This window comes from Streptomyces antnestii, from assembly GCF_004005495.1.
GTDB classification, from domain to species: domain Bacteria; phylum Actinomycetota; class Actinomycetes; order Streptomycetales; family Streptomycetaceae; genus Streptomyces; species Streptomyces antnestii.
This window is the reverse complement of the sequence record NZ_RZYA01000004.1, coordinates 342,109-399,138: the sequence shown is the minus strand read 5'-3', so window position 1 is coordinate 399,138 and position 57,030 is coordinate 342,109. Positions and strand designations below refer to the sequence as shown.

Below are 57,030 nucleotides of genomic sequence, written 5' to 3'. Positions count from 1 at the left end.
ATCAGCTTGCGGCGGCCGAACTGCGACTCCTGGGCGCCCTGCTTGAAGTCCGCGAGAACCTTCGCCTTGACGGCGGGCTCGGCCTCGATCGCGTGCCGCTCGTCGGCGACCTCCACGTCGGACATCAGGGTGCGGGCCCAGTGGACCGCGCCCGCGCCGATGCAGAACAGCGCCAGACCGAGGGTCATGCCGAGCGCGAAGTTCAGCGCGCTGATGTGACCGATCGGGAAGACGTAGATGCTCTTGCCGGGCTTGATCGCCACGAACGCGGCGATGAAGGCGATCGTGGAGAGCATCGAGAGCACGAACAGGAAGGCGACCACGCGCTCGGAGCGCTTGGCGGCCCGCTCGTCGATGTCCTGGATCCGGTGCTCGTGGGGCGGCAGCCCCGGGTCGGCGAAGGGATCGTCCTTCACCGCGACCGAACCGTGCGGCTGGTCGGCGTCCTGCGCGCTGGGCAGGTTCTCTTCTGGAATCTCTTGGCTACTCATGACTTCTTGGCCTTTGCGGTCCGAGCGGCGACCCAGACGGCGACGGCGACGAGCGCGCCGAGACCGAAGATCCAGGCGAACAGGCCCTCACTGACGGGGCCGAGCCCGCCGAGCTTCAGACCGCCGGGGCTCGTGGTCTTGTCGCCGTTGACCGCGTCGATGTACGCGATGATGTCCTTCTTGTTCTTCTCCGGCATCGTCGTGTCGGGGAAGGACGGCATGTTCTGCGGGCCCGTCTGCATGGCCTCGTAGACGTGCTTCGGGCTCACGCCCTCCAGGCTCGGTGCGAACTTGCCGTGCGTCAGCGCGCCGCCCTCACCGGTGAAGTTGTGGCACTGCGCGCAGTTGGTACGGAACAGCTCGCCACCGTTGGCGATGTCCGCACCCTCCGGGCTGACCTGGTTCTTCGTCGGGATGGACGGACCGGCGCCGAGCGAGGCGACGTACGCCGCGAGCTGGTCGATCTCGGCCTGCGAGTAGATGACCTTCTTCTTCGGGATCTGCGCGCCCGGCTGCTGCGCGGGCATGCGCCCGGTGCCGACCTGGAAGTCGACGGCCGCGGCGCCCACGCCCGTAAGCGGCGGCCCGTCAGTGCTGCCCTGACCGCCGGTGCCGTGGCAACTGGCGCAGCCAACGGCGTAGAGCTTCTTGCCCTCGTCGATGGCGAGGGACTGGGCGGTTTCGTCGGCCTGCGCCTTGCTCGCGGGTGCGAACGCGGCGTACAGCCCCCCGGTGGCCGCCAGCGCGAGGAGTAGGACGACGACCGCCGCCAGCGGATGGCGTCGTCGTGCGGAGAGCTTTTTCACGGATTACCCCGGTGTCAGGATCTTCTGCGTCGGTGCTTGCTGGATGAGTCGGTGCGTCGGAAGTGACGCGCCCGCTACTTGATCAAGTAGATCGTGGCGAAAAGGCCGATCCAGACGACATCGACGAAGTGCCAGTAATAGGACACGACGATGGCCGCGGTCGCCTGCTCATGGGTGAACTTCCTCGCCGCGTAGGTACGGCCGAGGACGAACAGGAAGGCGATGAGGCCACCTGTCACGTGCAGTCCATGGAAGCCAGTCGTCAGGTAGAACACCGAGCCGTACGGGTCGGAGGACAGCGAGAGACCGTCCTTCTTGACCAGCTCGGTGTACTCGAAGATCTGACCGCCGATGAAGATCGCACCCATGATGAAGGTGACGATGAACCATGTCCTGAGCTTCTTCACATCCCCGCGCTCGGCGGCGAAAACGCCGAGCTGGCAGGTGAGTGAGGAGAGCACCAGGATCGTGGTGTTCGTCGCTGAGAACGGAACGTTCAGCGACTCGGCCATCGTCTTCCAGTGATCTGGCCCGGTCACCGATCGCAGGGTGAAGTACATCGCGAAGAGGGCCGCGAAGAACATCAGCTCGGAACTCAGCCAGATGATGGTTCCGACGCTGGTGAGGTTCGGCCGATTGACCGACGGGTGCGCGTGCCCGGTTTCTACTGTCGTTGCTGTCGCCACGACCGACATTATGTCGGTCGCTTATCTCGCGCTCACCCCGGGGGGTGCCGTTCGGAGTGTCTGTGGGGTGTGTCCAGCCCGTATGGCCCATCGGAGGGGTGTCCGAACCGGTGTTGACGGGGTGTCGGGAGGAGTAGGCTCCGCGCAACGCTTCCCCACCTTGATGAGTCAAAGACGCCGAAGTCTCGGAGGAACGATGCAGTCGACCGCGACGGTCCTGGTCTACAGCGACAACGCACGCACCCGCGAACAGGTCCGCCTCGCGACCGGGCGCCGGCCCGCCGCCGACGTCCCCGAGGTCGAGTTCGTCGAGTGCGCGACGCTCCCGGCGGTCCTCAAGGAGCTGGACCGGGGCGGCGTCGACGTCTGCGTCCTGGACGGCGAGGCCGTTCCCGCGGGCGGGATGGGCGTGTGCCGGCAGATCAAGGACGAGATCTTCCACTGCCCGCCGGTGCTGCTCCTTATCGGGCGCCCGCAGGACGCCTGGCTGGCCACCTGGAGCCGCGCGGAGGCCGCGGTGACCCTGCCGGTCGACCCGGTCGAGTTCGCGGACGCGCTGGCGTCCGTGCTGCGCTCCCGCCTCGCCGTGGAGGCCTGAGAGCCCTCGGTACGCGGACGGGGCGGCCCACAGCGGTGCTGTGGGCCGCCCCGTCCGGTGTCGGTCCGGAGTCAGAAGTCTCACACCTCCGGGCTGAGCCGGGCCTGTTCGGCGGTGCTGTGGCCGCTCGGGGTGGTGGCCTGGATGGCGCTGCCCTTCTCCCAGCTCTGCCAGTTCAGGTTCCAGTCGCCGAAGCCGTTGCCGAAGGGGTCCATCTGCGCGCCGTTGCTGTTGACGACCTTGACTATGTCGCCCGCACGGACGGTGTTGAAGAACCATTCGGCGTTGCTGGTGCTCATGCCGGTGCAGCCGTGGCTGACGTTCGCGGAGCCCTGTGAGCCCGTGGACCAGGGCGCGGCGTGCACGTATTCGCCGCTCCAGGTCACCCGGGTGGCGTAGTAGACGGGCAGGTCGTACGAGTCCGAGGAGCCGGCGGCTATGCCGATGCTGGTACTGCGCATCCGTACGAAGTACTCCTTGCCGAGCACGACCTTGACGCCGTTGCGGGTCTCGAAGCCCGGCTTGCCGGTGGTGACGGGTATCTGGTTGATCTCCTCGCCGTTGCGGTAGACCGTCATCGAGTGCGAGCCCGCGTCGGTGATCGCTTCTATGCGGTCGCCGATGGTGAGGCGCAGGGACTTCGCGGCGCCTCCCCAGAGGCGGTCGGTCACCTTGATGCCCGCCAGGTTGCTGTGCGCCTCCACGGTGGCGTGGGCGGGCCAGTACTCCTCGGGGCGGTAGTGCAGGTGCTTGTCGTCCACCCAGGTCCAGGAGCCGTTCACGGCGGGCTGGGAGTCGACCTTCAGGGCCCGCTCGACTATGGCCCGGGCGGCCTTGTCCTTGACGGGGGCGCTGAGTTCGGCGGTGATGGGCTGGCCGACGCCGTACGTGCCAGCGTCGGGGCCGAAGGTGACCTTCAGGGCCTTGTTCTTGTCGGGCTTCGCCGTGTCGAAGGTGAGGACCTTCCGGCCGGGTGCCCCGTCCTCGTCCTCGGTACTGACGCGCACCGTGTAATGGGCGTCTGCGGCCAGCGGGGCGGTGCTGTGCCAGCGGCTTCCGTCGGCGGACAGTTCGCCCGCGACATAGCGGCCTATGCCGTCGGTGGCCGTCACGTCGGTGATACGGCTCCCGTCGTCCTCCGAGGTCACTTCCAAGGGCTTGTCGGGGTCGGCCTTCTTGCCTTCGGCCGGCCCGCTGACCTCGATCTGGTCGGCCGCGTCGTAGGGCTTCTCGGCGAGCGGGTGGCTGGAGCTGCCGCAGGCCGTGGCGCTCGCACCGAGTGCGGCCACCAGCAGGGTGCAGCCCATTACCGTGCGGATTCTCGGTGAGTGGCTCATGAGCTCACCGTATGAACCTTCGCTCTTCTCGGCGCGTCGAGTGGTCCGTCCGAGGCATCGTGTGCTGCGCATGCGAAAGGGCCCGGACGCTCCATCAGGAGTGTCCGGGCCCTTCGGTGGTGGTCCGGCCCTACTGGGTCCGGTTCTCACCGCGGTAGTACTCGAAGACCCAGCCCCACAGGCCGATCAGGATGATCGGGGCCGAGAAGTACATCAGCCACCAGCCGAAGATGACGCCCATGAAGGCGAGCGCACCACCGATGGCCAGGGAGAGCGGCTGCCAGCTGTGCGGGCTGAAGAAGCCCACCTCGCCGGCGTCGTCCGCGACATCGGCCTCCTTGTTGTCCTGCGCACCCACGTCGACCCGCCGGGCCGTGAAGGCCAGGTAGTAGCCGATCATGATGCACAGGCCGAAGGCCAGGAACAGCGCCGTCGTACCGGCGGGCTCCTTCGACCACACGCCGTAGACGATCGCCATGGCGAGCACGAAGATGCTCAGCCAGATGAACATCTTGCCCTGGATCTTCACTTGCCGGCCTCCTTGCCACCAGCGAGAGCCTTGTCCCCGTGGCCGTTCTGGAGCTGGTCCAGGGCGGCGATCTCCGGGTGGTGCAGGTCGAACGCCGGGGATTCACTGCGGATACGCGGCAGGGTGAGGAAGTTGTGCCGCGGCGGCGGGCAGGACGTCGCCCATTCGAGCGAACGGCCGTAGCCCCACGGGTCGTCGACCTCGATCTTCTTGCCGTACTTCGCCGTCTTCCACACGTTGTAGAGGAACGGCAGGATCGACAGACCGAGCAGGAACGAGGAGATCGTCGAGATCGTGTTCAGCGCGGTGAAGCCGTCGGCCGCGAGGTAGTCCGCGTAACGACGCGGCATGCCCTCGACGCCCAGCCAGTGCTGCACCAGGAACGTGCCGTGGAAGCCGATGAACAGCGTCCAGAACGTGATCTTGCCGAGCCGCTCGTCGAGCATCTTGCCCGTGAACTTCGGCCACCAGAAGTGGAATCCGGCGAACATCGCGAACACGACGGTGCCGAACACCACGTAGTGGAAGTGGGCCACGACGAAGTACGAGTCCGAGATGTGGAAGTCCAGCGGCGGGGCCGCCAGGATGACGCCGGTCAGACCACCGAAGGTGAAGGTGATCAGGAAGCCGACCGCCCAGAGCATCGGTGTCTCGAAGGACAGCGAGCCCTTCCACATCGTTCCGATCCAGTTGAAGAACTTCACGCCTGTCGGTACGGCGATGAGGAACGTCATGAAGGAGAAGAACGGGAGCAGCACGCCACCGGTGACGTACATGTGGTGCGCCCACACGGTCACGGAGAGACCGGCGATCGCGATCGTCGCGCCGATGAGGCCCGAGTAACCGAACATCGGCTTTCTCGAGAACACCGGAATCACTTCGGAAATGATTCCGAAGAATGGCAGGGCGATGATGTACACCTCTGGGTGTCCGAAGAACCAGAAGAGGTGTTGCCAGAGCAACGCTCCGCCGTTGGTCGCGTCGAACACATGGGCACCGAACTTGCGGTCCGCCTCCAGGGCGAACAGCGCGGCGGCCAGGACCGGGAAGGCCAGCAGGACCAGCACACCGGTCAGCAGCACGTTCCACACGAAGATCGGCATACGGAACATCGTCATGCCGGGAGCGCGCATGCAGATGATCGTGGTGATGAAGTTGACCGAGCCGAGGATCGTGCCGAAGCCGGAGAAGGCCAGACCCATGATCCACATGTCGGCGCCGATGCCCGGCGAGCGGACGGCGTCCGACAGCGGGCTGTAGGCGAACCAGCCGAAGTCGGCCGCACCCTGCGGGGTGAGGAAGCCGCCGACCGCGATGAGCGAGCCGAAGAGGTACAGCCAGTACGCGAACATGTTCAGCCGCGGGAACGCCACGTCGGGCGCGCCGATCTGCAGCGGCATGATCCAGTTCGCGAATCCGGCGAACAGCGGCGTCGCGAACATCAGCAGCATGATCGTGCCGTGCATCGTGAACGCCTGGTTGAACTGCTCGTTCGACATGATCTGGTTGCCGGGACGAGCGAGTTCGGCGCGCATGAAGAGCGCCATGATTCCGCCGATGCAGAAGAACGCGAACGACGTGACCAGGTAGAGCGTGCCGATCGTCTTGTGGTCAGTGGTGGTCAGCCACTTGATGACGACGTTGCCCGGCTGCTTGCGCCGGACCGGCAGCTCGTTCTCATAGCCCTCTTCGCGCGCGGCGCCTGCGGCACCGGCGCCCTGAGGTTCATTGAGGATGCTCACAGGTTGTTCGTCTCCCGGTTCTTCTCGTGGCTCGTCTGCGCGATGCCGGACGGGATGTAACCGGTCTGCCCCTTCTTCGCGAGGTCCTTGAGGTGCTGCTGGTAGCGCTCAGGAGAGACGACCTTCACGTTGAACAGCATGCGCGAGTGGTCGACACCGCAGAGTTCGGCGCACTTGCCCAGGAAGGTGCCCTCCTTGTTGGGGGTCACCTCGAAGGCGTTGGTGTGGCCCGGGATGACGTCCTGCTTCATGAGGAACGGCACCACCCAGAAGTCGTGGATGACGTCGCGCGAGGTCAGGACGAACCGGACCTTCTCACCCTTGGGGAGCCAGAGGGTCGGACCGGGGTTGCCGGTCTGCGGGTTCTTCGACGCCGGCGTACCGGCCTCGTAGACACCGCCGGCGTTCGCCGGGAAGTCCTCGACGAAGCGGTCCGGAATACCGGCCAGTTCCTTCGAGGTCTTCGCGTCACCCGTGGAGCCGGGCACGTTCTCGACGTAGTTGAAGCCCCAGCTCCACTGATAGCCGACCACGTTGATGGTGTGGGCCGGCTTGGCGGAGATGTTGAGGAGCTTCGACTCGTCTCGTGCCACGAAGTAGAAGAGGACCGAGACGATGATGAGCGGTACCACCGTGTACAGCGCCTCGAGCGGCATGTTGTACCGCGTCTGCGTTGGTACCTCGATCTTGGTGCGGCTGCGCCGGTGGAAGATGACGCTCCACAGGATCAGGCCCCAGACAAGGACACCCGTGGCGAGCGCTGCCGCCCACGAGCCCTGCCAGAGGGAGAGGATCCTGGGGGCTTCTTCCGTAACCGGGGTCGGCATACCAAGACGAGGAAAGTCTTTGTATGTGCAACCAGTAGCGGTTACCAGGATCAGGCCCGCAGTCAGCACCTGCGGCAGCTTCCGCCGCATCGGGCGCCGCGACGAGCGGTCGGAGCCGTTGGGACTCACGTAGCGCCTTCCCGAGAGTCTCGCCCGCGCTCTTTGGTTGGCTACGGCCGCCATCTCGCTGGTCGCTCGCCGCCCTGGCACACGGGCAGGGGTTTGGATGTTTATGCGGACCAAACCCTACTGGACGCTATTTGGGGTCGCGCGGGGAGGGTGCCTAACGCGCCGCGGGTCACTCAGAAGTGGTGGAACTTGCCGTTCCGGGGGGATCTGACGGGGAATCGGAGGGTAGGCGGCAGCCGCGGGCCGCGACGCGTGGCCTTAGCGTTGCAGTGTGTCCTACTTCGATGCGGCTTCCTCCGCCCCGCTCCATCCCGTGGCCCGGCAGGCCCTGCAGGCCTCGCTCGACGAGGGGTGGGCCGACCCCGCCCGGCTCTACCGCGAGGGGCGGCGGGCCCGGCTGCTGCTCGACGCCGCCCGTGAGGCCGCCGCGGACGCCGTGGGCTGCCGCCCGGACGAGCTCGTTTTCACCCCTTCGGGGACGCGTGCCGTGCACTCGGGGGTCGCCGGCGTGCTCGCCGGGCGCCGGCGCGTCGGCCGCCACCTGGTGGTTTCCGCCGTCGAGCACTCCTCGGTCCTCCATGCGGCGGCGGCGCTGGAGGCGGAGGGCGGATCGGTGACCGAGGTGGGCGTGGACCGGGCCGGCGCGGTCTCCGCCGCCGCGTTCGCCGCCGCGCTCAGAGCGGACACCGCGCTCGCCTGTCTGCAGTCCGCCAACCACGAGGTGGGCACGGTGCAGCCGGTGGCCGAGGCGGCGGAGGCCTGCCGGGCCGCCGGGGTGCCGCTGCTCGTGGACGCGGCGCAGTCCCTCGCGTGGGGCAGGGTCGAGGGCGACTGGTCTCTGCTCACGGGCAGCGCGCACAAGTGGGGCGGCCCGGCGGGCGTCGGCCTGCTCGTCGTACGCAAGGGGGTGCGGTTCGCGGCCCAAGGTCCGGCGGACGAGCGGGAGTCGGGGCGGGCGGCCGGGTTCGAGAACATTCCGGCGGTCGTGGCGGCGGCGGCCTCGCTGCGGGCCGTGCGGGCCGAGGCGGCGGCGGAGGACGCGCGGCTCCGGGAACTGACGGAGCGGATCCGGGCGCGGGTGCCGGGGCTCGTGCCGGACGTCGAGGTGGTGGGTGACCCGGCGCGGCGGCTGCCGCACGTCGTCACCTTCTCCTGTCTCTATGTCGACGGGGAGACGTTGCTGCACGAGCTGGACCGGGCCGGTTTTTCGGTTTCGTCCGGATCGTCCTGCACGAGCAGCACGCTGACGCCGAGCCATGTGCTCAGGGCGATGGGGGTGCTGAGCGAGGGGAACGTACGGGTGTCGCTGCCGTTCGGGACGGCGGAGGGCGATGTCGAGCGGTTCCTCGAGGTGCTCCCGGGGACGGTCGCGGCGGTGCGGGAGCGGCTCGGGGCGACGGCCGTGACGGCGCCCGCCCCCGAGGGGGAGGCCTCGCTCGTGGTCGACGCGCTCGGGAAGCGGTGCCCGATCCCCGTCATCGAGCTGGCGAAGGTCATCGGGGACGTGCCCGTGGGCGGGACCGTGACCGTGCTCTCCGACGACGAGGCGGCGCGGCTCGACATCCCCGCGTGGTGCGAGATGCGGGGTCAGGAGTACGTCGGGGAGGAGCCGGCGGAACGCGGCAGCGCCTACGTGGTCCGCCGGCTCTCCTGACGGCTCAGTTCAGGTACTGCTGGACCTCGGTCGCGGCCTCGTCGCCGTACGCCTTGCGGAAGCGGTCCATGAACGGCGCGCGGCGCAGCTCGTACTCCTGCGTGCCGAGGGTCTCGATGACCAGCGTGGCGAGCATGCAGCCGACCTGGGCGGCGCGCTCCAGGGAGACGCCCCAGGCGAGGCCCGACAGGAAGCCCGCGCGGAACGCGTCGCCGACGCCGGTCGGGTCGATCTTGGCCGTCTCCTCGGGGACGCCGACCTCGATCGGGTCGTCGCCGACGCGCTCGATGCGGACGCCGCGCGAGCCGAGGGTGGTGACCCGGTGGCCGACCTTGCCGAGGATCTCCTCGTCGGTCCAGCCGGTCTTGTTCTCGATGAGGCCCTTCTCGTACTCGTTCGAGAAGAGGTAGGTGGCGCCGTCGAGAAGTGTCCGGATCTCGTCGCCGTCCATGCGGGCGATCTGCTGGGAGAAGTCCGCGGCGAACGGGATGTTCCGGCTGCGGCACTCCTCCGTGTGACGGAGCATGCCCTCCGGGTCGTCCGCGCCGATCAGGACGAGGTCGAGGCCGCCGACGCGCTCGGCGACGGACTGGAGCTCGATGAGGCGGGCCTCGCTCATGGCGCCCGTGTAGAAGGAGCCGATCTGGTTGTGGTCGGCGTCCGTGGTGCACACGAAGCGGGCCGTGTGCAGGACCTCGGAGATACGGACGGACGCGGTGTCGACGCCGTGCCGGTCGAGCCAGGCGCGGTACTCGTCGAAGTCGGAACCCGCGGCGCCGACCAGGATCGGAGCCGTCCCGAGCTGGCCCATGCCGAACGCGATGTTGGCGCCGACGCCGCCCCGGCGGACGTCGAGGTTGTCGACGAGGAACGAGAGGGAGACCGTGTGCAGCTGGTCCGCGACCAGCTGGTCGGCGAAGCGGCCGGGGAAGGTCATGAGGTGGTCGGTGGCGATGGAACCGGTGACTGCGATACGCACGGCGTGGTCACGTCTTCCTGCGGGGAGGGGGTTGACGCTTTACGCTACCGGGTCATGGCCGTTCGGCTGAAGTGGCAAAACTACCCGATAGTAGGGCTTTCTCGTCGGGGCCGGACCTGCATAGCGTTTCCTTATGACGAACCTCAAGGTCCGCACCGCGTCCGCACCGCTCGACCTCGAAGGCGGCCTCGCGTCCCTGCGCGGCGACTGCGCCCGGATGTCCCCGCACTGGACGGCCCCCGCCGAGGACAAGCGGACCCCCGTCGCCCCCTCCCTCCCCCACGGCGTCGTCGTGCCGTCCGAGTCCGCCCGGCTCATCGACTCGATGTCCGACTACGGGGACTAGGACACGTCCCAGAACCCGGTCGGGGGAACCGCACGCTCCCCCGCCGCGTCTCATCGCTGTCCCCCGTCCAGGGGACACGGCGTACGACGCGGCAGTTGAAGGAGCGATGCGGTGAGCACCGAGCAGACGCAGGATCGGCACCGGCGGCGGACACCGCTGACCGTGGCCTCGGTCGCGGCGGCGGTACTCCTCGTCGGTGGCGGCGGCGCGTACTTCGCGGCGACCTCGGCCGGCGGCAGTGACCACGGCGGCGGCCCGGCGGCCGGCGGCGATCCCACTCCCCCGCCGCTCGCCCTCGACGGCTACGCGGCGGGCGGCACCGGTTCCACCTCGGGGATCGCGCCGGGCGAGCCCGATCCGTACGGCACCCGCTACCAGGCCGACGGCACGCTCCCCACGGGCCCCGGCGAAGCCACCGTCTACCGGTCGCGCGGCGATGTGACCGCGGCCGACGTGACCGCGCTCGCCAAGGCCCTGGGTGCGCCGGGCACCCCGCACCTCGACAACGGCGCGTGGAAGGTCGGCCCGGCCAAGGACGGCTCCGGCCCCTCGCTCCAGGTGAACGAGCGGGCGCCGGGCGCCTGGACGTACGCGCGCTCCACACCGCCCACGGGCCACCCGGTCGGTGAGGGCGCCGCGGAGAAGGCGGCCGCTCCGGTCCTCAAGGCGCTCGGGCAGGACGACGCGAAGCTCGACGCGAGCCAACTGATGGGCGCCGTACGGGTGGTGAACGCGGAGCCGCGCGTGGGCGGCCTGCCCACGTACGGCTGGACGACCGGTGTCCGGATCGGGCCGGACGGCCAAGTGGTGGGCGGCAGCGGCCAGTTGAAGCAGCCGGTCAAGGGGGACACGTATCCCGTGATCAGCGCGCGGAAGACGCTCGGCCTGCTCAACTCGGCGGCGGCCGGGGACGGTCGCGTGGGGATCGGCGGCTGTGCGAGTCCGATGCCGGTGAGGGAGCGGGACGAGGCGCCGTGCAAGGCGCCGACGAAGCTGCCCGCGCCGCCGGCGGCCAAGGTCACGGGCGCCACGTTCGGGCTCGCGGCGCAGTTCGCGCAGGGGCGGCAGATCCTCGTACCGTCCTGGCTGTTCCAGGTGAAGGCGCAGGGTGCGCGGGAGGGGTACACGGTGACGCACGTCGCGGTGGACCCGAGGTTCCTGACGTCGCCGCACGCGCCGGGCGGCGGGCCGTCCGAGCGGCCGAGCCCGCGGCCGAGTGTCCGGCCCGGTGACCCGGGGACCGAGACGCGCGACATCCGCCCCGACGGCTACACCGTGGACGGCCGGACGCTGACGGCGTACTTCACGGGCGGCGTGTGCGGCACGTACGAGGCCACGGCGTCGGAGAGCGGCGGCGAGGTCGCCCTGAAGATCACGCACACGGAGAAGAAGGGCACGATCTGCGTGGCGATGGCCAAGTTCTACTCGCTGAAGGTGACCCTGCACGAGCCCCTCGACGGCCGGAAGGTCGTGGACACGCACGACCGGGCGGTGCCGCACACGGACGGGAAGCGGGGGTACGTGCCGGCTCCGCGGAGCTGACGGCCGTACCACCGGACACACGAAGCGGCGGCTCCCCCTCGAGCAGGGAACCGCCGCTTCGCGTTGCTACAGGACTACAGGTTCAGGGTTTAGCTGAACGAGTCGCCGCAGGCGCAGGAGCCCGTGGCGTTCGGGTTGTCGATCGTGAAGCCCTGCTTCTCGATGGTGTCGACGAAGTCGACCGAGGCGCCGCCCAGGTACGGGGCGCTCATGCGGTCGGTGACGACCTTGACGCCGTTGAAGTCCTTGACGACGTCCCCGTCGAGGGAGCGCTCGTCGAAGAAGAGCTGGTAACGCAGGCCGGAGCAGCCTCCGGGCTGTACGGCGACGCGGAGGGCCAGGTCGTCGCGGCCTTCCTGGTCAAGGAGGGCCTTGACCTTCTCCGCGGCGGCGTCGGACAGGAGGATGCCGTCGCTCACGGTGGTGGTCTCGTCCGATACGGACATCTGCTTCTCTCCAGGGTTGTACGGAGACTGCTTGCCGACGTTCCAACCGGCGGGGCCGCGGTTTCATTCCGGCCCTGGCGCTCGTCTTTCGCCTCGCGGCGACTTCGGCTTCCTTGCCCTTTCATGCTCGCACACCCGGCGCGTCCGGAGTACGGGCCGGTCGGCGCGGATTGCGTCACATCGACACGATGGCCATCGTCATTCTGACGTGAACCAGTTATGATAGATAGCGTCATTTCGACGAAAAGCCTCGACGCACGAATGTCATAACAAGAAAGGGTGCGTGACGTGACCACGGCCCAGACCCCCGTTGACCTGGACGTTCAGCCGACTCCGCTGGCCCTCCTGCTGCTCGGCCGAGAAGCCGACCCGCGGAGCGAGCGCGGCGTCGAGTGCCCCGGCGACCTGCCCTCCCCGTCCGACCCGGACCTGGTGGAGCGCGCTCGCGCGGCCAAGGAGAAGCTCGGGGACAAGGTCTTCGTTCTCGGCCACCACTACCAGCGCGACGAGGTCATCCAGTTCGCGGACGTCACCGGCGACTCCTTCAAGCTCGCCCGCGACGCGGCCGCCCGGCCGGAGGCCGAGTACATCGTGTTCTGCGGTGTGCACTTCATGGCCGAGTCCGCCGACATCCTCACCGGCGACGACCAGAAGGTCGTCCTGCCCGACCTGGCCGCCGGGTGCTCCATGGCCGACATGGCCACCGCCGAGCAGGTCGCCGAGTGCTGGGACGTGCTGACCGAGGCCGGCATAGCCGAGCAGGTCGTGCCCGTCTCGTACATGAACTCCTCGGCGGACATCAAGGCGTTCACCGGCAAGCACGGCGGCACGATCTGTACGTCGTCCAACGCCAAGCGCGCCCTGGACTGGGCCTTCGAGCAGGGCGAGAAGGTGCTGTTCCTGCCGGACCAGCACCTCGGGCGCAACACCGCCGTGCGGGACATGGGCATGTCCCTGGAGGACTGCGTCCTGTACAACCCGCACAAGCCGAACGGCGGCCTGACCGCCGAGGAGCTGCGGAACGCGAAGATGATCCTTTGGCGCGGGCACTGCTCGGTGCACGGACGCTTCTCGATCGACTCCGTGAACGACGTGCGCGAGCGGATCCCGGGCGTACGCGTCCTGGTTCACCCCGAGTGCAAGCACGAGGTCGTCGCCGCGGCGGACGAGGTCGGCTCGACGGAGTACATCATCAAGGCCCTCGACGCGGCCCCGGCCGGGTCGAAGTGGGCGATCGGCACCGAGCTGAACCTGGTGCGCCGCCTGGCCAACGCCCACCCGGACAAGGAGATCGTCTTCCTCGACAAGACGGTCTGCTTCTGCTCGACGATGAACCGCATCGACCTGCCGCACCTGGTGTGGGCCCTGGAGTCCCTGGCCGAGGGCAACCTGGTCAACCGCATCGAGGTAGACCGCGAAACGGAACAGTTCGCCAAGCTGGCCCTGGAGCGAATGCTGGCGCTGCCGTAAAGCGCTCCCTAAGTAGCGCCCCGTAAGGGGCGCGGGGCTGTATCGATGTGCGGCTCCGCCGCGTGGGCGCGACAAGCCACGACGCAAGCCGCACCCGGCAACGCACCCCGCCGCAACGGCAAAGAGCCCGGTCCGGACACCGCATAGGTGTCCGGACCGGGCTCTCGCCGTTCAATCAACCACTACACGCCGGCACGCTCCGGCTCAGGCGAAGGCGCCTGGGGCGCAGCCCCGGCACCCCCACCGGCACCCCCGCCCCGCTTGGCCTCACGCTTGGCGCGGCGCCGCTCCTTGCGGAGCTCCAGCATCGCGTAGAGCGTCGGGACCAAGAGGAGCGTGAGCAGCGTCGACGTGATCAGACCGCCGATCACCACGACCGCGAGCGGCTGAGCGATGAAGCCGCCCTCGCCGGTGACGCCGAGCGCCATCGGGAGCAGGGCGAAGATCGTCGCCAGGGCCGTCATGAGGATCGGGCGAAGGCGGTGGCGGCCACCCTCGATGACGGCCTCGATCGTGCCGTAGCCCTCCTTGCGGTACTGGTTGATCAGGTCGATCAGGACGATCGCGTTCGTGACCACGATGCCGATGAGCATCAGCATGCCGATCATCGCCGGGACGCCCATCGGGGTGCCGGTGGCGACGAGCAGGCCGATCGCTCCGGTCGCCGCGAACGGGATCGAGACGAGCAGGATCAGCGGCTGGGCCAGCGAGCGGAACGTGGCGACCAGGAGCATGAACACGATCGCGATCGCGGCCAGCATCGCGAGGCCGAGGTTCTTGAACGCGTCGTCCTGGTCGGACGAGACGCCGCCGATCGTGGCCGTCGCGCCCGCGGGCAGCTTCAGGGCCTTGATCTTCGCCTGGAGGTCGGCGCTGACCGCGCCCGTGTTGTCACCGGTCGGCCGGGCCGTGATCGTCGCGGCGCGGGCGCCGTCGATACGGGTCATGGAGACCGGCCCGTCGACGAGCTTCGCCGTGGCGATGTCGCCGAGCTTCAGGCCGCCGGGGCCCATCGGGAGCTTCTTGAGCTCGTCCATGGTGGTGGCGGGCTTCGCCGACTTCACGACGACGTCGCGCTCGGTGTCGTCGAGGATCGCCTTGCCGCTGGTGGTGCCGCGTACGGCCTGGCCGACGGCCGCGCCGAGCGTGGTGTCGTTGAACCCGGCCGCCGCCGCCTTGGAGTTGGCCCTGACCGAGATGCGCGGGACGGACTGCGACAGGTCGCTGGTGACGTCGGTTACGTCGTCGAGCTTCGCGACCTCGTCACGGACCTCGTCGGCCGCCTTGCGCAGGACCTGGCCGTCGGCCGCCTTCACGACGACCTTCAGGTCCTGGCTGCCGAAGCCGTTACCGGCCGCGATGGTGGTCCGGCCGATCCCGGAGAGCCCCTTGAGACCCTTCTCGATGCGGTCCTGGGTCTTCGCGAAGGACGCCTTGTCCTTCAGCGTCACCTGGTACGAGGCCTGGTTGGTGTCGGTGCCGCCGCCGAACGCCGCCATCCAGCCGGAGGAGCCGACGGTGACCTGGTAGTCCTTGACCGTGTCGATGCCGGCGAGCAGCTTCTCGATCTTCTTCGCGGAGGCGTCGGTCGCCGCCAGGCTGGTGCCGGGCTTCAACTCCTGCTTGATGGACAGGATTTCCTGCTCGCCCTGGTCGAAGAAGTTCGTCTTCAGCATGGGTGCCATGCCGAACGTGCCGACGAGGACGACGATCGCGATGAGGACACTGGTGAAGCGGCGGCGGGTCGCGAAGCGCAGGACGGGGACGTACACCCGCTGGAGCCAGGAGCGCGCCTCCTTGGCCTCGGCCTGGCGGCGGGCCTCCTCCGGGTCGACGCCCTTGACCGCCTTGGGCGGGCGCAGGAACCAGTACGAGAGGACCGGGACGACCGTGAGCGAGACGATCAGGGAGGCGAGCAGGGCCGCCGTGACCGTCAGGGAGAACGAGCCGAACAGCTCGCCGACCATGCCGCCGACGAGGCCGATGGGCAGGAAGACGGCGACGGTGGTGAGGGTGGAGGACGTGACGGCGCCCGCGACCTCGCGGACCGCCGTGAGGATCGCCTCCTGGCGCTCCTCGCCGTAGCCGAGGTGCCGCTTGATGTTCTCCAGGACGACGATGGAGTCGTCGACGACGCGGCCGATCGCGATGGTCAGCGCGCCGAGGGTGAGCATGTTGAGCGAGAGGTCGCGGGTCCACAGGACGATCAGGGCGAGGACGACCGAGAGCGGGATCGAGACCGCGGTGACCAGGGTCGAGCGGATCGACGCCAGGAAGACCAGGATGACGAGGACGGCGAAGAGGAGACCGAGCGCGCCCTCCGTCGTCAGGCCGTCGATCGACTTGGAGACGGCGGGGCCCTGGTCGCTGACGACCGTGAGCTTCGCGCCCGCGCCGAGGTCCTTGCGCAGGCCCGGGAGCTTGTCCTTGACCGCGTCGGAGATGGCGACCGCGCTGCCGTCGTGGTCCATGGTGACCATGACCGCGAGGCTGGGGCGGCCGTCGGTGCGGGTGATGGAGGTGGCAGTGGCGGGCTGCTGCTCGACCTTGGCGACGTCACCGAGGCGTACGGGCTTCTTGACGCCCTCGCCGGTGACCATCAGGTCCTCGATCTGCTTCAGCGAGGTGAAGCCGCCGCCGACCTGGACGGTGCGGTTGCTGCCGTTCTCGTCGAAGGAACCTGCGGGCAGGGTCGCGCCGCCCGCCTGGAGGGACTGGCCGAGCGCCATCGGGGTGACGCCGGCCCGCGCGAGCTTGCGGTCGTCGGGGGTGACGGTGACCTGGAGGTCGCGCACACCGTCGACGGTGACCTGGCCGACGCCGTCGACGTCCTTGAGGGACGGCACGACGGTCTTGTCGAGCTGGTCGGCGAGCGCCTGCTGGTCCTTGTCGGACGTGACGGCGAGGACGACGGTCGGTATGTCGTCCGTGGAGCCCGCGACGACCTGCGGGTCGACGGTGTCGGGGAGCTGGGCGCGGGCGCGGTTGACGGCCTGCTGGACGTCGGCGACGAGTTGCTTGGAGCCGTTGCCGTAGTCGAACTGGGCCATGATCACGGCGTTGCCCTCGCTCGCCGTGGAGGTGATGCCGGTGATGCCGTCGACCGCGTCGATGGACGACTCGAGCGGCTCGATCACCTGCTTCTCGACCACGTCGGGAGACGCGCCCTGGTACGGGGCCAGGACGGACACCATGGGCAGTTCGATGGAGGGCAGCAGCTGCTGCTTGAGCTGAGGGATCGCGATGGCGCCGAAGACGATCGCGATGATCGACATCAGCCCGATCAGGGCCCGTTGAGCGAGGCTGAATCTCGACAGCCAGGACATGGTGTGGGTCTCTCTCTGTGGCTGAGCGCAGCGGGACGGGGGCCCCGGGGCATCCGGAGACGTGCGTGTCCGGAGCCACCTGCGGGGCCACCTACACCCTCAGCCATGAGCGGGACCCGTTCCGTCGCTCCCAGGTCCCGTTCTTATGCGCCGCATACTGCGCCCGTAGTACGCGGAACCCGCCGTTCACTCCACCCTTGGACGGACCAGGCCCGATTCGTACGCGATGACGACGAGTTGGGCCCGGTCCCGCGCGCCGAGCTTGGCCATGGCGCGGTTCACATGGGTCTTGACCGTGAGGGGGCTGACCTGGAGGCGCTCGGCGATCTCGTCGTTCGAGTGGCCGCCGGCGACCTGGACGAGGACCTCGCGCTCGCGCGTGGTGAGCGCGGCGAGGCGTTCGCCGTGGGCTCCGGCGGGGCGGGCGCCCTCCTCCCAGTCCCCGTACCCGTCGCCCTGTGCCAGGAACCTGGCGATCAGGCCCTTGGTCGCGACCGGTGACAGGAGCGCGTCGCCGGCGGCGGCGATCCGTACGGCGCCGAGGAGTTCCTCGGGTTCGGCACCCTTGCCGAGGAAGCCGGAGGCGCCCGCGCGCAGCGACTGGACGACGTACTCGTCGACCTCGAACGTCGTCAGCATCACGACGCGTACGTGCGCGAGGTCGGGGTCGGCGCTGATGAGCCGGGTCGCGGCGAGGCCGTCGGTGCCGGGCATCCGGATGTCCATGAGGACGACGTCGGCCTTCTCGGACTTGGCGAGGCTGACCGCCTGGGCGCCGTCCGAGGCCTCGCCGACGACGAGCATGTCGGGCTCGGAGTCCACGAGTACGCGGAAGGCGCTGCGCAGCAGGGCCTGGTCGTCGGCGAGCAGTACCCGGATCGTCATCCCGCGTCCCCCGTGTCCGTGGTGCGGCCCGCGGTGGCGTGGCCCTGGACGGGCAGGATCGCATGGACGCGGAATCCGCCGCCGTAGCGCGGTCCCGCGGAGCAGCTGCCGCCGATCGCGGCGGTCCTCTCGCGCATGCCGAGGAGGCCGTGGCCGCCGCTGTCCGGCGAGGGCTGCGCGGCGCCGGGCCCGTTGTCGATGACGGTGACCTCGATGTTCGGTCCGACGAGGACGACGCTGACCTCGGCCTTCGCCTCGGCGCCCGCGTGCTTGCGGACGTTGGTGAGCGCCTCCTGGATGATCCGGTAGGCGGCCAGGTCGACGGCGGCGGGCAGGCCCGTGGCGCGCTCGGCGCAGGCGACCTCCACGGGGAGGCCCGCGTTGCGGAACGTGCCGACGAGGTCTTCGAGGCGGTCGAGTCCTGGTGCCGGTTCGGTGGGGGCCTCGGGGTCGCCCGACTGCCTCAACAGGCCGACGGTGGCGCGGAGTTCGTTCAGTGCGGACCGGCTCGCCTCACGGACGTGGGAGAGGGCTTCCTTGGCCTGGTCGGGGCGTTTGTCCATGATGTGTGCGGCGACGCCGGCCTGCACGTTGACCAGGGCGATGTGGTGCGCGACGACGTCGTGCAGGTCGCGGGCGATGCGCAGCCGTTCCTCGGCGACGCGGCGCCGGGCCTCCTCCTCGCGGGTGCGCTCGGCGCGCTCGGCCCGCTCCCGTATCGCGTCGACGAACGCGCGCCGGCTGCGGACGGCGTCCCCGGCCGCGGCGGCCATGCCCGTCCAGGCGAAGATGCCGAGGTTCTCCTGGGCGTACCAGGGCAGCGGGCCGGCGAGCATCGCGGAGCCGGTGAGGACGGTGATGGTGGCGAGGCCGACGCGCCAGGTGGTGGGGCGGTCAGTGGTCGCGGCGACGGTGTAGAGCGCGACGACGGCGCTCATCGCGACGGGTGCGCGGGGTTCGCCGGTGACGAGTTCGGCGAGGGTGACGGCGGAGGTGGCCGCGAGGACCGCCATGGGGGCGCGGCGACGCAGCACGAGGGCGGCGGCGCCGAGGGTCATGAGGACGACGCTGAGGGGGCCGGGCGAGCGGGTGCCGAAGGTGGGGGTGCCGCCCCGGCCGCCGTGCGGATCGGCGAAGGAGCCGAGGATCATGCAGCACAGGACCGCCGCCGCGAGGGCCGCGTCCATGGCCCGGGGGTGGGTCCTGGCCCAGCGTACGAAGGGGGTCACCGGCGCCACGGTAGCGCCCCTCGCGCGTGCGCGACGCCCTCGTCCATATGCCGTCCGTATGCCGTCCGTGCGGCGGGGCCGGGAGCCGCGCTCGGCGGCTCAGCCGGGGAGCTCAGCGGCTCAGCCAGGGAACTCGGCGGCTCAGCCAGGGATGAGACCGTCGTCGCGCAGCATGTCCCTGACCTCTTCCAGGGTCGCGTCAGGGGCCGGGAGGATGAGCTCCGACGGTGCGAGGGCGTCGTCGGGCAGCGGGGTGCCGAGGGAGCGGACCGTGTCCAGGAGCGAGTGGAGCGTGCGGCGGAACCCGGGGCCGTCCCCGTTCTCCATCTCCGCCAGCAGCTGGTCGTCCAGCTTGTTCAGTTCGGCGAAGTGGCTGTCGGCCAGCTCCACCTGCCCCTCCCCCATGATCCGTACGATCATGACGCCCTCCTCGGCGTGGGACTGTCGCTCGGGACTACTGCTTGTCGAAGCGCGGAGTGTCCTGCGGCTGCTGGTTCCCGGACTGCTGGCCCTGGCCGCCCTCGATGGCCTGCTGCGAGGAGGACGTGCCCCCGGCCAGCTCGGCCTTCATCCGCTGGAGTTCCAGCTCTACATCCGTACCACCGGAGAGGCGGTCCAGCTCGCTCTGGATGTCGTCCTTGGCGAGGCCGGACTGGTCGTCGAGCGCGCCGGAGGCCAGCAGCTCGTCGATCGCGCCGGCCCGGGCCTGCAGCTGCGCCGTCTTGTCCTCGGCCCGCTGGATGGCCATGCCCACGTCGCCCATCTCCTCGGAGATGCCGGAGAAGGCCTCGCCGATCCGGGTCTGCGCCTGGGCCGCCGTGTAGGTCGCCTTGATCGTCTCCTTCTTCGTACGGAAGGCGTCGACCTTGGCCTGGAGGCGCTGCGCCGCGAGGGTGAGCTTCTCCTCCTCGCCCTGGAGGGTCTGGTGCTGCGTCTCCAGGTCGGTGACCTGCTGCTGGAGGGCGGCCCGGCGCGCGAGCGCCTCGCGGGCCAGGTCCTCGCGGCCGAGCGCGAGCGCCTTGCGGCCCTGGTCCTCCAGCTTGGTCGACTGGGTCTGGAGCTGGTTCAGCTGCAGCTCCAGGCGCTTGCGCGAGGTCGCCACGTCGGCGACGCCACGGCGCACCTTCTGGAGCAGCTCCAGCTGCTTCTGATACGAGTAATCGAGGGTCTCGCGCGGGTCCTCGGCCCGGTCCAGGGCCTTGTTCGCCTTCGCGCGGAAGATCATCCCCATACGCTTCATGACACCGCTCATGGGCTTCGCGCGCCCCCTTCTGACAGATCCAGCAGACGTCCAGCACCAGCACTGCGACAGAACCCACAGTACGGGTCCTGCCTCCATTACCGCACTGTTCAGGTGCGGATGCGCTCATCCCCAAGGACGACTGCGTCCGGGCCCCGATCCCGCGCAGGGAGTAGATGCTCCTCAGGGATACGAGATCGAAGACGCAGGGTGTTGCCGGATCGTTCCCCACTCCCCTCTGGTCCAACCTCCCGCACCACGTACCCTTGGTTTTTGTGTTCCGTAGCCGATCCAAGGACGAGAAGGCCCAGGCCGCCAAGGCGCCGGTGACCGACTCCACGCAGCCCCGTGACCCGCAGGCCCCCAAGGGCCGCCCCACGCCCAAGCGCAGCCAGGCCCAGACCCAGCGCCGCAGCGTGGCCAATACGCCGACGACCCGCAAGGAGGCGTCGAAGCGGCAGCGCGACGAGCGCCGTACCGCGATGGAGCGGCAGCGCCAGGCGCTCGCCAGCGGTGACGAGCGCTATCTTCCCGCCCGCGACAAGGGTCCGGTGCGCAGGTTCGCGCGCGACTACGTCGACTCGCGCTTCTGCATCGCGGAGTTCTTCCTGCCGCTGGCGGTGGTCATCCTCGTGATGACCATGATCCGGATCCCGAGCCTGCAGAACATCGCGCTGCTGCTCTGGCTCATCGTGATCGTGCTGATCGTGCTCGACTCGGCCGTGACGGGCTTCCGCCTGAAGAAGCGCCTCGCCGAGAAGTTCCCGAACGAGCCGAAGAAGGGCGCCGTCGCGTACGCCCTGATGCGCACGCTCCAGATGCGTCGCCTTCGTCTGCCCAAGCCCCAGGTCAAGCGCGGGGAGCGGCCCTGAGCACGGAGGCCTTCTCCGGCGACGCCGCGGCGGCCTGGCTAGGCAAGCTGGGCGGCCTGCGCAACGCGGTGCGCCAGGAACTCGTGGCGCGCCAGCTCGACGAGCAGCTGGCCGCGCGCTATCCCGTCGGGCAGCGGCTGCGGGTGCTCGACGTCGGCATGGGCCAGGGCACGCAGGCCCTGCGTCTCGCCCGTGCCGGGCACAAGGTGACCGGGGTCGAGCAGGATCCCGGGATGGTCGCCGCGGCGCGGGCCGCGCTCGCCGAGGAGCCCGAGGGCATCCGCGGGCGGGTGCGCCTGGTGGAGGGCGACGGCCGCGACACCGGGGTGCACTTCCTCCCCGGCAGCTTCGACGTGGTCCTGTGCCACGGGGTCCTGATGTACGTCGAGGACCCGGACGCGCTGCTCGCGGGGCTCGCGCGGATGCTGGCCCCGGGCGGCCTGCTCTCCCTCCTCGTGCGCAACGGTGACGCGCTCGCCATGCGACCAGGCCTTGCCGGGGACTGGCAGGCGGCGCTCGGCTCCTTCGACACGCTCTCGTACCGCAACCGGCTCGGGCTGGACGTACGGGCCGACCGGCTCGCCGCGCTCACCGCGACGCTGGCCGGGATCGGCGCCCCGCTGCACGCCTGGTACGGGGTGCGGGTCTTCACGGACACGGCGGCGGACGACGCGCCGGTGCCGCCGCCGGGCGAGTTCCACACGCTGCTCGCGGCCGAGGAGCGGGCGGGCCGCACGGAGCCGTACCGCCGGGTGGCGGCGCTGCTCCACCTGTGCGGCGTGCGGGGCTGACGGCTCCGGCGACTCCGCCGCCTCCTGTCCGGCGGCCCACCGCAGGCAGGTACAACGGGACGACGGCGTCACGGACGTCACGCTCGGCGAGATGTGGACGACGGCACGAAGAAGGGCGGCGACCGCTGCGGTCGCCGCCCTTCCCCATGTCCTACGCGGGCGCGTCCTCCGCGTGGAGGCCCATCGGGCCGTAGATCACCGCGTCGTCCTCGAAGAGGGTGACCTGGTCGGCGCCGCCTTCCGCGAGGGCCTTCCAGTACTCGCCGATCCACGACTCCGCGTCGCCCTGAGTCGTGAACTCCTCGGGCTGCACCGCAGGCTGGACCTCCGTCCCGTCCGCCTTCTCGAACCGCCACGTCCACGCCGCCATGTCAGCCTCCTGGGAGTCAACGGACCAGTAAAGGATCTTGCAGGGTCCCCCTACCGTCCAGAAGCGTAGCCGGGCGAGCGCCCGTCGCGGTGGCGCGGGAGGATCTTCCCGTGGAACTCACTCTGCTCGGCACCGGCGCGCCCACCGGCCTGCCCCGCCCCGACTGCCCCTGCGCGGCCTGCGCCACCGCCGTCGGCCCCGGCGCGCGCGCCGCGACCGCGCTTCTCATCGACGGCACGCTGCTGCTCGACCTGACGCCGGGGGCCGCGTTCGCCGCCGCCCGCTCCGGGCACAGCCTCGGCGGCGTACGGCAGGTGCTGCTCTCGCATCCGCACGACGGGCCGCCCGTCGAGGTGCCGGCCGGGCTCGTCACGCCGGCCCGGGTGCCGGACGGCGGCGAGCTGGCGCTGCTGACCGGGCACCGGGTGCGGGCCCTGCCGATGGACTCGCCGGGGACGGGTTACGAGGTGACGGGCCCGGACGGCGAGCGGCTCCTGTATCTGCCGCCGGGCGGGGCGCCCGCGGGCCTGGCCGAGACCGCGCGGCCGTACGAGATGGTGCTAGCCGACGTGATGGCCCGCCCGGACGCGCTGTCCCGGCTGCGGGCCGTGGGGGCGCTCGGCGCGACGACCGACGTGATCGCGGTCCACATCGACCACGACGTGCCGCCGGGCCCGGAGCTGACGCGCCGTCTGGCGGCGGCGGGCGCACGGGCCGTACCTGACGGGACGACGCTCGTGGTCGGGGAGTACGAGGAGGTGCCGGACGTGCCGCGCAGGACGCTCGTCCTCGGCGGGGCCAGGTCCGGCAAGTCGGTCGAGGCCGAGCGGCGCCTGGAGGCGTTCCCCGGGGTGCTGTACGTGGCGACGGGCGGCACGCGCGGCGGGGACACCGAGTGGTCGCAGCGGGTGGCGCTGCACCGGGAGCGGCGCCCCGGATCGTGGAGCACCGTCGAGACGTGCGACCTCGTGCCGCTCCTCGCCGAGGACGGCCCGCCGCTGCTCATCGACTGTCTGTCGCTGTGGCTGACGTACGCCATGGACGAGGTGGGGGCCTGGGACGACGACGCGTGGGCGAGCGGTGGGGAACGGGCGCTGCGGGAACGGGTGTCCGCGCTGACGGAGGCCGTGCGGAACACCCGCCGCACGGTCGTCGCCGTGTCGAACGAGGTGGGGTCCGGGGTCGTCCCGGCCACCGCGTCGGGCCGCCGCTACCGCGACGAACTTGGCCGCCTGAACGCGGCGTTCGCGGCCGAGTGCGAACACGTACTGCTCGTGATGGCCGGGCAGGCGCTCGCGCTGCGCGGCTGACGCGAAGTCAGTCCGCAGCCCTGGCACCAGGGTTGCGGCGGGCCACGATCCGGTAGGCGTTGGAGAAGCGGGTGCGGCCCGCCAGCGGGGCGAGCAGCCGGTCCGCCGCGTAGGCGGCGGCGAGAGGGAACGCGCTGCGCGGCTGACGCGAAGTCAGTCCGCAGCCCTGGCACCAGGGTTGCGGCGGGCCACGATCCGGTAGGCGTTGGAGAAGCAGGTGCGGCCCGCCAGCGGGGCGAGCAGCCGGTCCGCCGCGTAGGCGGCGGCGATGAGGGGCGCGGTGGCGTACGTCAGGGCGGTGCGCAGCCGGCGCTGGAGTGGGGTGGGGGCCTTGCGGCGCCAGGGGGCGTCGGCGCGGGGCAGCCAGTGGCCGAGGAAGAGGGCGAGTCCCGCGGTGAGGTCGAGGGGGACGTGGGCCTCGCGGCGGTCGGTGGCGACGACGGTGTAGCCGAGGCGCTCCAGCTCGCGCCGGAGGTTGTCCATCGGAATGAGGTGCAGGTGCTGGGGCTGGAAGTACGACACCCACCACTTGCCGAGCAGCTTCGCGTAGCGGCTCTCGGGGTCGGGGACCTCGATGAGGAGGTGGCCGCCGGGGCGCAGGGCGGTGTGGGCGGCCTTCAGTTCCTCGCGCGGGTCGGTGGCGTGCTCCAGGTGGTGGAACATGCTGAGCGCGTCGTAGCGTCCGGCGAGCACGGGGGCGAGTTCGGTGAGCGTGCCGCGGTGGGCCTCCTCGATCCGGCCGGCCCGGCGGCCCGCCTCGACGGCGGAGCCGGTGTCGAGCCCGTCGAAGGCTGTGTAGGGGTGGACCTCCTTGGCGGCCGCCGGGAAGTGGCCCTGCCCGGTGGCGACGTCGAGCCAGCTCTCGGGCTCGATCAGGGGCAGCAGGGCGCGGGCGGCGGCCCGGTGGCGGTGGGCGGAGTGCCGGGCGGATTCCTGGGCCCGCAGGAGCCGGGCGCAGTGGCCCGCGTGCAGCCCGTCGTAGAAGTCCCGGTAGTAGAAGTCGAGGCCCTCGGGGCTCAGGCGCGGGTTCTGGAACGTGTGGGAGCAGGCGCGGCACTGGTCGACGACGAACGTGCCGGGCTTGTGCTGGAGGAGGTCGGTGGTGCGGAGCCGGGTGCGCAGCCGGGTGGAGCCGCACCAGGGGCAGTCGGTCCTGCGCGGCTCGTGGAACCGGTCGGTGCCCTGGGCGAGTTCGGTGAGGTAGGCGGGCCGCCGTTCGGCGACGGCCTCGGTCGTGGGGGTCATCACGAACTCCTGGGGGACGGTCCGAGGGGCGCGACACCGCACGGAGGGCGACATGACAATCCGGGCATCCAGGAACGTAAGGGATCGCGAAGGGGCCCGCAATGACGCCGTGGATCCGATGCATCGCATGGCGTAACCCCGCGCCGCCCCACGTCCTGCGCCGGGCGCCCGGGCGGCCGGTACTGTTCGGCGAATGAGCTCGCTGAATCTCGACGACTTCACCGATCTGATCGAGCGCCCCGACGGCGGGATGCGCCGCGACGCCGAGGAACGCCGTGCCCGGTTCGCCGTGCCGCCCGGCGCGCTCGGCCGCCTCGACGAGCTGGGCGAGTGGCTGTCGGCCGCCCAGGCCTCGGTGCCGGTCAAGCCGCTGGAGCGGCCTCGCGTGGTGCTGTTCGCCGGTGACCACGGGGTGGCCGATCTCGGGGTGTCGGCGCGGCCGGCCGGCGGTGCCGCGGCACTCGTACGGCAGGCGGTCGAGGGCGGCAGCGCGTCGGCGATCCTCGCGCGGCGCCTGGGCGTTCCGGTGCGGATCGTCGACATGTCGCTGGACTGCGATCCCGAGGAGCTGCCCGCCGAGGTCGCGGGGCACCGGGTGCGCAGGTCGTCCGGGCGCATCGACATCGAGGACGCGCTGACCGCCGAGGAGGCGGAGGCCGCGTTCCGCGCGGGTATGGCCGTCGCCGACGAGGAGGCGGACTCCGGCACGGACCTGGTGGTGCTCGGCGATCTGAGCGTCGGCGGGACGACGGCGGCCTCGACGCTGATCGCCGCGCTGTGCGGGACGGACGCGTCCGTGGTGACCGGGCGCGGCGGCTCCCCGATCGACGACCTGGCGTGGATGCGCAAGTGCGCGGCGGTGCGGGACGCGCTGCGGCGGGCCAGGCCCGTACTGGGCGACCAGCTGGCGCTGCTCGCGGCGGTGGGCGGCGCGGATCTCGCGGCCGCGACCGGGTTCCTGCTGCAGTGCGCGGTGCGGCGTACGCCGGTGATCCTGGACGGCGTCGTGTCGGCGGCGTGCGCGCTCGTCGGGCAGCGGGTCGCGTTCCGGGCGCCGGACTGGTGGCTCGCGGGCCAGGCGAGCGGGGAGCCGGCGCAGGCGAAGGCGCTCGACCGGATGGCGATGGAACCGCTCCTCGACCAGGGCGTGACGGTGGGCGAGGGAGCGGGGGCACTGCTCGCCCTGCCACTGGTACAGGCGGCTGCCGCACTGGCGGCGGAACTGCCCGAGGCGCCCCTTTAGGGGGCTGCCGGAGACCCCTTAAGGGGCGCGGGGAACTGCGCGAGCAACCCCACACAAGCCGCAGACGCATCCATACACGCACCAAGCGGACGCGCCTGCGGCTTTTGCGTGGCCCGAACGTCGCGCCCCGACAAAGATGAACAAATCACCCCATATGCTCCCTGCCTATGGCAGCTGACCAGACGACCTCTCCACCCTCGCGCCGCCCGCACACCTCCACCCCCACCACGAAACGGGCGGCGGCTTTCACCGTCTGGTACCTGCGGGTCGTCACGTTCGTCAACTTCCTCAGCGCCGTATGGGTCTCCCTCGGCCAGGACCTGCAACGGCACAACACCAACGACTACTTCACCCCCTACCTGCTGACGGCCGGCTTCGCCTCCGGTGTCTTCACCTGGTTCCTGGCGATCACGATGCGCCGCCGCAAGCGCGCCGCGTGGATCCTCAATCTCGTCCTCAGCGGGCTCTTCCTCATCCTGTTCGCCCTCGTGATGTTCTTCCCCGAGGTGCGCCGGTACGCGCAGAACTGGATCTCCCTCGTCCTGACCGCCGCCTTCGTCGCCGCGCTGCTGCTCGGGCGCCGCGAGTTCTACGCCAAGGGCGACCGCTCGAACGCGAAACTGGCGGCCGTGGTCGGGCTCGGGGGTCTCCTCGTGACGTCCCTGTTCGCGACGTTCCTCGTGACGGTCACCAACGAAGCGCACGGCGAGGACCACTCGACGTTCCTGGAGCGCTGGCGCTACGGCACCCTGCGGCTCATCTCGGTCGCGACCGACGAGTCCAAGTACCCGTACATCACCACGCCGAACTGGGTCAACGTCGTCATCAACATCCTCAGCACCCTCCTCCTGCTCGCCGTCGTGTACGCCGCGTTCCGCTCCCGCAAGGCCGTCGACCCGCTCACCCCCGACGACGAGGCGAAGCTGCGCGCGCTGCTCGACAAGGGCGGCGACCGGGACTCGCTCGGCTACTTCGCGCTGCGCCGCGAGAAGAGCGTGGTGTGGTCGCCGACGGCCAAGGCGGCGGTCGCGTACCGCGTCGTCGGCGGGGTCTCGCTCGCGTCGGGCGACCCCATCGGCGACCCCGAGGCCTGGCCGGGCGCGATCGAGCCCTGGCTCGTGGAGGCACGCGAACACGGCTGGATCCCCGCCGTGATGGGCGCGAGCGAGGAGGCCGGCACCATCTACGCCCGGCACGGTTTCGACGCCCTCGAACTGGGCGACGAAGCCATCGTCGAGACCGCGGACTTCACCCTGGAAGGGCGGGCGATGCGCACCGTCCGGCAGGCCTACAACCGGGTCGGGCGCGCGGGCTACCAGGTGGGGATCCGGCGCCACGAGGACATCCCGGACGACGAGATGGCGGTCCTGCTCCAGCGCGCCGACGACTGGCGGGCCGGGGCGACCGAGCGCGGCTTCTCGATGGCGCTCGGGCGGCTCGGCGACCCCGCAGACGGGCGGTGCGTGATGCTCGAATGCACGGACGCCCAGGGCGAGTTGAAGGCCGTACTGTCCTTTGTCCCCTGGGGGCCGCAGGGTCTTTCGCTCGATCTGATGCGGCGTGACAGGGACGCCGAGAACGGGCTGATGGAGTTCATGGTCATCGAACTCCTCCAGCGGGCCAAGGAGATCGGCATCACACAGGTGTCGCTCAACTTCGCGATGTTCCGCTCGGTCTTCGAACGTGGCTCGCGACTCGGCGCGGGCCCGGTGCTGCGCCTGTGGCGCTCGCTGCTCAGCTTCTTCTCACGGTGGTGGCAGATCGAATCCCTCTACCGCGCCAACGCGAAGTACCGGCCCATCTGGGAACCGCGCTTCCTCCTCTTCGAGAAGAGCGCCGACCTGCCGCGGATCGGGCTCGCCTCCGCCCGCGCCGAGGGCTTCCTGGAAGCACCGGGCCTGCCGAACTGGATGCACCGCCGACATCTGGAGCCGCGCCCGTGAGATCCCCGGCCGCCCTGGCCCGCGCCGAGTGGGGCCCGCTGCGGTCGACGGTGCGCACGACCCTCGTCACCCGGAAGTGGCGCGCGGTGCCGCTGACGCTCGGCGCGGTCCTGCTGACGGCCCTGTTCCAGTACGCCCAGAACCAGCCCTGGGGCTATCAGTTCGTGCAGGACGTCGGCTCCGTGCGGGCCGACGACCCGCTGTGGCTGTCCCTGGTGCGCACCCCGCTGTCCCTCTTCGTGCCCGCGCTCGACCTGCCCGTGTGGGGCGCGCTCGCGCAGATCCTGATCGTGTTCGGCGTCGCCGAGATCTGCCTCGGCCGCTGGACGACGCTCACCCTCGGGTACGCCGCCACACTCGCCGGCACCCTCTACGCGCGCGTGGGCATCGCCCTCGGCCCCGACGGACCGCTCGGGCTGACCGCGTCGGACGCGCGGATCGTCGACACGGGCCCGTCGGCGGCCGTCGTGGGGCTCGCCGTGTACGTGTGCTGGCGTCACCGCGCCCGGTGGACGGCGTCCCTGGTGGTCGCCGTCATGGTGGCGGAGGCGGTCATGAGGCCGAACCTCGCGGGCAAGGAGCATCTGGCGGCGATCGCCGCGGTCCTCCTCGCCGGCGCGGTCCTCCTCGCCGGCGCGGCCCTGCCGGCACGGAGCGCCTTACGGCTCCGGGGTGCCGCGCGTCACCGGGTGGTCGAGCGCTCCGGGTCGGGCGTGCCCCCGATGAGGTCCTGGAAGCCCCGGCCGATCCGTGCCCAGCGCCGGTCGTGGCGATAGGCGCGCAGCCGTGATCTGGCCCGGGCCTTGGGGCGCCGCCGGTACCAGCGCCTGGCCCACGCCGAGCCGGGCCGCGCGAGCCGGACGGCCCCGAACAGCGCGACGAACGGCACGAGCACACCGACGATCGCCAGGCGGGGCTTCCCCTTGAGCATGGCCAGGACGACGAACGCGAAGTTGACCAGGAGCGTGAGGATCGCGGTGCCGCGGCCCTGCTCCTCGTGTCCCGTCACGTCGTTCACGCCGAGCGGCGAGAAGCCGCTGAGGACGAGCAGGCCGAGGGCCGCCGCGAGAACCACCACCTCGACGCTCTGCCGGCCCTGTTCGCTCCAGTAGACGTCGGCGAGGTGCAGGATCAGCGCGAACTCGTCGAGGACCAGGCCCGCCCCGATCCCGAAGATCACCGCGCAGACGGAGGCGGCGACCCCGTACAGGCCGCTGCCGACCGCACCGAAGCCGCCGATGACGGTGAGGATGACGCCGGGCACGACATGGTGGATGTGCATGCCGCCCGGAGTGACGTTCCGGAAGGGCCCGCGGCCCGCGCGGATGAGGCGCGTGATCGTACGCGTCACCAGGAACGTCAGCAGGAACGCGGCGAGGGCGAGCAGGAGCGGCAGCTTCCCCGGTTCGACGATGTTCCGGTACCACCAGTGACCCATGCGGCCATCCTGCCGCCGTGGCACGGGCGCCGCCCGCCGTGGTGGACCCCTTGGGTAGCCTGCCCGGATGCCCGCTACCCCGGCCGACGGCCTCCGCTTCGCGTTCGGCACCCTCACCGTGCTCCCGGTCAAGGTCACCCGCTGGGACCGCGAGGCGGCCCGCGCCGGAATGCTCTGCGCCCCCGCCGCCGGGCTCGTCGTGGGCCTGGCCGCCGCCGCGCTCGGCGCCGCCCTGACGCTCCTCGGGTCAGGACCGCTGCTCGCCGCCGTGGCGAGCGTGAGCGTCCCGGCGGCGCTCACCCGGGGCCTGCATCTGGACGGGCTCGCCGACACCGCCGACGGACTCGGCAGCGGCAAGCCGGCCGAGGACGCGCTGCGCATCATGAAGCAGTCGGACATCGGCCCGTTCGGCGTCATCACGCTTGTGCTCGCGCTGCTCGCCCAGGTCGCCGCGCTCACCGAGCTGTACGCCGAGTCGTGGCTGCGCGGCGCGCTCGCCGCCATCGTCTCGGCGCTCGCCGCCCGGCTCGCGCTCACCCTGGCCTCGCGCGCCGGTGTCCCGCCGGCCCGGCCCGAGGGCCTGGGCGCGGCCGTCGCCGGGACGGTGCCGGTGCGCGGGGCGCTGCTCGCCGCCGTCGTGACCGGGTGCGTGGCCGCCGCCGCGGGGGCCGCCACCGGTTCGGCGTACGGCGCCGTGCGCGGCGCCGCGGCCGCCGCCCTGGCCTGCTGCGCGGCCGAACTCCTGCTGCGTCACTGCGTACGCCGCTTCGGCGGGGTGACCGGCGACGTCTTCGGGGGCGTCGCCGAGACCGCCGCCACGGCGGCCCTCGTCGTGCTCACCTTCGGCTGACCGCGCTGCGGGCACGCACCGTGCGGCGCAAGGCCGCGGCCACGGGCGTAGGCTCCCTCAGGGGCCATACACCCCACGGCCCGTCAGCACTCCTTCAGACACCATGAAAGTAGGGACCTCACCACCGTGACTGCTCTGACTCTCAGCACCGCCGCCGCGTCCGGCCTGCGTGCCGACGCGATCGTCGTGGGTGTGGCGAAGGGGCCTGGATCCAAGTCCGGGAACCTGGTCCTCGCCCCCGGCGCGGAGACCGTGGACAAGGGCTACGACGGCAAGCTCGCCGCCGTCCTGGAGACCCTCGGCGCCAGCGGCGGTGAGGGTGAGGTGACGAAGCTGCCCGCCCCGTCCGGCTTCAAGGCCCCCGTGGTCCTCGCCGTCGGTCTCGGTCCGGTGCCCGAGAAGGACGAGACGTACGACGCCGAGGCCCTGCGCCGCGCCGCCGGCGTTGCCGCCCGCGCGCTGGCCGGCTCGAAGAAGGCCGCGTTCGCGCTGCCCATCGAGGACTCCGGTGACGCCGGTGCGATCGCGGAGGGCGCCCTGCTCGGCGCGTACTCCTTCGACGCGTACAAGGGGAACGGCGGCAACGGCAATGGCAACGGCAAGGCGCCGCTCGCCGAGGTCGCCCTGCTCGGCACCAAGCCCCGCGACAAGGCCTTCAAGGCCGCCGTGGAGCGCGCCCTCGCGGTGACCGAGGAGCTCAACCGCGCCCGTGACCTGGTCAACACCCCGCCGAACGACCTCGACCCCGAGGCCTTCGCCGCGGTCGCCTCGGCCGCGGCCAAGGAGCACGGCATCAAGGTGCAGGTCCTCGACGAGAAGGCGCTCACCAAGGGCGGCTTCGGCGGCATCCTCGGCGTCGGCGCCGGCTCGGAGGCCCCGCCGCGCCTGGTGAAGCTCTCCTACACGTCGTCCAAGGCGGACAAGCACCTCGCCTTCGTCGGCAAGGGCATCACGTACGACTCGGGCGGCATCTCCCTCAAGCCGGCCGGTCACAACGAGACGATGAAGTGCGACATGGCCGGCGCCGCCGCCGTGTTCGCCGCCGTCGTCACCGCGGCCCGCCTCAAGCTCGCCGTGAACGTCACCGGCTGGCTGGCGCTCGCCGAGAACATGCCGTCGGGCACGGCCACCCGCCCCGGCGACGTCCTGCGCATGTACTCGGGCAAGACCGTCGAGGTCCTGAACACGGACGCCGAGGGCCGCCTGGTCCTGGCCGACGCGATCGCCAAGGCCTCCGAGGAGACCCCGGACGCGATCGTCGACGTGGCGACCCTGACCGGCGCCATGATGCTGGCGCTCGGCAACCGCACGTTCGGCATCATGGCGAACGACGACGCTTTCCGTACGTCGATCCACGAGGTCGCCGAGGAGGTCGGCGAGCCGTCCTGGCCGATGCCGCTCCCGTCCGACCTGCGCAAGGGCATGGACTCCCCGACCGCCGACATCGCCAACATGGGCGAGCGCATGGGCGGCGGCCTGGTGGCCGGTCTGTTCCTGCAGGAGTTCGTCGGCGAGGGCATCACGTGGGCCCACCTCGACATCGCGGGCCCGGCCTTCAACGAGGCCGGCCCGTTCGGCTACACGCCCAAGGGCGGCACCGGTTCCGCGGTCCGTACGCTGGTGCGCCTCGCGGAGCGCACGGCCGACGGTGACCTGGGCTGACGCACGGCCCGACGGCTCGGCAGCCCCCGGACGCGACCGCGTCCGGGGGCTGTTCGCTTTCGACGAAATCCGCAGCCTCCCGGACACCGCCGGCCGGGTTTCCGGTGTAACAGCCGTCTCACCCCCGGGCCCGGCGTCCCGTCCGCCCGCGACAAGTGCAAAGATGGGTCCTCGGCAGGACAGGGCCCCCACCACAGGGCCGAAGGAAAATGCGGCCGCACACCAGCCGCCGACCGGTCGGAGCAGACCGGCGTACGGCGCACATGCATGGAGGACGTGACGTGGCGAACGACGCCAGCACTGTTTTCGACCTAGTGATCCTCGGCGGTGGCAGTGGCGGTTACGCCGCGGCCCTGCGCGGAGCGCAGCTGGGCCTGGACGTCGCCCTGATCGAGAAGAACAAGCTCGGCGGCACCTGCCTGCACAACGGCTGCATCCCGACGAAGGCCCTGCTGCACGCCGGCGAGATCGCCGACCAGGCGCGCGAGGCGGCCCAGTTCGGTGTCAAGACCTCCTTCGAGGGCATCGACATCGCGGGCGTCCACAAGTACAAGGACGACGTGATCTCCGGCCTGTACAAGGGCCTGCAGGGTCTCGTCGCCTCCCGCAAGGTGACGTACATCGAGGGTGAGGGCCGCCTGTCGTCCCCGACCTCCGTGGACGTGAACGGCCAGCGCGTCCAGGGCCGTCACGTGCTGCTCGCGACCGGCTCCGTGCCGAAGTCGCTGCCGGGCCTGGAGATCGACGGCAACCGCATCATCTCCTCGGACCACGCGCTGACCCTGGACCGCGTCCCGCAGTCCGCGATCATCCTGGGCGGCGGCGTCATCGGCGTCGAGTTCGCCTCCGCGTGGAAGTCCTTCGGCACCGACGTCACCGTCGTCGAGGGCCTCAAGCACCTCGTGCCCGTCGAGGACGAGAACAGCTCCAAGCTCCTGGAGCGCGCGTTCCGCAAGCGCGGCATCAAGTTCAACCTCGGCACCTTCTTCGAGAAGGCCGAGTACACGCAGGACGGCGTCCGCGTGACCCTCGCCGACGGCAAGACCTTCGAGGCCGAGGTCCTCCTGGTCGCCATCGGCCGCGGCCCGGTCTCGGCCGGCCTCGGTTACGAGGAGCAGGGCGTCGCGATGGACCGCGGTTACGTCCTGGTCGACGAGTACATGCAGACCAACGTGCCGACCATCTCGGCCGTCGGTGACCTCGCCCCGACGCTCCAGCTCGCGCACGTCGGCTTCGCCGAGGGCATCCTGGTCGCGGAGCGTCTGGCCGGTCTCAAGACCGTCCCGATCGACTACGACGGCGTGCCGAAGGTGACGTACTGCCACCCCGAGGTCGCCTCCGTCGGTATCACCGAGGCCAAGGCCAAGGAGATCTACGGTGCGGACAAGGTCGTCGCCCTGAAGTACAACCTGGCGGGCAACGGCAAGAGCAAGATCCTCAAGACCGCGGGCGAGATCAAGCTCGTCCAGGTCAAGGACGGTGCCGTGGTCGGCGTCCACATGGTCGGTGACCGTATGGGCGAGCAGGTCGGCGAAGCCCAGCTGATCTACAACTGGGAAGCGCTGCCCGCCGAGGTCGCCCAGCTCATCCACGCCCACCCGACGCAGAACGAGGCGCTCGGCGAGGCCCACCTGGCCCTCGCGGGCAAGCCGCTGCACTCGCACGACTAGGTCAGGCCTCAGGCTGGACCCAGTCGTCCCTGTCGTCCCCTGGGCGCGACGACCGACCACAGACTTCCGCACTTCCCCGAGCTCCCGAATTGGCTCGAGCAGGGGAGACCCCATTAAGGAGCAACAGAAACCATGGCGGTTTCCGTATCCCTTCCGGCACTCGGTGAGAGCGTCACCGAGGGCACCGTCACCCGCTGGCTGAAGGCCGAGGGCGAGCGCGTCGAGGTCGACGAGCCGCTGCTCGAGGTCTCGACCGACAAGGTCGACACCGAGATCCCCTCGCCCGCCGCCGGCATCCTGGCCTCCATCAAGGTCGCCGAGGACGAGACCGTCGAGGTCGGCGCCGAGCTGGCCGTCATCGACGACGGCACGGGCGCGCCCGCCGCCGCCCCGGCCCCCGCCGCTGCCGAGGCCCCGGCCCCGGCCGCCGCTCCGGCCCCCGTCGCCGAGGCCCCCGCGGCCCCGGCCGAGCCCGCCGCCCCGGCTGCTCCGGCCGCCGCTCCGGCCGGTGCCGTCTCCGGTACGGACGTCGTGCTGCCCGCGCTCGGCGAGTCCGTCACCGAAGGCACCGTCACCCGCTGGCTGAAGGAGGTCGGCGAGGAGGTCGCGGAGGACGAGCCCCTGCTCGAGGTCTCCACGGACAAGGTCGACACCGAGATCCCCTCCCCCGTCGCCGGCGTTCTCCTGGAGATCTCCGTCGCCGAGGACGAGACCGCCGAGGTCGGCGCCAAGCTGGCCGTCATCGGTGCTCCCGGTGCCGCCGCTGCCCCCGCCGCGCCCGCCGCCCCGGCTGCTCCGGCCGCCGCTCCGGCCCCGGCCCCGGCCGCCCCCGCGGCTCCGGTGGCCCCGGCCGCTCCGGCCCCGGCTCCCGTCGCCGCCCCGGCCCCGGTCGCTCCCGCCGCCCCGGCCCCGGTCGCTCCGGCCGCCCCGGCTCCCGTCGCCCCCGCCGCCCCGGCCCCCGCCGCGGTCTCCGGTGACGACGGCGCCTACGTGACCCCGCTGGTCCGCAAGCTCGCGTCGGAGAACGGCGTGGACCTGGCGACCGTCAAGGGTTCCGGCGTCGGTGGCCGTATCCGCAAGCAGGACGTCATCGCGGCCGCCGAGGCCGCGAAGGCCGCCCCGGCCCCCGTCGCCGCCGCTGCTGCTCCGGCCGCCGCGAAGGCCCCGGCCCTGGAGGTCTCCCCCCTCCGCGGCCAGACGGTCAAGATGACCCGCATGCGCAAGGTCATCGGCGACAACATGATGAAGGCGCTGCACTCGCAGGCGCAGCTGACCTCGGTCGTCGAGGTCGACGTCACGAAGCTCATGCGGCTCCGTGCCAAGGCCAAGGACGGCTTCGCGGCCCGTGAGGGCGTCAAGCTCTCCCCGATGCCGTTCTTCGTCAAGGCCGCGGCCCAGGCGCTGAAGGCCCACCCGGTCGTCAACGCCCGGATCAACGACGACGAAGGCACCATCACGTACTTCGACTCGGAGAACATCGGCATCGCCGTGGACGCCGAGAAGGGTCTGATGACGCCGGTCATCAAGGGTGCGGGCGACCTGAACATCGCCGGGATCTCGAAGAAGACCGCCGAGCTGGCCGGCAAGGCCCGCGGTGGCGGCCTCACGCCGGACGACATGTCCGGTGCGACCTTCACGATCTCCAACACGGGCTCGCGCGGTGCGCTCTTCGACACCGTCATCGTCCCGCCGAACCAGGCCGCGATCCTGGGCATCGGCGCCACGGTGAAGCGTCCGGTCGTCATCAACCACCCGGACCTCGGCGAGACCATCGCCGTCCGTGACATGACGTACCTGTCGCTCTCCTACGACCACCGTCTGGTGGACGGCGCGGACGCCGCCCGCTACCTGACCACGGTCAAGGCGATCCTGGAGGCCGGCGAGTTCGAGGTCGAGCTCGGCCTGTAACGCTCGTCTCATCAGGCAGTACGCCCCCGTCCGGAGCTCCTCCGGGCGGGGGCGCCGCCGTATTGTCTAAAGGTCAACGCACCTTGGGGCTAAACCCCTGCCGGAGGAGCCATCATGACCGCGCCCGTCGTCCACTCGCTGCGCGAACAGATCCGCGAGCACATCGTCGAGGGGATCGTCAGCGGACGCTGGAAGCCGGGTGAGCGCATCGTGGAGCGCCGTATCGCGACCGAGCTCGAGGTCAGCCAGACGCCCGTGCGGGAGGCCCTGCGGGAGCTGGAGAGCCTGCGTCTGATCGAGTCCGCCCCCAACAAGGGCGTACGGGTGCGGAATCTGTCGGCCGCCGACCTGGAGGAGAGCTATCCGGTCAGGGCCGGCCTTGAGGCCATCGCGGCGGAGCTCGCGGCCGGGAGGCTCGCCGAGGACTGCTCGGCCCTCGAACCGCATGTGGCGGCCCTCTACCGCGCCGACCAGGACGCCGACTCTGCGGCGCAGGTGCGGCACACCGTCGGGTTCCACCGCGAGCTGGTGCGGGCCGCGGGCAACTCCGTGCTCCTGCACACCTGGGAGGGGCTGGGCATCGAGGTGTTCACGGCCCTGTCCATCCGCTGGCTGGGCACCGTGCAGCAGTCGTACGCCGAGGAGCACGAGGAGCTCGTCGCCGCGTTCCGGCGCCGGGACCCGGCGATCGCCGAGCTGGTGAAGGCCCATGTCCTCGGCTGCGCCCCGCGCGCCTGAGCCGTGTCCCGCTCAGAAGTTGTCGGTGTGCGCTTCCGACCTGCGGAAACCGGCTCTCGAACCTTGGAAAGCAAGGCACCCGGTGCCCCGTTATCTGGCACCGGATGCCCACTTTCTCCGTCTAGGGAAGTTTTCCCCTTCAACCCTTTGATCGATCATCGATCAGGGAGTTAGAGTCGCCGACGGGTCTCCACCAGGGACCCACGCCCTGTCCTGCCAAAGACCTAGGGCACCCCCACCCTTTCCGCTAAGGGAACCCCCCTCCGACTCAGGAAGGCGGCGCAATGACCGACCCCTCCGCAATCCAGCCGAGCGAGCTCGACCAGCTCCCGGACCGCGACCCCGAGGAGACCGCCGAATGGCAGGCCTCCCTGGACGCCGTTACCAAGGCGGCCGGGCCGCACCGTGCCGCGTACCTGATGCGCCGCACGCTGGAACGCGCCGAGGGCGCAGGCCTGGCGCTGCCGAAGCTCCTCGAGACGGACTACGTCAACACCATCCCGACCGCCGCCGAGCCGGCGATCGAGGGTGACGAGGCGCTCGAACTCAAGATCGCCGCGTGGAACCGCTGGAACGCGGCCGCGATGGTGACCCGTGGCTCCAAGCACGGCGTCGGCGGCCACATCGCCACCTTCGCCTCCGCGGCCTGGCTCTACGAGACCGGCTTCAACCACTTCTTCAAGGGCAAGGAGGGGGACGGTTCCGGCGACCAGCTGTACATCCAGGGCCACGCCTCCCCCGGCATCTACGCCCGCGCCTTCCTCGACGGCCGTCTGAGCGAGCAGCAGCTCGACCTCTTCCGCCAGGAGTCCGGCGGCAACGGTCTGCCCTCGTACCCGCACCCGCGGCGCCTGCCCTGGCTGTGGGAGTTCCCGACCGTCTCCATGGGCCTCGGCCCGCTGTCGGCGATCTACCAGGCGCGGTTCAACCGCTACCTGACCAACCGCAAGATCAAGGACGTCTCCGCCTCGCACGTGTGGGCGTTCCTCGGTGACGGCGAGATGGACGAGCCCGAGGCCACGGCCGCGCTGGCGCTCGCCTCGCGCGAGGGTCTGGACAACCTGACCTTCGTCATCAACTGCAACCTGCAGCGCCTCGACGGCCCGGTCCGCGCGAACTTCCGCGTGGTCCAGGAGCTGGAGGCCCAGTTCCGCGGCGCCGGCTGGAACGTCATCAAGACGCTCTGGGGCTCCGCCTGGGACGAGCTGTTCCAGCTCGACACCACGGGTGCGCTCGTGCGCCGCCTGCGCCAGGTGCCGGACGCCCAGTTCCAGACGTACGCGACGCGCGACGCCGCGTACATCCGTGAGCACTTCTTCGGCTCCGAGCCCGCGCTCGTCGAGCTGGGCAGGCTCCTCACGGACGACAAGATCTCCGAGTGCTTCCACCTCTCGCGCGGCGGTCACGAGCCCCGCAAGGTGTACGCGGCCTACCGTGCGGCGCTCGCCCACGAGGGCGCGCCGACCGTGATCCTGGTCCAGACGGTCAAGGGCTTCACGCTCGGCAAGGGCTTCGAGTCCAAGAACGCCAACCACCAGATGAAGAAGCTGACGGTGGACGAGTTCAAGGACATGCGTGACCTCCTTGAACTGCCCATCTCCGACAGCCAGTTCGTCGACGGCCAGGTGCCCTACGGCCACCCCGGCGCCGACTCCCCCGAGGTCCGCTACCTCCAGGAGCGCCGCGCGGCCCTCGGCGGCCCGGCCCCGGCCCGCCGCACGCACGCCATCGCCCCGCTGCCGGCCCCGGCCGACAAGGCCTTCGCGTCCTTCGACAAGGGCTCAGGATCGCAGTCGATGGCCACGACCATGGCCTTCGTACGCCTGGTCAAGGACCTCGTACGCGACAAGCAGACCGGCAAGCGCTGGGTGCCGATCGTCCCGGACGAGGCGCGCACCTTCGGCATGGAGTCGCTGTTCCCGTCGCTCGGCATCTACTCCCCCAAGGGGCAGACGTACGAGCCGGTCGACCGCGACCAGCTGATGTACTACAAGGAAGCCACCGACGGCCAGATCCTCAACGAGGGCATCACCGAGGCCGGCTCCATGGCGGACTTCATCGCCGCCGCCAGCGCGTACTCCACGCACGGCGAAGCGATGATCCCCTTCTACATCTTCTACTCGATGTTCGGCTGGCAGCGCACGGCCGACCAGATGTGGCAGCTCGGCGACCAGCTGGGCCGCGGCTTCCTCGTGGGCGCCACCGCGGGCCGTACGACGCTCACGGGTGAGGGTCTGCAGCACGCGGACGGTCACTCGCCGGTCATCGCGGCGACCAACCCGGCCGCGCTGACCTACGACCCGGCGTTCGCGTACGAGATCGGCGCGATCGTCAAGGACGGTCTGCGCCGCATGTACGGCGAGGCCGCCCCGGGCGAGGACCAGAACGTCTTCTACTACCTGACGGTCTACAACGAGCCGATGCCGCAGCCGGCCAAGCCCGCGGGCGTGGACGAGGGCATCCTCAAGGGCCTGTACCGCTTCAACACCGCCGAGTCGGCCGGGGTGAACGTGGCGGCCGCCAACGCCCCGCGCATCCAGCTGCTCGGCTCGGGCACCGCGATCCACTGGACGCTCGACGCGCAGAAGATGCTCGCCGAGGAGTGGGGCGTGGCCGCCGACGTGTGGTCCGCGACGTCCTGGACGGAGCTGCGCCGCGACGCCCTGGAGGCGGACGAGGCGATCCTGCGCGGCGAGGAGCGCACCCCGTACATCCGTACGGCCCTCGAGGGCGCACAGGGCCCGGTCCTCGCGGTCTCCGACTACATGCGTCAGGTCCCCGACCAGATCGCGCAGTGGGTCGAGCAGGACTACACCTCGCTCGGTGCCGACGGCTTCGGCCTCTCGGACACCCGTGAGGCGGCCCGCCGCCACTTCGGCATCGACGCGCAGTCGATCGTCGTCGCGGCCCTCGCCCAGCTCGCCCGCCGCGGCGAGGTCCCGGCCTCGGCCGTGAAGGAGGCGCGCGAGCGCTACGGCCTGTAGGCCCCTTCCCCGCGTGAACCGCGTGCCCCGTCCCGATTGCCGGGGCGGGGCACGCGTGCGTGAATGAGGAGATCACCCGGGGGGCCGCCGTTCCGCCGTCGTCATGGGAGACGTACGTCCATGAAGATCTCCAAGACCCCGTCAGCGCCCTGCTGGGTGGACCTCTCCACGCCGGACACGGACGGCGCCCGGCTCTTCTACGAGGGGCTCTTCGGCTGGCGCGGCGAGGTGGTGCCGGACCCGCGGGCGGGTGGCTACGGCATGTTCGCCGGTCCCGGGGGCGCCCTGGTGGGGGGCTTCGGCCCGACCCGGTCCCCGAAACAGCCCGCGGCCTGGCTGCCGTACTTCCAGTCGGCCGGCGTCGACGCGGTCGTCGCGCGCGTGAAGGGCAACGGCGGGTCCGTGGTCGCGGGCCCGATGGGCGTCATGGAGCAGGGCAAGCTCGCGGTCTGCCAGGATCCGGCCGGGGCGGCGTTCGGTCTGTGGCAGCCGGTGAAGCACCCGGGCTTCGGTGTCGTGAACGAGCCGGTCAGCGTCTGCTGGTTCGAGCTGCTGACCCGGGACCCCGCCGGATCCGAGGACTTCTACCAGTCGATCCTCGGCTGGGGCGCGCGCCGGCGGCACCTGGAGCAGGGCGAGTACACCGAGTGGAGCGTCGACGCCGAGACGTTCGGCGGCATGCTCGACACGGCGTCGGACTCGTTCCCCGAGGAGCTGCCCGCGCACTGGATGGTCTACCTCGCGGTCGCGGACGCCGACGCGACGGCGGCGCGCTGCAAGGAGCTGGGCGGGCAGATCCTGGTGCATCCGACGACGATCGAGCCGGGCCGGTTCTCCGTGCTCGCCGATCCGCGGGGCGCCTCGTTCGCGGTCATCACGTACGCCGCGCGCTGACCCATCATGGGCGTATGCGTGCTGCCCGGCTGATCAAGATGGTGTTGCTGCTCCAGTCCCGCCCGTCGATGACGGCGGGTGAGCTGGCACGCGAACTGGAGGTCTCCGAGCGGACCGTGACCCGGGACGCCCAGGCGCTGTCCGAGGCGGGCGTGCCGGTGTACGCGGACCGGGGCCGGGCGGGCGGGTACCGGCTGATCGGCGGCTACCGGACGCGTCTGACCGGTCTGGCGCGCGGCGAGGCGGAGGCCCTGTTCCTGTCCGGGGTGCCGGGCGCGCTGCGCGAGATGGGACTGGAGGACGCGGCGTCGGCCGCGCGCCTGAAGGTGTCGGCGGCGCTGATGCCCTCGCTGCAGGGCGCCTCGCGCACGGCGGCGCAGCGGTTCCATCTGGACGCGCCGGGCTGGTTCCAGGAGCCGCGCACGCCCGAGCTGCTGCCCGCGGTGGCGGACGCGGTGTGGGACGACCGGGTGGTGCGTGCCCGCTACCGGCGCTCGGCGGAGGAGGGCGCGCGGGAGGTCGAGCGGAAGCTCGAGCCGTACGGGCTCGTCCTGAAGGCGGGTGTCTGGTACCTGTGCGCCCGGGTCGCGGGCGGCGGGGCGCACCGGGTGTACCGGATCGACCGGTTCACGGGTGTCGTGGCGGGCGAGGAGCGTTTCGAGCGGGACGAGGAGTTCGATCTGCCGGGCTTCTGGGCGGAGCGGGCGGAGGAGTTCGCGCGGTCCATCCTGCGCGCGGAGGTCGTCCTGCGGCTGTCCCCGGCCGGGATACGACGGCTCCCGCACGTCATCGAACCGGCGTCGGTCGCCGCCGCGCGGGAGTCGGCGGGCGAGCCGGACGGCCAGGGGTGGGTGACGGTGACGGTGCCCGTCGAGTCCGAGGAGGTCGCGTACGGCCAGCTGTTCGCGCTCGGCCCGGACGCGGAGGTCGTCGCTCCGGCGGGGCTGCGCGAGCGGATCGCCGAGGCGGCGCGGCGAATGGCGGACCGTTACGCATGAGCGCCGGGCGGGGTTTCCCCGGCAGTGCGCGCGTGTGGGGTGTCCGCGGCGGGTGCGCCCATGTCGCGTACGGCCAGCTGTTCGCGCTCGGCCCGGACGCGGAGGTCGTCGCTCCGGCGGGGCTGCGCGAGCGGATCGCCGAGGCGGCGCGGCGGATGGCGGACCGTTACGCGTGAGCGCCGGGCGGGGTTTCCCCGGCGGTGCGCACGTGTGGGGTGTCCGCGGCGGGTGCGCCCATGTCGCGTACGGCCAGCTGTTCGCGCTCGGACCCGACGCGGAGGTCGTCGCTCCGGCGGGGCTGCGCGAGCGGATCGCCGAGGCGGCGCGGCGAATGGCGGACCGTTACGCGTGAGCGCCGGGCGGGGTTTGCACATGCGGGGTGTCCCCGGCAGGTGCGTACATAACGAACCGGCGCAGCTGTGGCACTCGGCGTGCGTGCCCGACCCCCAAGGCAGATGCTTGTCCCGTGATGGACGAGACGGAGTTCTGGGAGATCGTCGACAGCACCCGCGAGGCCGCCGAGGGCGACCCCGAGGACCATGCCGAGCTGCTGGTCGACCGGCTGCTGCAGGCCGATCCCGACTCGGTGCTCGACTTCGCCCGTCACTTCGAGTCCCGCTATCACCGCGCCTACCGCTGGGACTTGTGGGGCGCCGCGTGGGTGCTGCTCGGCGGGGCGAGCGACGACGCGTTCGACTTCTTCCGCTGCTGGCTGATCGGCCAGGGCCGGGAGATCTTCGAGGGCGCGCTGCACGATCCGGACGCGCTCGCCGAACTCCTCGGCGACTTCGACGAGGAGATCGACGGGGACGGCGAAGAACTCGGCTACGCGGCGGACGAGGCGTACGAGGAGCTGACGGGGACCGTGGCGCCCGATCTCGGAATCCCCGCCGCGCCGGTCGAACCGGAGGGCACGCCGGTCGACTTCGAGAACGCGGCGGAGCTGGAACGGCTGTACCCGAGGCTCACGGAGCGCTTCGGGGTGTAGGTCACTTCGGACGGGGCCTCAGGGGCGCCACGCGGCCCGGATCGTCTCGTCGATGCCGGGGAACGCGAACGTGAAGCCGGACTCCAGGAGCCGGGTCGGCACGGCCCTCGTGCTGCCCAGGACGTCGCCGGCCATCTCTCCGAGGACCAGGCGCAGGGCGGGCGCGGGCACGGTGAACAGGGTGGGCCGGTGCAGCACGCGCCCCATCGCGGCGGTGACCTCGCCGTTCGTGACGGGGTGCGGGGCGGTGAGGTTCACCGGGCCCGCCAGTTCCGGGGTGTCGATGAGGTGCCGCAGCGCCGCGATCTCGTCGTGCAGCGCGATGTACGACCAGTACTGGAGTCCGCTGCCGAGGCGTCCCCCGAGGCCGGCGCGGAACAGCGGGAAGAGCCGGGCCCAGGCCCCGCCGCCGCGGGACACGACGAGCCCGGACCGGGCGAACACCGTGCGGATGCCGGCGTCCCGGGCGGGTGCCGCGGCCGCCTCCCACTCCACGCAGAGCTCCGGCAGGAACCCGTCGCCGGGCGGCGCGCTCTCGTCGACGGCGCGGGTGCCGGTGTCGCCGTAGTAACCGACGGCGCTGGCGTTGAGGAACACGCGGGGCGGCGGGTCGAGGGAGGCGGCGGCCTCGGCGAGCGTCGCGGTGCCGAGCACCCGGCTGTCGCGGATCGTCCGTTTGTACGCGTCGGTCCAGCGGTGGTCGCCCACGCCGGCGGCGGCGAAGTTGGCGACGACGTCGCACCCGGCGAGCCCGGCCGTGTCGACGTGCCCGCGCCGCGGGTCCCAGCGGACCTCGTCGGGGGCCGCCGGCTCCCTGCGGACCAGGCGGACGACGTCGTGCCCGTCGCCGCGCAGGGACCAGGTCAGGGTGCGGCCGATGAGCCCGGAGGCACCGGCCACGGCGATCCGGGAGCGTCGTACGGGGGCGGAATCGCTCTGGGTCATGAGCCCATCCTGCCGTGGGAAGTGCCGGGCGGCCGTTCGTGCGTCCGCCGTACAGTGGCCCCCATGTCACAGCCGCACATACGTTTCGCCCGGCTCGACGACGATGACGAGCTCGCCCGGCTCGACCGTGCCTCCTGGTCCACGCTGCACTCGGTCCAGCCGCGGCCAGAAGCGCCGTACGCCCCGTTCTTCTCGGAGCGGTTCGGGCCGCGGGACCATCTGGTCGCGGAGCTGTGCGGGCGACTCGTGGGGTACGTGCGCATCGCTTTCCCCACCTCGCTCGCCGCCCACACCCATGTCCGGCAGATCCAGGGCCTCGCGGTCGCCGAGGAGGCGCGGGGCGCCGGGGTGGGCCGGGCGCTGATCCGGGCGGCCGTGGACCGCGCCCGCCAGGTGGGCGCGCGCCGCCTGACGCTGCGGGTACTCGGGCACAACAAGCCGGCGCGGGCGCTGTACGAGTCCGAGGGGTTCGTCGTCGAGGGCGTGCTGCCGGAGGAGTTCCTGCTGGACGGGACGTACGTGGACGACGTCCTGATGGGCCGGCCTCTCTGAGCCGCGACCCCGGGCGGGTCCGCCGGCGCCGGGTACCGACGGACCCGCCCGGGGTGCGGTGACGCTCGTCCCGTAGGAGCGTGAAGGGGTCCACGGAGTCCATGGGGTCCATGGGAAGGAGCCCGCCGATGACCGGGGCGTCGTCGCGTCGCCGGAACGGCGAGGAGCGGGCCTGGCTGCGCGGGGCACCGCCGCCGCGCTGGGTGCGCTGGCTGCCGATCGTGCTGCTCGTCGCCCTGTGCGTGCTCCAGCTGGCCACCGAGGAGAAGCTGGCCCTCGGCTTCCTGCTCGGCGCGATCCCCCCGCTGGCCGCCCTGACGTACGGGCCCGCCGCCACGGCGCTGCTCGGCGGGATCGTGCTCGTCCTGCTTAACCTGCCCTTCATGGACCTCGGGCGCCCCGGCAACAGCGATGTGCTCACGGTCGCGTTCGTGGCAGTGCTCAGCGTGCTGATCAGCTGGGTCCGCAGCCGGCGCGACGATCAGCTCGTCACCGTGCGGACGGTCGCCGAGGCCGCCCAGTTCGCCGTGCTCCCGCCGCTGCCCGACCGGGTCGGCAAGGTGCGCTGCTCGGGTCTGTACCGGACGGCCGAGCGCGGGGCGCTGGTCGGCGGGGACCTCTTCGACGTACGGCGGGGGCCGTCCGGGGTACGGGCGGTGATCGGCGACGTGCAGGGCCACGGTCTCTCCGCGGTGGGTACGGTCGCGGGGCTGCTCGGCGCGTTCCGTGAGGCCGTGCTCGACCAGCCGGACCTGGAGGGCGTCGCGGCGCGCCTGGACCGCCGGCTCGTGGTCGACGCGGCGGAGGACGAGCACCACGAGTTGTTCGCGACCGCGCTGTTACTGGAGTTCCCCGACGACTCCCCGGTGGTGCGGGCGCTGTCGTGCGGTCATCCGCGGCCGCTGCTGCTGCGCGGGCGCGAGGTCATCGAACTGCCGGTGCCGTCCGGGGCCCCGCTCGGCCTCGGCATCGCGGGGCTCGACCCGCCCCGGCCGCTCACGGTGCCGCTGCGTTCCGGCGACCGGCTGCTCGGGCTCACCGACGGCCTGATCGAGGCACGGGACGCGTCCGGCGCCTTCTATCCGCTCGCGGACCGGCTGATCCGCTTCGGCGCGGACGACCCGGCGGACCTGACGGACGCGCTGTGGCGTGACGTGCTGCGGTTCGCGGGAACGGTACGGGACGACTTGACGCTGCTGGTGTTCGCACCGGAGATCGATCCGGGCACCCCTTAGTTCCCCTGGGCCGGGATGCCGTCAGTTCCCCTGGGCCGGGATGCCGTCCAGCAGGGTGATGCCGCCCGTCAGTTCGCGCAGGCAGCGCAGGGCGAGGACCGCCGGGGAGCCGGTCGCGCCCGTCGCGGGGGCGTCCGTGGCGGCCCAGGTCTCCAGGGCGATCCGGATGGCGTCGGTGGCCGCGGCGGCGGCGAGCCGTACGTCGAGGGGGTCCGCGCCGGGGCCCGCGAGCCGGGCGAGGACCGGGACGAGGCGTTCCTCCGACTCCTGGTTGACCCGGTACCAGACGGCCCGCAGCGCCGCGTCGTCCTGGGCGGCGCGCAGCAGTCCCCTGGTCGTCGCGAGCTGTTCGGGGCCGTGGGCGCCGGGGGCGGAGAGCGTGGCGGTGACGGCCGTCTCCAGGGTGATGCGCAGGTCACCGCCGGGTTCCGCGTCCGCGAGGAGCGCGCGCCAGGCGTCGCCGCCCGCCGCGAGGAGAGGACCGACGGCGTCCTGCTTGCCCCGGAAGTAGCGGTAGAAGGTGCGCAGCGCGACGCCCGCGCGGTGGGCGATGTCCTCGGCGGTCGTGCCGTCGGGGCCGCGCTCGGCGAAGAGTTCGGCGGCGGCGCGGGCGATGTCCAGCTGGGTGGCGGCCTTGCGCCGTTCGGTCAGGGACGGCTGCGGTCCGTGCTGCTCGTTCGTGGGGCTCACCTGGGAAGCCTATGTGTTCCGGGAACATCTCTGCACGTTGTGACGTTATGGCAAAACGTGCCACCCAGGCGTACGGTGGACAGCAGATCCCGGTGAAGCGGATCGCGAAGTGAGAAGTGAAGTGGAGCAGCACATGAGCCAGAACCTGAACCGCTACGAAGGCCGTCGCGTACTCGTCACGGGCGGTGGCTCCGGCATCGGCCAGGCCACCGTGCTGCGGGTCCTCGCGGAGGGCGCCCGCGCGGTCGCCGCCGACGTCAGCGAGGCCGGCCTGAAGGACACCGTCGAGAAGGCGACCGCGGCGGGCACCGCCGACCGGCTGACCACCCTCGTCGTGAACATCGCGGACGAGGCGTCCGTGCGCACCGGCGTCGCCACCGCCGTGGAGACGCTCGGCGGCCTGGACGTGCTGGTCAACGCGGCCGGCATCCTGCGCTCCTCGCACACGCACGAGACGGCGCTCGCCGACTTCGAGCAGGTCATACGGATCAACCTCGTCGGCACGTTCCTGATGATCCGCGAGTCGATCCCGGCGCTCCTCGCCGGCGACGGCCCCGCCGTCATCAACTTCAGCTCGACGTCGGCGATGTTCGCCCACCCCTACATGGCGGCGTACGCGGCCAGCAAGGGCGGCATCCAGTCCATGACGCACGCGCTCGCGAGCGAGTACGGCAAGCAGGGCATCCGGTTCACGTCCGTGCAGCCCGGATCCATCTCCTCCGGCATGACCGACGGCTCCGGCGCCAGCAAGCAGAGTGTCGGCCCCGGCCTGCCCGAGGACGCGGACATGAGCCTGTTCATGAAGCTGGCGCCGGCGCTCGGCCAGGGCTTCGCGGGGCCGGAGAGCGTGGCGGGCGTCGTCGCGATGCTCGGCTCGGAGGACGGCAAGTTCATCACCGGCACCGAGGTCCGGATCGACGGCGGCACGCACTTCTGACCGCCCGCGGCGGACCGCCCCGGGTCACCCGAACGGCCTAACGTGCGGGGCGGGCCCGCGGCGCCGGGCGGAGAGTGGCACGTATGCGCGTCTTCCGAGTGACGCTGTGCTGCGCGCCCGGGGCCACGGCCCTCGGGCTCCTGCTGCTGTGTGCCGTCTCCGTCGGGCCGGGCCACGGTTCCGCGGCGCGGACCGGCGAGGGGGCGGGCATCTCGCCCGCCGACCGGTCCGCGCCGGTGCTGCCGCCGGCCGCCGTACCGCTGCGCCCGTCCGCCGGCGGCGCGCACACGGCCGCGGAGCCACGCATCGTGCCCCGCTCGAAATGGCTCGCGGACGCCGCGTACCGGCGTCCGCCGGCCCGGTACGCCGACCGGGTCACGGCGGTCTTCCTCCACCACACCGACTCGCCCAACGACTACGACTGCGCCGACACGCCCCGCATCATCCGCTATCTGTACGCGGGCCAGGCGGGCGGCCGGCACTGGGACGACATCGGCTACAACTTCCTCGTCGACCGCTGCGGCACGGTGTACGAGGGCCGGGCGGGCGGCGTCGACAAGGCGGTCGTGGGGGCGCACGCCCAGGGCTTCAACAAGGGCACGGCCGGCATCGCGGCGATCGGCACCTTCAACAAGGGCACCCCGGTGCCCCCGGCCATGGCGGAGTCCATCGCGGCGGTCGCCGCGTGGAAACTGGGCCTCTCGAACATCGACGCGCGCTCCCGCGTCCGCCTCGTCTCCACGAACAGTCTCAGCAGGTACCCCAAGGGCACGGCGGCGGAGTTCAACGCGATCGCCGCGCACCGTGACGGCTACGAGACGACCTGCCCCGGCGAGGCCCTGATGGCCGCACTCCCGGACATCAGAAGGCGAGCGGCGGAACTCCAGGGGCGGTAACCGGACCACGGCGCCCCCGCCATGGACACACCTCCCGGGCGCCCCCCGTGCGTCCGTGCTCGGGGTGCGCGCGACTCCCTGGGCCGGGGCGCGGACCTACCCTCGACGGACTCGGGTACCGCCCGGGAGTTCTGGAGCCGTATGCGGGGTCGCCGGGGGGTAGGACGTCCTCGGGCCCGCCTCTCGCGCGCCGGCCGGACGGCCAGGGGTGCGGGGGCGGCTCTCATCAGCCGCACCACCGCCAGGGAGGCGCACGTGCCTGAGCCCGCACAGCACGCGGACGTCGTCATCGTGGGAGCCGGGGTCGCGGGACTCTCGGCCGCCCATCGCCTGGCCAGGGCCGGTGTGCCGGCCGTGGTCCTGGAGGCCGGCCCCTGTGTGGGCGGCCGCATGTCCACCGAGAAGGTCGACGGGTTCCGCCTCGACCGGATCGGCCGGCTCCTGTGCACCTCGTACCCCGAACTGCGCCGCACCCCGGGCCTGGACGCGCTCGTGCTGCGGGCCTTCTCGCCCGGTGTGCTCGTGTACAGCGAGGGCCGCCGCCACCGCGCCGGGGAGCCCGCGCCGGCCCGGCGCGCAAAGGGCGCATTCCACACAGCGCGCGCCCTCGCGAGCGCCCCCCGGGTGCCACGGCCCCGCACCGCCCGGAGCCCCCGCCCCACCACCCCGCTCGGCAGCCCCCTCGACCACGCCCGCCTCGCCAAGGCACTGGCCCGCCTCGCCGCGACACCAGCCCCCCGCCTCCTCGCGCGCCCCGAACTCCCCGCCGCCGACGCCCTGTTCAGGGGCGGCCTCCCGGCCCGTACCCTCGACGGCTTCGTGCGCCCCCTGCTGACGGCGCTCCTGTGCGACCCGGACCTGACCACGTCGAGCCGGTGCGCCGACCTCGCCCTGTACGCCTACGCGCGCGGCCGCCTCTGCGTCCCCGAGGGCGGCGCGGACGCGCTGCCCGAACTGCTCGCCGCCGGGCTCCCGCCGGGCACGGTCCGCACCGGCGTCCGCGTCCGCGCCGTCTCCGCGAACTCGGTGACGACCGAGGAACACGGTGAACTCCGGTGCCGCGCAACACTCTTGGCGACCGGGGCGCGCGCCGCGGCGGAGCTGCTGCCGGGCCTCCGGGTGCCGGACTTCCACCCCGTCACGGTCGTCCACCACGCCGTCCCCGAGCCGCCGCTCACCGACCCCGCGCTGCTCCTCGACGCCGACCGGCTCGGCCCCGTGGCGCACACCGCGGTGATCAGCCAGGTCGACCCGACCCGCGCCCCCGCCGGACGGGCCCTGGTCTCCTCCACCGTCCTCGGCCCCCCGCCGCCCGAGCGCGAGCTGCGGGCCCAACTCGCCGCTCTCTACGGCACGTCGACCGCCGACTGGGAGACCCTCGCGGTCCACCACGACCCGGAGGCGGTGCCCGCGATGCCGCCCCCGCACGACCTGCGCCGCCTCGTGCGCCTCCTCCACGGGCTCTATGTGTGCGGCGACCACCGCGGCACGAGCACGGTGCAGGGCGCCCTCCACTCGGGCCGCAGGGCCGCGCGCGCGATCCTCACGGATCTCGGCGTTCCGCTGGCCCCGGCGAGGGGATCCGTGCCGGCCGCCGCCTGATCCGCTCCCGTCCGAGCCCGTCCGATCCCGCCCCCGATCCCGTCCGATCTCATAGGCAGGTCACAGCTACACTCACCACACATCCGACCTCTAAGGGTCCCCCATTCCGCGCCCGTCTCCGTGGCACATTCCGGAGGCGGGCGCCCTCATTCCCGTACGCGCACTCTTGCCACCACCTCAACTCCCCTCTACGGTCCCCACGTCCGCACCTTGACCCTGGAGGCCGCAGTGCGAAGAACGGCGTCAGCCCTGCTGTTCGTCCTAGCCCTTGTCACCGGATTCATCGGAGCTGTAGTGCCGTCGTCCGCAGCCCAGACCACGGAGCAGAGCCCCGACCTGCTCGCCGGGCAGCCCTCCGTGGTCCCGCGCCCCACCGACTGGACGTCGCTCGGCGGCACCACCGCGCTCACCGGCCGCACCCGCGTCCTGGTCGACCCGGGCGCCCGCGCCGAGACCGCCCTGCCGTCCGGCCGCGCCGAGTTCCCCGGCCCGGCCCGCCAGACCGTGCAGCAGCTCGCCGCCCAGCTGAAGGACGAGCTGGGCCAGGTCTCGGGGATCGAGCCGGGCATCGAGAGCGACGTGGCCCACGCCGGGCCCGGCGACATCGTGCTCGGCCTTGACAACGATGCCCGACTCGGTGCCGAGGGCTACCGGTTCGACAGCGCGGACGGCGCCGTACGCATCCGGGCCGCCTCCACGCACGGCCTCTTCTACGGCACCCGCACCCTCCTCCAGCTCCTGCGCTCCACGGCCGACGACCACCGCACGCTCCCCCGGGCGCGCGCGACGGACGTCCCCACGCAGGCGATCCGCATGGTCCACCTGGACGCGGGCCGCAAGTACTGGAAGATCCCGTACCTGGAGAACCTGATCCGCAGGATGGGCGACCAGAAGCTCAACACGCTCATGCTGCACCTCTCCGAGTCGGAGGGCTTCCGCCTCTACAGCCCGAAGTTCCCGGGCCTCGCGGACCCCGACCACAGCTACAGCCGCGCCGACATCGAGCGCCTGAAGGCCTTCGCGGCCCGCCACCACGTGCAGGTGATGCCGGGCCTGGAGATGCCCGGCCACGCGACCGCGATCAGTGACGCGTTCGGCATCGGCTTCGGCTCGGGCCCGAACCCCTGCACGCAGGCGCACACGCACTCGCACCTCACGCCCGACTGGATCATCGACATGACCAGCGACAAGGCGGTGGCGAAGACGAAGGAGATCGTCGACGAGTTCGCCGGCTGGTTCGACGCGCCGCTGTTCTCGATCGGCGGCGAAGAGGTGCCCGGCCAGCTCGCCAACTGCCCGCGCGTACAGGACTACTTGGCCGCCTCGCCCGAGGTGTCGACGCTCGGCGACCTCCTCAACCGGTACATCAACACCCTTGACGACGTGATCGCCTCGCACGGCAAGCGCACCGCCGTCTACAACGGCTCCGAGCACCTCGCCGCGCCGCAGCAGACCGTGCACGGCCCTGTCGTCTTCATCACCTGGGAGGGCACGGGCGCCGCGCCCGCCGTCGCGGGTCACGACGAGATCGCCATCGGCCCGTTCTACGACACCCCGAACAACTACCACCACCTGTACCCGAACGAGCCCTGGATGTACGACTCCTGGACCGTCAGCACGGAGCCCGACATGCTCGGCTCCGGCCTGACCAACTGGGCCGACTACAACTTCTGGGCGGACGACGAGTACTTCGAGCAGTCGATGGCCGGCGCCCGCGCGATCCTCGCCGACCGCGCCTGGAACGGCACCACGACCCCGGACACCCTCGCCGACTTCCGGGCCCGCGCGTCCCGTATCGGCGACCCGCCCGGCATCACCCCGGCGCCCGTGCGGCCCCGCGTCACCGCCGGCCGGCCCAGCCACCACTGGACGTTCGACACGGCCGCGTACCCGAAGGGCTGGACGTACGCGGGCAGTCCCGGCAACACGATCTTCGCCGAGGACACGGCGGGTGACCTGCCGGGCACGTCGTACATCATCAACAACCCGACTCCGGTGGACGGGGTGAGCGGTCAGGCGTGGCGCTTCGACTCGGACCGCGACGGTGTGGGCTTCGGCGGGCTCGACGTGGCCGAGCCGTGGACGGTGTCGGTCTCGGTCCGCCCGACGTCCCGCACCCCCGACCAGGTCCTGCTCAGCTCGAAGGCGGGCGCGCTCAAGCTCATGCAGTACGGCACGGGCAAGGTCGGCTTCACGAGGTACGGCTCCGCCGACCACTCCTTCGACTACACGCTGCCCCTGAACCAGTGGACCCGGCTGACCTGGGTCACCACCCCCGGCCACACCACGCTGTACGCGGACGGCAAGCGCGTCGGCACCGTCGACGCGTCGATCCCGCTGCCGCTTCGCTCGATCGGCACGGAGAAGGCGAGCCTGCGCGGCGACCTCGACGAACTCATCACCTGGGACGTGGCACTGACGGACAGTCAGGTCGCCGACCAGCTCGGGAAGGACGACTCCAAGTGACGCGCCACAGACCCCGGACCTCCACACCCGCCCGGCGCCGCACGGCGCTCGTCGCGGCGGCCTGCGCGACCCTGCTCGGCCTGCCCGCGGCGGGCGGATCCGCGGCCGCCCAGGACGCTCCCCAGGCCCCCGCCTCGACCCCGGACTACGAGCCCACCCTCGCGTCCCTCAACAGCCATCCGACGCCGGGCTGGTTCAACGACGACAAGTTCGGCATCTTCATCCACTGGGGCGCCTACTCGGTGCCAGCCTGGGGCCCGCGCGGCAGCTACGCCGAGTGGTACTGGGCGTACATGAACAACGCGGGCAGCCCCACCTACAAGCACCACAAGGACACGTACGGGACGGCCGCGAACTACGACGACTTCATCAAGCAGTGGAAGGCCGAGAAGTACGACCCTGACGCCTGGGTGAAGCTCTTCAAGGACGCCGGCGCCAAGTACTTCGTCCTGACCTCCAAGCACCATGAGGGCGTCGCCCTCTGGGACTCGAAGGTGAGCGGGCGCGACACCGTCGACCTGGGGCCCCACCGCGACCTGGCGGGCGACCTGTTCAAGGCGGCCCGCAAGCAGGGAGACCTGAAGGCCGGTTTCTACTACTCCCTCTACGAGTGGAACAACCCGTCCTACACCGGCCGCCCGGTCACCAACCCGTACACCGGCGCCACCGTCCCGTACACCGGGGCGCCCGCTGTCAAGGACTACGTCGGCGACTACATGGCGCCGCAGATGCGCGAACTGATCGACCAGTACGACCCGGACATCATGTGGTGCGACGGGCAGTGGGAGAAGCCCGCCTCGTACTGGAAGACCGCCCCCGTCCTCGCCCACTACTACAACCAGGCGAAGAACCGGGAGCACCCGAAGGAGGTGGCGGTCGCCAACCGCTGCAAGATCGACACGGGCGCCCTCGACTCCACCGAACTCGACTTCCAGACCCCCGAGTACACGGTCAAGTCGGAGATCGACCCGCACAAGTGGGAGGCCAGCCGCGGCATAGCCCACTCCTACGGCTACAACCAGAACGAGCCGGAGGAGGACTACCTCACCTCCGACCAGCTCGTCGACTCGCTCAGCGACATCGTCAGCAAGAACGGCAACCTGCTCCTCGACATCGGCCCGCGCGGCGACGGCACGATCCCCGAACTCCAGCAACAGCGCCTGCGGGACATCGGCACCTGGCTGAAGACCAACGGCGAGGCCGTGTACGGCACGACGTACTGGCACCACGCCGAGGAGCCCACCTCGGACGACGACATCCGCTACACGGTGAAGGACGGGGCCCTCTACGCGACCGCCCTGAAGTGGCCGGGCGAGCAGCTGACGCTCGGCGCGGACACCCCCGTGAACAGGACGACCCGCATCACGCTGCTCGGCTCCGACGCGGGCCCCCTCGACTGGCACAAGGACGACCGGGGCCGGGTCGTGGTGGACACCCCGGCCGAGTCCGGCAAGTACGCCTACGTCTTCAAGGTCGAGACCCCGGGCGTGAACAGCCTGGCCCGCACCCGCACCGAGCTGCCGAAGGAGCTGAACCCGGGCCGCGCGGCGGACGGCACGCTCACCGTCACCAACACCTCCCGCAGGGAGGCGCCGAGCACGAAGGTGACGTTCGGCGCTCCCGAGGGCTGGACGGTCACGCCGGGCACGGCCGGCGTTCCGCCGCAGGCCCCCGGCGCGGACACCGAGGTCCCGTTCACGGTGACCCCGCCGAAGTCGGCGGAGCCCGGCACGTACGCACTGCCCCTCACGCTGCGGCACGCGGGGATGACCAGCACCACGACAGTGCGCGTGAAGGTCGCCCCGGAGAACCTGGCGCTCGGCAGGCCCGCCACGCAGAAGTCCACCGCGTGGGACGCCCCGGCCTCGCGCGCCGTCGACGGCAACACGGACGGCGCCTTCGGCTCGGGCTCGGTCACGCACACGGCGGAGCCCTCGAACCAGGCCTGGTGGCAGGTCGACCTCGGCGCGAAGGCCGACCTGAGCGGCGTCGATCTCTGGAACCGCACCGACTGCTGCTCGGACCGGCTGGCCGATTTCTGGGTCCTGACGTCCGACTCCCCGATCACCGCGGACAGCCTCAGCGAGGCCCGAAGCGCGCCCGGGGTGACGGCCGTACGGGTCGCGGGACAGGCGGGCAGGCCGTCGCACGTGGCACTGCCGGCCGGGACGACCGGCCGCTATGTGCGCGTCCAGCTGGAGTCCGCCACCAACCCGCTGTCCCTGGCGGAGGTCCAGGTGCGCGGGAGCTCCCGGCCGTAGTCAGTGGCCCCGTCCCCTCACTGGCTGAACGCGGCGATGCGGTCCCGGTACCCCCGTACCGGGGCCGCGTCGCGGTAGGGCTCCAGGCGTCGCTCGAAGTCCCGCACGTACTCGTGCGCCCGCACGGAGCGCATCTCCGAGGCGGCGTGGGCGGCCTCCGCGCCGAGCACGCACGCCTGGTCCAGCTCGCCGAGCCCGAGCCGCGCGGACGCCAGCACCACACGGCAGAACAGCCGGCTGCGCGCGTACCCGGGCGCCCTCAGTTGCAGCGACCGCTCGGCGTGCTGCGCGGCCGCCCGGTACTGCTGGAGATCGCGGTGGCAGTGCCCGAACTCGTCGGCGAGCTGCGCCTCGTCGAAGAACCGCGCCCAGTGCGGCACGTCGTCACCGGCCCGCACCGCCTCCAGGGCCCGCTCGGCCCGCACCAGGGACGCCGTGCACGCACGGACCTCGCCGAGCACCCCGTGCCCGCGCGCCTCCGCCGAGTGCAGCAGCGCCTGCACGGCGGGCGGCGCGGACGACCCCACCCCCTGCTGGGCGACCCGCGCCAGCTGGACCGCCTCGCGCCCGTGGCCGAGATACACGGCCTGGCGGCTCATCGTGACCAGCACGTACGCCCCGTACGCCCGGTCCCCCGCGGCCTGCGAGAGCCGCAGCGCCTGCACGAAGTACCGCTGCGCGAGCCCGTGCGCGGCGATGTCGTACGAGGTCCAGCCGGCGAGGCGGGTCAGGTCGGCGGTGGCGGCGAAGAGGCGCCGTCCGGTCTGCTCCCCGTAACTGCCGCGCAGCATCGGCTCGGCCTCGTGCTCCAGATAGCGCACCAGGGCCTGGCGGGCGTGGCCGCCGCCGTAGGCCTGGTCGAGGGAGCGGAAGAGTTCGCCGACGGAGCGCAGAGCCGCGATGTCGCCCGCGGTGACGCGCTGGCCGGGCCCGCGCTCCGTGTGGCCGCGCTGGCGGGGCAGGGGCGGTGGCGCCTGGTCGAACGTGCCCTGGTGCTTGGCGGAGGGCCGTCCCTGGGCGGGGATCCGGCCGGGCCCTGCCTGCTCCCCGTGGGCCACCCGGTCGTCGGCCCGTCCGATCAGCCAGTCCCGGCTGGGCACGACGAGCCCGGCGGGGGTGAAGGCGATCTTGCGGAGCTCGGCGTGGCTGCCGGAGTCCTTGCGCCACAGGCCGCTGACGATGTCGACGGCCTCCTCGGGCGAGGCCGCGAACTCCAGGCCCGCGTAGACCGGGGAGCAGGCGTCGAGCCCCAGGTCCTGGGCGGAGAGGCGGCGGCCGAGGCGCCGGGTGAACACCTCGGCGATGAGCGCGGGCGTGGTGCCGCGGGGCTGCTGACCGCGCAGCCAGCGCGTCACGGAGGTCTTGTCGTAGCGCAGGTCGAGACCGTGCTCCAGGCCGAGCTGATCGACACGGCGGGCCAGGCCGGCGTTGGAGAACCCTGCCTCCGCGATGAGCGCGGCTAGCTGGCGGTTGGGCGTGCGCTGCGGAGGTCGTTCCGTCATCAGCTGTGCGGTCTCCTGCCTTCCGGGCTTTTGGTGCAGCCCTACTGGAACGGCGCGAATGTAACGGCCCGCACAGGCACCGTCCCGGCCTTGGCCGCCCCTTCATCCGATCGTGTGACGATTGGCCGGGGAACTGACGAGAAGACCGGCGCCGTACAGTGGCTGAGGGCGCGATATGTGCACGCTGAAGGTTCTAGGGAGGCACTGACCGTGAATGAGTTGCGGTTCGTCCGCTTGGGTTTCGGAGCGGACTCGGTCGACTACCAGGAGGCCTGGGACGAGCAGCGCCGTGTGCACGCCGCCCGCTTCGCCGACGAGGCCCCCGACACCTGCCTCCTGCTCGAACACCCGCCGGTCTACACGGCGGGCCGCCGCACCGCCCCCGAGGAGCGCCCGCTGGACGGCACGCCCGTCGTGGACGTGGACCGTGGCGGCAAGATCACCTGGCACGGCCCCGGCCAGCTCGTCGGCTACCCGATCCAGAAGCTGCCGCGCCCGGTGGACGTGGTCGCGCACCTGCGCCGTCTGGAGGACGCGATGATCGCGGTCTGCGCCGAGTTCGGCGTGGAGACCTCCCGCGTCGAGGGCCGGGCGGGCGTGTGGGTGCTCGGCGACCCGGTGGCGGAGCGCCCGAAGCTCGGCGGTCTGTCCCTGGACTTCGACCCCCGGGTGAACGACTCCGAGTTCGACCCCCGGCTCAACGGTCCGGAGTACGCGCCGTCGAACGCCGGCCAGCGCCGCGAGGACCGCAAGATCTGCGCGATGGGCATCCGCGTCGCCAAGGGCGTCACGATGCACGGCTTCGCGCTGAACGTGAATCCGGACACGTCGAACTTCGACAAGATCATCCCGTGCGGCATCCGCGACGCGGGCGTCACCTCGCTCTCGTACGAGCTGGGCCGTGAGGTCACGATCGCCGAGGTGCTGCCGGTCGCCGAGCGGTGTCTGCGCGATGTCCTGGAGAACGCGGCCCTCGCCCCGCGGGTCGTGGAGAAGGCGACCGCGTAGGCGTTCGCAGGCGAGGGCCGCCCGGGCGGATCGAGGTCCGGGAATGCACCCCGCCGGCCGCAGGTTGGCCACACGTAAGGCCCATGAAGACCACGGGCGTACCCTGAGGTACGCCGAAGAATCAAAGCTGTAGGGAGCCGGTCGTGTCCGCAGTCGCACCCGACGGACGCAAGATGCTGCGCCTGGAGGTCCGCAACAGCCAGACCCCCATCGAGCGCAAGCCCGAGTGGATCAAGACCCGGGCGAAGATGGGCCCCGAGTACAACGCCCTGCAGAAACTCGTGAAGAGCGAGGGCCTGCACACGGTCTGCCAGGAGGCGGGCTGTCCGAACATCTACGAGTGCTGGGAAGACCGCGAGGCGACCTTCCTGATCGGTGGCGACCAGTGCACCAGGCGCTGTGACTTCTGCCAGATCGACACGGGCAAGCCCGAGGCGCTCGACCGTGACGAGCCGCGCCGCGTCGGCGAGTCCGTCGTCACGATGGACCTGAACTACGCCACGATCACCGGCGTCGCCCGCGACGACCTGGAGGACGGCGGCGCCTGGCTGTACGCGGAGACGGTCCGCCAGATCCACGCGATGACGGCGGAGCGCGCCGAGGGCTACACCAAGGTCGAGCTGCTCATCCCCGACTTCAACGCCGACCCGGACCAGCTGGCCGAGGTCTTCTCGTCCCGCCCCGAGGTTCTCGGGCACAACGTCGAGACGGTGCCGCGGATCTTCAAGCGGATCCGCCCGGGCTTCCGGTACGAGCGCTCCCTCGAGGTC

At 71.5% G+C, this 57,030-nt stretch carries 51 protein-coding genes (2 of these 51 cut by a window edge); 31 read left to right on the top strand and 20 right to left on the bottom strand.

The features are described 5' to 3' along the window. The 3 genes from qcrA to ctaE all read right to left on the bottom strand — a co-directional run. Window positions 1–491, bottom strand: the beginning of a protein-coding gene (gene qcrA, locus EOT10_RS12200; protein ID WP_127828142.1) for a cytochrome bc1 complex Rieske iron-sulfur subunit. It extends 568 nt beyond the left edge of the window; the window shows 491 of its 1,059 coding nt (coding positions 1–491); the start codon lies at window positions 489–491; the stop codon falls past the left edge of the window. After that, on the bottom strand, window positions 488–1,297 hold the full coding sequence (gene qcrC, locus EOT10_RS12195) for a cytochrome bc1 complex diheme cytochrome c subunit (RefSeq protein WP_127828141.1): 810 nt from the start codon (window positions 1,295–1,297) through the stop codon (window positions 488–490). The genes qcrA and qcrC overlap by 4 nt, the downstream gene beginning before the upstream one ends. 74 nt (window positions 1,298–1,371) lie before the next feature. Continuing rightward, a complete protein-coding gene (gene ctaE, locus EOT10_RS12190; RefSeq protein ID WP_127828140.1) occupies window positions 1,372–1,992 on the bottom strand; it encodes an aa3-type cytochrome oxidase subunit III in 621 nt (206 codons plus the stop codon). Window positions 1,993–2,179: 187 nt separating this feature from the next. Here ctaE and EOT10_RS12185 point away from each other — a divergent pair, with 187 nt between their 5' ends. Continuing rightward, window positions 2,180–2,581: a DNA-binding transcriptional response regulator gene (locus EOT10_RS12185; RefSeq protein WP_127828139.1), complete on the top strand. Its 402-nt coding sequence runs from the start codon at window positions 2,180–2,182 to the stop codon at window positions 2,579–2,581. Between the two features lie 80 nt (window positions 2,582–2,661). Here EOT10_RS12185 and EOT10_RS12180 read toward each other — a convergent pair whose 3' ends face one another. From EOT10_RS12180 to ctaC, 4 genes are all read right to left on the bottom strand, one after another. Next, window positions 2,662–3,918 carry a L,D-transpeptidase gene (locus EOT10_RS12180; protein WP_127828138.1) on the bottom strand — a complete coding sequence of 419 codons (1,257 nt, stop codon included), beginning with the start codon at window positions 3,916–3,918 and terminating at the stop codon, window positions 2,662–2,664. Window positions 3,919–4,048: 130 nt separating this feature from the next. Beyond that, on the bottom strand, window positions 4,049–4,447 hold the full coding sequence (locus EOT10_RS12175) for a cytochrome c oxidase subunit 4 (protein ID WP_127828137.1): 399 nt from the start codon (window positions 4,445–4,447) through the stop codon (window positions 4,049–4,051). Next, complete coding sequence (ctaD, locus tag EOT10_RS12170) at window positions 4,444–6,189, bottom strand: aa3-type cytochrome oxidase subunit I (RefSeq protein ID WP_127828136.1); 1,746 nt, start codon at window positions 6,187–6,189, stop codon at window positions 4,444–4,446. The genes EOT10_RS12175 and ctaD overlap by 4 nt, the downstream gene beginning before the upstream one ends. Then, the gene (gene ctaC, locus EOT10_RS12165) at window positions 6,186–7,145 is read right to left on the bottom strand and encodes an aa3-type cytochrome oxidase subunit II (RefSeq protein ID WP_127828135.1); all 960 of its coding nucleotides are present in this window, start codon (window positions 7,143–7,145) and stop codon (window positions 6,186–6,188) included. The genes ctaD and ctaC overlap by 4 nt, the downstream gene beginning before the upstream one ends. Before the next feature lie 271 nt (window positions 7,146–7,416). Here ctaC and EOT10_RS12160 point away from each other — a divergent pair, with 271 nt between their 5' ends. Continuing rightward, a complete protein-coding gene (locus EOT10_RS12160; protein WP_127828134.1) occupies window positions 7,417–8,799 on the top strand; it encodes a cysteine desulfurase/sulfurtransferase TusA family protein in 1,383 nt (460 codons plus the stop codon). Window positions 8,800–8,803: 4 nt separating this feature from the next. Here EOT10_RS12160 and EOT10_RS12155 read toward each other — a convergent pair whose 3' ends face one another. After that, entirely contained in the window at window positions 8,804–9,778 is a 975-nt protein-coding gene (locus tag EOT10_RS12155) for a carbohydrate kinase family protein (RefSeq protein WP_127828133.1), read from the bottom strand. 133 nt (window positions 9,779–9,911) lie between these two features. On the opposite strand from EOT10_RS12155, the gene EOT10_RS12150 reads away from it, so the two are divergent. Together EOT10_RS12150 and EOT10_RS12145 are read left to right on the top strand one after the other, a co-directional pair. Then, entirely contained in the window at window positions 9,912–10,124 is a 213-nt protein-coding gene (locus EOT10_RS12150; protein ID WP_127828132.1) for a hypothetical protein, read from the top strand. A 111-nt stretch (window positions 10,125–10,235) separates the two neighbouring features. After that, the gene (locus EOT10_RS12145; RefSeq protein WP_127828131.1) at window positions 10,236–11,666 is read left to right on the top strand and encodes a hypothetical protein; all 1,431 of its coding nucleotides are present in this window, start codon (window positions 10,236–10,238) and stop codon (window positions 11,664–11,666) included. An 89-nt stretch (window positions 11,667–11,755) separates the two neighbouring features. Here the strand turns inward: EOT10_RS12145 and erpA are convergent, their stop codons facing one another. Beyond that, on the bottom strand, window positions 11,756–12,112 hold the full coding sequence (gene erpA / locus EOT10_RS12140) for an iron-sulfur cluster insertion protein ErpA (protein WP_127828130.1): 357 nt from the start codon (window positions 12,110–12,112) through the stop codon (window positions 11,756–11,758). Window positions 12,113–12,391: 279 nt separating this feature from the next. Here erpA and nadA point away from each other — a divergent pair, with 279 nt between their 5' ends. Continuing rightward, window positions 12,392–13,582: a quinolinate synthase NadA gene (nadA, locus tag EOT10_RS12130; protein WP_127828128.1), complete on the top strand. Its 1,191-nt coding sequence runs from the start codon at window positions 12,392–12,394 to the stop codon at window positions 13,580–13,582. A gap of 182 nt (window positions 13,583–13,764) precedes the next feature. On the opposite strand, the gene EOT10_RS12125 is transcribed toward nadA, so the two are convergent. The 5 genes from EOT10_RS12125 to EOT10_RS12105 all read right to left on the bottom strand — a co-directional run bounded on the left by EOT10_RS12125 (window position 13,765) and on the right by EOT10_RS12105 (window position 20,274). Then, on the bottom strand, window positions 13,765–16,908 hold the full coding sequence (locus tag EOT10_RS12125; RefSeq protein WP_127828127.1) for an efflux RND transporter permease subunit: 3,144 nt from the start codon (window positions 16,906–16,908) through the stop codon (window positions 13,765–13,767). A gap of 186 nt (window positions 16,909–17,094) precedes the next feature. After that, the gene (locus EOT10_RS12120) at window positions 17,095–17,793 is read right to left on the bottom strand and encodes a response regulator (protein WP_127828126.1); all 699 of its coding nucleotides are present in this window, start codon (window positions 17,791–17,793) and stop codon (window positions 17,095–17,097) included. After that, complete coding sequence (locus EOT10_RS12115; protein WP_127828231.1) at window positions 17,790–18,980, bottom strand: sensor histidine kinase; 1,191 nt, start codon at window positions 18,978–18,980, stop codon at window positions 17,790–17,792. The genes EOT10_RS12120 and EOT10_RS12115 overlap by 4 nt, the downstream gene beginning before the upstream one ends. Window positions 18,981–19,163: 183 nt before the next feature. Then, on the bottom strand, window positions 19,164–19,442 hold the full coding sequence (gene pspAA, locus EOT10_RS12110; protein WP_127828125.1) for a PspA-associated protein PspAA: 279 nt from the start codon (window positions 19,440–19,442) through the stop codon (window positions 19,164–19,166). Between the two features lie 34 nt (window positions 19,443–19,476). Then, window positions 19,477–20,274 (bottom strand): PspA/IM30 family protein, encoded by a 798-nt coding sequence (locus EOT10_RS12105; protein ID WP_127828124.1) that lies wholly within the window; start codon window positions 20,272–20,274, stop codon window positions 19,477–19,479. A gap of 164 nt (window positions 20,275–20,438) precedes the next feature. Between EOT10_RS12105 and EOT10_RS12100 the strand changes: the two genes are divergently transcribed. Further along, window positions 20,439–21,134, top strand: coding sequence for a DUF3043 domain-containing protein (locus tag EOT10_RS12100; protein WP_127828123.1), 696 nt, complete (start codon window positions 20,439–20,441; stop codon window positions 21,132–21,134). Between the two features lie 83 nt (window positions 21,135–21,217). After that, window positions 21,218–21,925, top strand: a complete 708-nt coding sequence (locus tag EOT10_RS12095; RefSeq protein WP_127828122.1) for a class I SAM-dependent methyltransferase — start codon at window positions 21,218–21,220, stop codon at window positions 21,923–21,925. 151 nt (window positions 21,926–22,076) lie between these two features. On the opposite strand, the gene EOT10_RS12090 is transcribed toward EOT10_RS12095, so the two are convergent. Further along, entirely contained in the window at window positions 22,077–22,295 is a 219-nt protein-coding gene (locus EOT10_RS12090) for a hypothetical protein (RefSeq protein ID WP_127828121.1), read from the bottom strand. A gap of 110 nt (window positions 22,296–22,405) precedes the next feature. On the opposite strand from EOT10_RS12090, the gene EOT10_RS12085 reads away from it, so the two are divergent. After that, complete coding sequence (locus EOT10_RS12085) at window positions 22,406–23,605, top strand: bifunctional adenosylcobinamide kinase/adenosylcobinamide-phosphate guanylyltransferase (protein WP_127828120.1); 1,200 nt, start codon at window positions 22,406–22,408, stop codon at window positions 23,603–23,605. Window positions 23,606–23,758: 153 nt separating this feature from the next. Here the strand turns inward: EOT10_RS12085 and EOT10_RS12080 are convergent, their stop codons facing one another. Beyond that, window positions 23,759–24,850 carry a class I SAM-dependent methyltransferase gene (locus EOT10_RS12080; RefSeq protein WP_127828119.1) on the bottom strand — a complete coding sequence of 364 codons (1,092 nt, stop codon included), beginning with the start codon at window positions 24,848–24,850 and terminating at the stop codon, window positions 23,759–23,761. A gap of 193 nt (window positions 24,851–25,043) precedes the next feature. Here EOT10_RS12080 and cobT point away from each other — a divergent pair, with 193 nt between their 5' ends. The 3 genes from cobT (at window position 25,044) to EOT10_RS41275 (ending at window position 28,812) form a co-directional block, all read left to right on the top strand. Next, entirely contained in the window at window positions 25,044–26,093 is a 1,050-nt protein-coding gene (gene cobT, locus EOT10_RS12075; protein ID WP_127828118.1) for a nicotinate-nucleotide--dimethylbenzimidazole phosphoribosyltransferase, read from the top strand. 167 nt (window positions 26,094–26,260) lie between these two features. After that, window positions 26,261–28,036, top strand: a complete 1,776-nt coding sequence (locus tag EOT10_RS12070) for a phosphatidylglycerol lysyltransferase domain-containing protein (RefSeq protein ID WP_127828117.1) — start codon at window positions 26,261–26,263, stop codon at window positions 28,034–28,036. Next, window positions 28,033–28,812, top strand: coding sequence for a hypothetical protein (locus tag EOT10_RS41275; protein WP_189491458.1), 780 nt, complete (start codon window positions 28,033–28,035; stop codon window positions 28,810–28,812). The genes EOT10_RS12070 and EOT10_RS41275 overlap by 4 nt, the downstream gene beginning before the upstream one ends. Here EOT10_RS41275 and EOT10_RS12060 read toward each other — a convergent pair. After that, complete coding sequence (locus EOT10_RS12060; RefSeq protein WP_127828116.1) at window positions 28,719–29,474, bottom strand: hypothetical protein; 756 nt, start codon at window positions 29,472–29,474, stop codon at window positions 28,719–28,721. The two genes, EOT10_RS41275 and EOT10_RS12060, sit on opposite strands and share 94 nt — an antisense overlap. Window positions 29,475–29,541: 67 nt before the next feature. Between EOT10_RS12060 and EOT10_RS12055 the strand changes: the two genes are divergently transcribed. The 11 genes from EOT10_RS12055 (at window position 29,542) to EOT10_RS12005 (ending at window position 42,166) form a co-directional block, all read left to right on the top strand. Then, window positions 29,542–30,324: an adenosylcobinamide-GDP ribazoletransferase gene (locus EOT10_RS12055; RefSeq protein ID WP_127828115.1), complete on the top strand. Its 783-nt coding sequence runs from the start codon at window positions 29,542–29,544 to the stop codon at window positions 30,322–30,324. 126 nt (window positions 30,325–30,450) lie between these two features. Next, complete coding sequence (locus EOT10_RS12050; protein WP_127828114.1) at window positions 30,451–31,986, top strand: leucyl aminopeptidase; 1,536 nt, start codon at window positions 30,451–30,453, stop codon at window positions 31,984–31,986. A 281-nt stretch (window positions 31,987–32,267) separates the two neighbouring features. After that, window positions 32,268–33,656 carry a dihydrolipoyl dehydrogenase gene (lpdA, locus tag EOT10_RS12045; protein WP_127828113.1) on the top strand — a complete coding sequence of 463 codons (1,389 nt, stop codon included), beginning with the start codon at window positions 32,268–32,270 and terminating at the stop codon, window positions 33,654–33,656. A 132-nt stretch (window positions 33,657–33,788) separates the two neighbouring features. Continuing rightward, complete coding sequence (gene sucB, locus EOT10_RS12040) at window positions 33,789–35,564, top strand: 2-oxoglutarate dehydrogenase, E2 component, dihydrolipoamide succinyltransferase (protein WP_127828112.1); 1,776 nt, start codon at window positions 33,789–33,791, stop codon at window positions 35,562–35,564. Window positions 35,565–35,678: 114 nt separating this feature from the next. Then, window positions 35,679–36,302 (top strand): GntR family transcriptional regulator, encoded by a 624-nt coding sequence (locus EOT10_RS12035; protein WP_127828111.1) that lies wholly within the window; start codon window positions 35,679–35,681, stop codon window positions 36,300–36,302. A gap of 284 nt (window positions 36,303–36,586) precedes the next feature. Further along, on the top strand, window positions 36,587–39,286 hold the full coding sequence (gene aceE / locus EOT10_RS12030; RefSeq protein ID WP_127828110.1) for a pyruvate dehydrogenase (acetyl-transferring), homodimeric type: 2,700 nt from the start codon (window positions 36,587–36,589) through the stop codon (window positions 39,284–39,286). Between the two features lie 120 nt (window positions 39,287–39,406). Then, window positions 39,407–40,180: a VOC family protein gene (locus EOT10_RS12025; protein WP_127828109.1), complete on the top strand. Its 774-nt coding sequence runs from the start codon at window positions 39,407–39,409 to the stop codon at window positions 40,178–40,180. Between the two features lie 14 nt (window positions 40,181–40,194). Then, window positions 40,195–41,178: a helix-turn-helix transcriptional regulator gene (locus EOT10_RS12020; protein ID WP_127828108.1), complete on the top strand. Its 984-nt coding sequence runs from the start codon at window positions 40,195–40,197 to the stop codon at window positions 41,176–41,178. Continuing rightward, window positions 41,175–41,354 (top strand): WCX domain-containing protein, encoded by a 180-nt coding sequence (locus EOT10_RS43100; protein WP_431313279.1) that lies wholly within the window; start codon window positions 41,175–41,177, stop codon window positions 41,352–41,354. Before EOT10_RS12020 ends, EOT10_RS43100 begins: the two co-directional genes overlap by 4 nt. After that, window positions 41,351–41,530: a WCX domain-containing protein gene (locus EOT10_RS43095; protein ID WP_431313278.1), complete on the top strand. Its 180-nt coding sequence runs from the start codon at window positions 41,351–41,353 to the stop codon at window positions 41,528–41,530. The genes EOT10_RS43100 and EOT10_RS43095 overlap by 4 nt, the downstream gene beginning before the upstream one ends. 117 nt (window positions 41,531–41,647) lie before the next feature. Further along, window positions 41,648–42,166, top strand: a complete 519-nt coding sequence (locus tag EOT10_RS12005) for a DUF4240 domain-containing protein (protein WP_127828230.1) — start codon at window positions 41,648–41,650, stop codon at window positions 42,164–42,166. An 18-nt stretch (window positions 42,167–42,184) separates the two neighbouring features. On the opposite strand, the gene EOT10_RS12000 is transcribed toward EOT10_RS12005, so the two are convergent. After that, a complete protein-coding gene (locus tag EOT10_RS12000; RefSeq protein ID WP_127828107.1) occupies window positions 42,185–43,111 on the bottom strand; it encodes a TIGR01777 family oxidoreductase in 927 nt (308 codons plus the stop codon). 63 nt (window positions 43,112–43,174) lie between these two features. Here EOT10_RS12000 and EOT10_RS11995 point away from each other — a divergent pair, with 63 nt between their 5' ends. Beyond that, window positions 43,175–43,663, top strand: coding sequence for a GNAT family N-acetyltransferase (locus EOT10_RS11995; RefSeq protein WP_189491456.1), 489 nt, complete (start codon window positions 43,175–43,177; stop codon window positions 43,661–43,663). Window positions 43,664–43,791: 128 nt separating this feature from the next. Beyond that, window positions 43,792–44,898: a PP2C family protein-serine/threonine phosphatase gene (locus EOT10_RS11990; protein WP_127828105.1), complete on the top strand. Its 1,107-nt coding sequence runs from the start codon at window positions 43,792–43,794 to the stop codon at window positions 44,896–44,898. Between the two features lie 21 nt (window positions 44,899–44,919). Here EOT10_RS11990 and EOT10_RS11985 read toward each other — a convergent pair whose 3' ends face one another. Then, window positions 44,920–45,588 carry a TetR/AcrR family transcriptional regulator gene (locus EOT10_RS11985; RefSeq protein ID WP_127828104.1) on the bottom strand — a complete coding sequence of 223 codons (669 nt, stop codon included), beginning with the start codon at window positions 45,586–45,588 and terminating at the stop codon, window positions 44,920–44,922. A gap of 133 nt (window positions 45,589–45,721) precedes the next feature. Here EOT10_RS11985 and EOT10_RS11980 point away from each other — a divergent pair, with 133 nt between their 5' ends. From EOT10_RS11980 to EOT10_RS11960, 5 genes are all read left to right on the top strand, one after another. After that, window positions 45,722–46,525 (top strand): SDR family NAD(P)-dependent oxidoreductase, encoded by an 804-nt coding sequence (locus EOT10_RS11980; RefSeq protein ID WP_127828103.1) that lies wholly within the window; start codon window positions 45,722–45,724, stop codon window positions 46,523–46,525. Window positions 46,526–46,608: 83 nt separating this feature from the next. Further along, entirely contained in the window at window positions 46,609–47,421 is an 813-nt protein-coding gene (locus EOT10_RS11975; protein ID WP_127828102.1) for a peptidoglycan recognition protein family protein, read from the top strand. Between the two features lie 255 nt (window positions 47,422–47,676). After that, entirely contained in the window at window positions 47,677–49,023 is a 1,347-nt protein-coding gene (locus EOT10_RS11970) for an NAD(P)/FAD-dependent oxidoreductase (protein ID WP_127828101.1), read from the top strand. A gap of 294 nt (window positions 49,024–49,317) precedes the next feature. Then, the gene (locus EOT10_RS11965; RefSeq protein ID WP_223280936.1) at window positions 49,318–51,489 is read left to right on the top strand and encodes a family 20 glycosylhydrolase; all 2,172 of its coding nucleotides are present in this window, start codon (window positions 49,318–49,320) and stop codon (window positions 51,487–51,489) included. Beyond that, window positions 51,486–53,750, top strand: coding sequence for an alpha-L-fucosidase (locus EOT10_RS11960; protein WP_189491453.1), 2,265 nt, complete (start codon window positions 51,486–51,488; stop codon window positions 53,748–53,750). Before EOT10_RS11965 ends, EOT10_RS11960 begins: the two co-directional genes overlap by 4 nt. 17 nt (window positions 53,751–53,767) lie before the next feature. Here the strand turns inward: EOT10_RS11960 and EOT10_RS11955 are convergent, their stop codons facing one another. Next, window positions 53,768–55,252 (bottom strand): NsdA family TPR-like regulatory protein, encoded by a 1,485-nt coding sequence (locus EOT10_RS11955; RefSeq protein ID WP_127828099.1) that lies wholly within the window; start codon window positions 55,250–55,252, stop codon window positions 53,768–53,770. 210 nt (window positions 55,253–55,462) lie between these two features. On the opposite strand from EOT10_RS11955, the gene lipB reads away from it, so the two are divergent. Further along, complete coding sequence (gene lipB / locus EOT10_RS11950; protein ID WP_127828098.1) at window positions 55,463–56,260, top strand: lipoyl(octanoyl) transferase LipB; 798 nt, start codon at window positions 55,463–55,465, stop codon at window positions 56,258–56,260. Window positions 56,261–56,403: 143 nt separating this feature from the next. Continuing rightward, window positions 56,404–57,030 carry the 5' portion of a lipoyl synthase gene (locus EOT10_RS11945; protein ID WP_127828097.1) on the top strand. Its footprint extends 339 nt past the window's final position, so the window shows 627 of its 966 coding nt (coding positions 1–627); it begins with the start codon at window positions 56,404–56,406; its stop codon lies off the right edge, out of view.

Bases quoted from the DNA above. Each gene is read 5' to 3' on its own strand.
- ctaE (WP_127828140.1), bottom strand. From the start codon at position 1,992: ATGTCGGTCGTGGCGACAGCAACGACAGTAGAAACCGGGCACGCGCAC.
- EOT10_RS12185 (WP_127828139.1), top strand. From the start codon at position 2,180: ATGCAGTCGACCGCGACGGTCCTGGTCTACAGCGACAACGCACGCACC.
- EOT10_RS12180 (WP_127828138.1), bottom strand. From the start codon at position 3,918: ATGAGCCACTCACCGAGAATCCGCACGGTAATGGGCTGCACCCTGCTG.
- EOT10_RS12150 (WP_127828132.1), top strand. From the start codon at position 9,912: ATGACGAACCTCAAGGTCCGCACCGCGTCCGCACCGCTCGACCTCGAA.
- erpA (WP_127828130.1), bottom strand. From the start codon at position 12,112: ATGTCCGTATCGGACGAGACCACCACCGTGAGCGACGGCATCCTCCTG.
- EOT10_RS12125 (WP_127828127.1), bottom strand. From the start codon at position 16,908: ATGTCCTGGCTGTCGAGATTCAGCCTCGCTCAACGGGCCCTGATCGGG.
- EOT10_RS12120 (WP_127828126.1), bottom strand. From the start codon at position 17,793: ATGACGATCCGGGTACTGCTCGCCGACGACCAGGCCCTGCTGCGCAGC.
- EOT10_RS12115 (WP_127828231.1), bottom strand. From the start codon at position 18,980: ATGGACGCGGCCCTCGCGGCGGCGGTCCTGTGCTGCATGATCCTCGGC.
- pspAA (WP_127828125.1), bottom strand. From the start codon at position 19,442: ATGATCGTACGGATCATGGGGGAGGGGCAGGTGGAGCTGGCCGACAGC.
- EOT10_RS12105 (WP_127828124.1), bottom strand. From the start codon at position 20,274: ATGAGCGGTGTCATGAAGCGTATGGGGATGATCTTCCGCGCGAAGGCG.
- EOT10_RS12100 (WP_127828123.1), top strand. From the start codon at position 20,439: ATGCTCCTCAGGGATACGAGATCGAAGACGCAGGGTGTTGCCGGATCG.
- EOT10_RS12090 (WP_127828121.1), bottom strand. From the start codon at position 22,295: ATGGCGGCGTGGACGTGGCGGTTCGAGAAGGCGGACGGGACGGAGGTC.
- EOT10_RS12080 (WP_127828119.1), bottom strand. From the start codon at position 24,850: ATGACCCCCACGACCGAGGCCGTCGCCGAACGGCGGCCCGCCTACCTC.
- cobT (WP_127828118.1), top strand. From the start codon at position 25,044: ATGAGCTCGCTGAATCTCGACGACTTCACCGATCTGATCGAGCGCCCC.
- EOT10_RS12070 (WP_127828117.1), top strand. From the start codon at position 26,261: ATGGCAGCTGACCAGACGACCTCTCCACCCTCGCGCCGCCCGCACACC.
- EOT10_RS12060 (WP_127828116.1), bottom strand. From the start codon at position 29,474: ATGGGTCACTGGTGGTACCGGAACATCGTCGAACCGGGGAAGCTGCCG.
- EOT10_RS12055 (WP_127828115.1), top strand. From the start codon at position 29,542: ATGCCCGCTACCCCGGCCGACGGCCTCCGCTTCGCGTTCGGCACCCTC.
- sucB (WP_127828112.1), top strand. From the start codon at position 33,789: ATGGCGGTTTCCGTATCCCTTCCGGCACTCGGTGAGAGCGTCACCGAG.
- EOT10_RS12035 (WP_127828111.1), top strand. From the start codon at position 35,679: ATGACCGCGCCCGTCGTCCACTCGCTGCGCGAACAGATCCGCGAGCAC.
- aceE (WP_127828110.1), top strand. From the start codon at position 36,587: ATGACCGACCCCTCCGCAATCCAGCCGAGCGAGCTCGACCAGCTCCCG.
- EOT10_RS12025 (WP_127828109.1), top strand. From the start codon at position 39,407: ATGAAGATCTCCAAGACCCCGTCAGCGCCCTGCTGGGTGGACCTCTCC.
- EOT10_RS12020 (WP_127828108.1), top strand. From the start codon at position 40,195: ATGCGTGCTGCCCGGCTGATCAAGATGGTGTTGCTGCTCCAGTCCCGC.
- EOT10_RS43100 (WP_431313279.1), top strand. From the start codon at position 41,175: ATGAGCGCCGGGCGGGGTTTCCCCGGCAGTGCGCGCGTGTGGGGTGTC.
- EOT10_RS12005 (WP_127828230.1), top strand. From the start codon at position 41,648: ATGGACGAGACGGAGTTCTGGGAGATCGTCGACAGCACCCGCGAGGCC.
- EOT10_RS12000 (WP_127828107.1), bottom strand. From the start codon at position 43,111: ATGACCCAGAGCGATTCCGCCCCCGTACGACGCTCCCGGATCGCCGTG.
- EOT10_RS11995 (WP_189491456.1), top strand. From the start codon at position 43,175: ATGTCACAGCCGCACATACGTTTCGCCCGGCTCGACGACGATGACGAG.
- EOT10_RS11990 (WP_127828105.1), top strand. From the start codon at position 43,792: ATGACCGGGGCGTCGTCGCGTCGCCGGAACGGCGAGGAGCGGGCCTGG.
- EOT10_RS11980 (WP_127828103.1), top strand. From the start codon at position 45,722: ATGAGCCAGAACCTGAACCGCTACGAAGGCCGTCGCGTACTCGTCACG.
- EOT10_RS11975 (WP_127828102.1), top strand. From the start codon at position 46,609: ATGCGCGTCTTCCGAGTGACGCTGTGCTGCGCGCCCGGGGCCACGGCC.
- EOT10_RS11955 (WP_127828099.1), bottom strand. From the start codon at position 55,252: ATGACGGAACGACCTCCGCAGCGCACGCCCAACCGCCAGCTAGCCGCG.